68 protein-coding genes (1 of these 68 only partly in view) are annotated in these 54,117 nt (G+C 61.4%); 32 read left to right on the top strand and 36 right to left on the bottom strand.

What is annotated here, in order from left to right; genetic code table 11:
• Positions 1-185, top strand: the 3' portion of a protein-coding gene (locus tag SZ63_RS02175; RefSeq protein WP_048180820.1) for a protease inhibitor I42 family protein. It extends 121 nt beyond the left edge of the window; 185 of the gene's 306 nt are visible here — the last part of the coding sequence; its start codon lies off the left edge, out of view; the stop codon is at positions 183-185.
• A gap of 74 nt (positions 186-259) precedes the next feature.
• On the opposite strand, the gene fhcD is transcribed toward SZ63_RS02175, so the two are convergent.
• Positions 260-1,177, bottom strand: coding sequence for a formylmethanofuran--tetrahydromethanopterin N-formyltransferase (fhcD, locus tag SZ63_RS02170; protein WP_048180346.1), 918 nt, complete (start codon positions 1,175-1,177; stop codon positions 260-262).
• 615 nt (positions 1,178-1,792) lie between these two features.
• Here fhcD and SZ63_RS02165 point away from each other — a divergent pair.
• From SZ63_RS02165 to mtrH, 23 genes are all read left to right on the top strand, one after another.
• Entirely contained in the window at positions 1,793-2,065 is a 273-nt protein-coding gene (locus SZ63_RS02165) for an indolepyruvate ferredoxin oxidoreductase subunit alpha (protein ID WP_048114244.1), read from the top strand.
• Between the two features lie 15 nt (positions 2,066-2,080).
• Positions 2,081-3,250, top strand: coding sequence for a 4Fe-4S binding protein (locus SZ63_RS02160; protein ID WP_048180343.1), 1,170 nt, complete (start codon positions 2,081-2,083; stop codon positions 3,248-3,250).
• A 10-nt stretch (positions 3,251-3,260) separates the two neighbouring features.
• On the top strand, positions 3,261-3,842 hold the full coding sequence (gene hdrC / locus SZ63_RS02155) for a CoB--CoM heterodisulfide reductase subunit C (protein ID WP_048180340.1): 582 nt from the start codon (positions 3,261-3,263) through the stop codon (positions 3,840-3,842).
• Positions 3,843-3,846: 4 nt separating this feature from the next.
• Positions 3,847-4,749 carry a CoB--CoM heterodisulfide reductase subunit B gene (hdrB, locus tag SZ63_RS02150; protein ID WP_048180337.1) on the top strand — a complete coding sequence of 301 codons (903 nt, stop codon included), beginning with the start codon at positions 3,847-3,849 and terminating at the stop codon, positions 4,747-4,749.
• 11 nt (positions 4,750-4,760) lie between these two features.
• Positions 4,761-6,779: a CoB--CoM heterodisulfide reductase iron-sulfur subunit A family protein gene (locus tag SZ63_RS02145; RefSeq protein WP_048180331.1), complete on the top strand. Its 2,019-nt coding sequence runs from the start codon at positions 4,761-4,763 to the stop codon at positions 6,777-6,779.
• Positions 6,780-7,205 (top strand): hydrogenase iron-sulfur subunit, encoded by a 426-nt coding sequence (locus SZ63_RS02140; protein WP_048180329.1) that lies wholly within the window; start codon positions 6,780-6,782, stop codon positions 7,203-7,205.
• A gap of 27 nt (positions 7,206-7,232) precedes the next feature.
• Positions 7,233-7,634 carry a molybdopterin dinucleotide binding domain-containing protein gene (locus tag SZ63_RS02135; RefSeq protein WP_048180327.1) on the top strand — a complete coding sequence of 134 codons (402 nt, stop codon included), beginning with the start codon at positions 7,233-7,235 and terminating at the stop codon, positions 7,632-7,634.
• Complete coding sequence (locus SZ63_RS02130; protein ID WP_048180324.1) at positions 7,631-8,944, top strand: formylmethanofuran dehydrogenase subunit B; 1,314 nt, start codon at positions 7,631-7,633, stop codon at positions 8,942-8,944. Before SZ63_RS02135 ends, SZ63_RS02130 begins: the two co-directional genes overlap by 4 nt.
• A 3-nt stretch (positions 8,945-8,947) precedes the next feature.
• On the top strand, positions 8,948-10,654 hold the full coding sequence (locus SZ63_RS02125; protein WP_048180319.1) for a formylmethanofuran dehydrogenase subunit A: 1,707 nt from the start codon (positions 8,948-8,950) through the stop codon (positions 10,652-10,654).
• A 12-nt stretch (positions 10,655-10,666) separates the two neighbouring features.
• Positions 10,667-11,473 carry a formylmethanofuran dehydrogenase subunit C gene (locus SZ63_RS02120; protein WP_048180316.1) on the top strand — a complete coding sequence of 269 codons (807 nt, stop codon included), beginning with the start codon at positions 10,667-10,669 and terminating at the stop codon, positions 11,471-11,473.
• Between the two features lie 363 nt (positions 11,474-11,836).
• Positions 11,837-13,141: a coenzyme-B sulfoethylthiotransferase subunit beta gene (mcrB, locus tag SZ63_RS02115; protein WP_048180315.1), complete on the top strand. Its 1,305-nt coding sequence runs from the start codon at positions 11,837-11,839 to the stop codon at positions 13,139-13,141.
• Positions 13,142-13,157: 16 nt separating this feature from the next.
• Entirely contained in the window at positions 13,158-13,634 is a 477-nt protein-coding gene (mcrD, locus tag SZ63_RS02110; RefSeq protein WP_048180313.1) for a methyl-coenzyme M reductase operon protein D, read from the top strand.
• A gap of 1 nt (position 13,635) precedes the next feature.
• Positions 13,636-14,259 (top strand): methyl-coenzyme M reductase I operon protein C, encoded by a 624-nt coding sequence (gene mcrC, locus SZ63_RS02105; RefSeq protein ID WP_048180312.1) that lies wholly within the window; start codon positions 13,636-13,638, stop codon positions 14,257-14,259.
• A 17-nt stretch (positions 14,260-14,276) separates the two neighbouring features.
• Complete coding sequence (mcrG, locus tag SZ63_RS02100) at positions 14,277-15,041, top strand: coenzyme-B sulfoethylthiotransferase subunit gamma (RefSeq protein ID WP_048180817.1); 765 nt, start codon at positions 14,277-14,279, stop codon at positions 15,039-15,041.
• A 5-nt stretch (positions 15,042-15,046) separates the two neighbouring features.
• Positions 15,047-16,753 (top strand): coenzyme-B sulfoethylthiotransferase subunit alpha, encoded by a 1,707-nt coding sequence (gene mcrA / locus SZ63_RS02095; protein WP_048180309.1) that lies wholly within the window; start codon positions 15,047-15,049, stop codon positions 16,751-16,753.
• A gap of 194 nt (positions 16,754-16,947) precedes the next feature.
• Positions 16,948-17,844, top strand: a complete 897-nt coding sequence (gene mtrE, locus SZ63_RS02090; RefSeq protein WP_048180306.1) for a tetrahydromethanopterin S-methyltransferase subunit E — start codon at positions 16,948-16,950, stop codon at positions 17,842-17,844.
• Positions 17,841-18,692: a tetrahydromethanopterin S-methyltransferase subunit D gene (gene mtrD, locus SZ63_RS02085; protein WP_048180303.1), complete on the top strand. Its 852-nt coding sequence runs from the start codon at positions 17,841-17,843 to the stop codon at positions 18,690-18,692. The genes mtrE and mtrD overlap by 4 nt, the downstream gene beginning before the upstream one ends.
• Positions 18,693-19,544, top strand: a complete 852-nt coding sequence (mtrC, locus tag SZ63_RS02080) for a tetrahydromethanopterin S-methyltransferase subunit MtrC (RefSeq protein ID WP_048180300.1) — start codon at positions 18,693-18,695, stop codon at positions 19,542-19,544.
• Positions 19,545-19,829: a tetrahydromethanopterin S-methyltransferase subunit MtrB gene (gene mtrB, locus SZ63_RS02075; protein ID WP_048180297.1), complete on the top strand. Its 285-nt coding sequence runs from the start codon at positions 19,545-19,547 to the stop codon at positions 19,827-19,829.
• A 13-nt stretch (positions 19,830-19,842) separates the two neighbouring features.
• A complete protein-coding gene (gene mtrA, locus SZ63_RS02070; protein WP_048180814.1) occupies positions 19,843-20,568 on the top strand; it encodes a tetrahydromethanopterin S-methyltransferase subunit A in 726 nt (241 codons plus the stop codon).
• 5 nt (positions 20,569-20,573) lie between these two features.
• Positions 20,574-20,783: a tetrahydromethanopterin S-methyltransferase subunit F gene (locus SZ63_RS02065; protein ID WP_048180294.1), complete on the top strand. Its 210-nt coding sequence runs from the start codon at positions 20,574-20,576 to the stop codon at positions 20,781-20,783.
• A 1-nt stretch (position 20,784) separates the two neighbouring features.
• The gene (mtrA, locus tag SZ63_RS02060) at positions 20,785-21,525 is read left to right on the top strand and encodes a tetrahydromethanopterin S-methyltransferase subunit A (protein WP_048180290.1); all 741 of its coding nucleotides are present in this window, start codon (positions 20,785-20,787) and stop codon (positions 21,523-21,525) included.
• Positions 21,526-21,540: 15 nt separating this feature from the next.
• The gene (gene mtrH / locus SZ63_RS02055) at positions 21,541-22,578 is read left to right on the top strand and encodes a tetrahydromethanopterin S-methyltransferase subunit H (protein ID WP_048180287.1); all 1,038 of its coding nucleotides are present in this window, start codon (positions 21,541-21,543) and stop codon (positions 22,576-22,578) included.
• Positions 22,579-22,801: 223 nt separating this feature from the next.
• Here mtrH and SZ63_RS02050 read toward each other — a convergent pair whose 3' ends face one another.
• A complete protein-coding gene (locus SZ63_RS02050) occupies positions 22,802-23,767 on the bottom strand; it encodes an EF-Tu/IF-2/RF-3 family GTPase (RefSeq protein ID WP_048180284.1) in 966 nt (321 codons plus the stop codon).
• Positions 23,768-24,244: 477 nt separating this feature from the next.
• Here SZ63_RS02050 and SZ63_RS02045 point away from each other — a divergent pair, with 477 nt between their 5' ends.
• From SZ63_RS02045 to SZ63_RS02030, 4 genes are all read left to right on the top strand, one after another.
• On the top strand, positions 24,245-25,195 hold the full coding sequence (locus SZ63_RS02045) for a FecCD family ABC transporter permease (protein ID WP_048180282.1): 951 nt from the start codon (positions 24,245-24,247) through the stop codon (positions 25,193-25,195).
• Positions 25,192-26,448, top strand: coding sequence for an ABC transporter ATP-binding protein (locus tag SZ63_RS02040; protein ID WP_048180279.1), 1,257 nt, complete (start codon positions 25,192-25,194; stop codon positions 26,446-26,448). Before SZ63_RS02045 ends, SZ63_RS02040 begins: the two co-directional genes overlap by 4 nt.
• 136 nt (positions 26,449-26,584) lie before the next feature.
• Positions 26,585-27,649 carry an ABC transporter substrate-binding protein gene (locus tag SZ63_RS02035; RefSeq protein WP_048180277.1) on the top strand — a complete coding sequence of 355 codons (1,065 nt, stop codon included), beginning with the start codon at positions 26,585-26,587 and terminating at the stop codon, positions 27,647-27,649.
• An 8-nt stretch (positions 27,650-27,657) separates the two neighbouring features.
• Positions 27,658-28,392: a sugar phosphate isomerase/epimerase family protein gene (locus SZ63_RS02030; RefSeq protein ID WP_052959030.1), complete on the top strand. Its 735-nt coding sequence runs from the start codon at positions 27,658-27,660 to the stop codon at positions 28,390-28,392.
• 4 nt (positions 28,393-28,396) lie between these two features.
• Here SZ63_RS02030 and SZ63_RS02025 read toward each other — a convergent pair whose 3' ends face one another.
• The 6 genes from SZ63_RS02025 to SZ63_RS02000 all read right to left on the bottom strand — a co-directional run bounded on the left by SZ63_RS02025 (position 28,397) and on the right by SZ63_RS02000 (position 33,590).
• Positions 28,397-28,795, bottom strand: a complete 399-nt coding sequence (locus SZ63_RS02025; protein WP_048180274.1) for a hypothetical protein — start codon at positions 28,793-28,795, stop codon at positions 28,397-28,399.
• Positions 28,796-29,004: 209 nt separating this feature from the next.
• On the bottom strand, positions 29,005-29,790 hold the full coding sequence (locus SZ63_RS02020) for an energy-coupling factor transporter transmembrane component T family protein (RefSeq protein ID WP_048180271.1): 786 nt from the start codon (positions 29,788-29,790) through the stop codon (positions 29,005-29,007).
• Positions 29,721-31,244, bottom strand: a complete 1,524-nt coding sequence (locus tag SZ63_RS02015; RefSeq protein ID WP_048180268.1) for an ABC transporter ATP-binding protein — start codon at positions 31,242-31,244, stop codon at positions 29,721-29,723. Before SZ63_RS02015 ends, SZ63_RS02020 begins: the two co-directional genes overlap by 70 nt.
• The gene (locus tag SZ63_RS02010; protein ID WP_048180266.1) at positions 31,234-31,800 is read right to left on the bottom strand and encodes a hypothetical protein; all 567 of its coding nucleotides are present in this window, start codon (positions 31,798-31,800) and stop codon (positions 31,234-31,236) included. Before SZ63_RS02010 ends, SZ63_RS02015 begins: the two co-directional genes overlap by 11 nt.
• A gap of 165 nt (positions 31,801-31,965) precedes the next feature.
• A complete protein-coding gene (locus SZ63_RS02005) occupies positions 31,966-32,544 on the bottom strand; it encodes a hypothetical protein (protein WP_048180263.1) in 579 nt (192 codons plus the stop codon).
• 53 nt (positions 32,545-32,597) lie between these two features.
• Positions 32,598-33,590, bottom strand: coding sequence for a histone deacetylase family protein (locus tag SZ63_RS02000; protein WP_048180260.1), 993 nt, complete (start codon positions 33,588-33,590; stop codon positions 32,598-32,600).
• Between SZ63_RS02000 and SZ63_RS01995 the strand changes: the two genes are divergently transcribed.
• From SZ63_RS01995 to SZ63_RS01985, 3 genes are all read left to right on the top strand, one after another.
• The gene (locus tag SZ63_RS01995) at positions 33,589-34,242 is read left to right on the top strand and encodes a GyrI-like domain-containing protein (protein WP_241481220.1); all 654 of its coding nucleotides are present in this window, start codon (positions 33,589-33,591) and stop codon (positions 34,240-34,242) included. The two genes, SZ63_RS02000 and SZ63_RS01995, sit on opposite strands and share 2 nt — an antisense overlap.
• Positions 34,243-34,430: 188 nt before the next feature.
• Positions 34,431-35,558 (top strand): V-type ATP synthase subunit C, encoded by a 1,128-nt coding sequence (locus SZ63_RS01990; RefSeq protein ID WP_048180258.1) that lies wholly within the window; start codon positions 34,431-34,433, stop codon positions 35,556-35,558.
• 9 nt (positions 35,559-35,567) lie between these two features.
• Complete coding sequence (locus SZ63_RS01985) at positions 35,568-36,212, top strand: V-type ATP synthase subunit D (RefSeq protein ID WP_048180256.1); 645 nt, start codon at positions 35,568-35,570, stop codon at positions 36,210-36,212.
• Here the strand turns inward: SZ63_RS01985 and cmk are convergent.
• The 28 genes from cmk to SZ63_RS01840 all read right to left on the bottom strand — a co-directional run bounded on the left by cmk (position 36,209) and on the right by SZ63_RS01840 (position 52,124).
• Positions 36,209-36,754, bottom strand: coding sequence for a (d)CMP kinase (gene cmk / locus SZ63_RS01980; protein WP_048180254.1), 546 nt, complete (start codon positions 36,752-36,754; stop codon positions 36,209-36,211). The genes SZ63_RS01985 and cmk overlap by 4 nt on opposite strands.
• A complete protein-coding gene (locus SZ63_RS01975) occupies positions 36,754-37,374 on the bottom strand; it encodes a DUF106 domain-containing protein (protein ID WP_048180250.1) in 621 nt (206 codons plus the stop codon). Before SZ63_RS01975 ends, cmk begins: the two co-directional genes overlap by 1 nt.
• A gap of 6 nt (positions 37,375-37,380) precedes the next feature.
• Positions 37,381-37,956, bottom strand: a complete 576-nt coding sequence (locus tag SZ63_RS01970) for an adenylate kinase (protein ID WP_048180806.1) — start codon at positions 37,954-37,956, stop codon at positions 37,381-37,383.
• A gap of 292 nt (positions 37,957-38,248) precedes the next feature.
• Positions 38,249-39,682: a preprotein translocase subunit SecY gene (gene secY, locus SZ63_RS01965; RefSeq protein WP_048180247.1), complete on the bottom strand. Its 1,434-nt coding sequence runs from the start codon at positions 39,680-39,682 to the stop codon at positions 38,249-38,251.
• Between the two features lie 21 nt (positions 39,683-39,703).
• Entirely contained in the window at positions 39,704-40,129 is a 426-nt protein-coding gene (locus tag SZ63_RS01960; protein ID WP_048180244.1) for an uL15m family ribosomal protein, read from the bottom strand.
• Between the two features lie 5 nt (positions 40,130-40,134).
• The gene (locus tag SZ63_RS01955) at positions 40,135-40,596 is read right to left on the bottom strand and encodes a 50S ribosomal protein L30 (protein ID WP_048180241.1); all 462 of its coding nucleotides are present in this window, start codon (positions 40,594-40,596) and stop codon (positions 40,135-40,137) included.
• Complete coding sequence (locus tag SZ63_RS01950) at positions 40,596-41,213, bottom strand: 30S ribosomal protein S5 (RefSeq protein WP_048180239.1); 618 nt, start codon at positions 41,211-41,213, stop codon at positions 40,596-40,598. Before SZ63_RS01950 ends, SZ63_RS01955 begins: the two co-directional genes overlap by 1 nt.
• A gap of 1 nt (position 41,214) precedes the next feature.
• Positions 41,215-41,742 carry a 50S ribosomal protein L18 gene (locus tag SZ63_RS01945; protein WP_048180237.1) on the bottom strand — a complete coding sequence of 176 codons (528 nt, stop codon included), beginning with the start codon at positions 41,740-41,742 and terminating at the stop codon, positions 41,215-41,217.
• A complete protein-coding gene (locus SZ63_RS01940; RefSeq protein WP_048180234.1) occupies positions 41,742-42,194 on the bottom strand; it encodes a 50S ribosomal protein L19e in 453 nt (150 codons plus the stop codon). The genes SZ63_RS01945 and SZ63_RS01940 overlap by 1 nt, the downstream gene beginning before the upstream one ends.
• Positions 42,187-42,621, bottom strand: coding sequence for a 50S ribosomal protein L32e (locus tag SZ63_RS01935; RefSeq protein WP_048180232.1), 435 nt, complete (start codon positions 42,619-42,621; stop codon positions 42,187-42,189). The genes SZ63_RS01940 and SZ63_RS01935 overlap by 8 nt, the downstream gene beginning before the upstream one ends.
• 5 nt (positions 42,622-42,626) lie before the next feature.
• Positions 42,627-43,151 (bottom strand): 50S ribosomal protein L6, encoded by a 525-nt coding sequence (locus SZ63_RS01930; protein ID WP_082122607.1) that lies wholly within the window; start codon positions 43,149-43,151, stop codon positions 42,627-42,629.
• Between the two features lie 15 nt (positions 43,152-43,166).
• Positions 43,167-43,559, bottom strand: coding sequence for a 30S ribosomal protein S8 (locus SZ63_RS01925; protein ID WP_048180225.1), 393 nt, complete (start codon positions 43,557-43,559; stop codon positions 43,167-43,169).
• A 12-nt stretch (positions 43,560-43,571) separates the two neighbouring features.
• Positions 43,572-43,751 carry a 30S ribosomal protein S14 gene (locus tag SZ63_RS01920; protein ID WP_048180222.1) on the bottom strand — a complete coding sequence of 60 codons (180 nt, stop codon included), beginning with the start codon at positions 43,749-43,751 and terminating at the stop codon, positions 43,572-43,574.
• 3 nt (positions 43,752-43,754) lie between these two features.
• Positions 43,755-44,258 carry a 50S ribosomal protein L5 gene (locus SZ63_RS01915; protein ID WP_048180220.1) on the bottom strand — a complete coding sequence of 168 codons (504 nt, stop codon included), beginning with the start codon at positions 44,256-44,258 and terminating at the stop codon, positions 43,755-43,757.
• A complete protein-coding gene (locus SZ63_RS01910; protein ID WP_048180218.1) occupies positions 44,255-44,983 on the bottom strand; it encodes a 30S ribosomal protein S4e in 729 nt (242 codons plus the stop codon). The genes SZ63_RS01915 and SZ63_RS01910 overlap by 4 nt, the downstream gene beginning before the upstream one ends.
• Positions 44,983-45,348: a 50S ribosomal protein L24 gene (rplX, locus tag SZ63_RS01905; protein ID WP_048180216.1), complete on the bottom strand. Its 366-nt coding sequence runs from the start codon at positions 45,346-45,348 to the stop codon at positions 44,983-44,985. The genes SZ63_RS01910 and rplX overlap by 1 nt, the downstream gene beginning before the upstream one ends.
• A gap of 12 nt (positions 45,349-45,360) precedes the next feature.
• Positions 45,361-45,759, bottom strand: a complete 399-nt coding sequence (rpl14p, locus tag SZ63_RS01900; protein ID WP_048180214.1) for a 50S ribosomal protein L14 — start codon at positions 45,757-45,759, stop codon at positions 45,361-45,363.
• Positions 45,756-46,082, bottom strand: coding sequence for a 30S ribosomal protein S17 (locus tag SZ63_RS01895; RefSeq protein WP_048180211.1), 327 nt, complete (start codon positions 46,080-46,082; stop codon positions 45,756-45,758). Before SZ63_RS01895 ends, rpl14p begins: the two co-directional genes overlap by 4 nt.
• A 13-nt stretch (positions 46,083-46,095) precedes the next feature.
• Positions 46,096-46,368, bottom strand: coding sequence for a ribonuclease P protein component 1 (rnp1, locus tag SZ63_RS01890; RefSeq protein ID WP_048180208.1), 273 nt, complete (start codon positions 46,366-46,368; stop codon positions 46,096-46,098).
• Complete coding sequence (gene rpmC, locus SZ63_RS01885; RefSeq protein WP_048180205.1) at positions 46,365-46,568, bottom strand: 50S ribosomal protein L29; 204 nt, start codon at positions 46,566-46,568, stop codon at positions 46,365-46,367. Before rpmC ends, rnp1 begins: the two co-directional genes overlap by 4 nt.
• Positions 46,569-47,273 carry a 30S ribosomal protein S3 gene (locus tag SZ63_RS01880; protein WP_048180203.1) on the bottom strand — a complete coding sequence of 235 codons (705 nt, stop codon included), beginning with the start codon at positions 47,271-47,273 and terminating at the stop codon, positions 46,569-46,571.
• A complete protein-coding gene (locus SZ63_RS01875; protein WP_048180804.1) occupies positions 47,273-47,734 on the bottom strand; it encodes a 50S ribosomal protein L22 in 462 nt (153 codons plus the stop codon). The genes SZ63_RS01880 and SZ63_RS01875 overlap by 1 nt, the downstream gene beginning before the upstream one ends.
• A 5-nt stretch (positions 47,735-47,739) precedes the next feature.
• Positions 47,740-48,153 (bottom strand): 30S ribosomal protein S19, encoded by a 414-nt coding sequence (locus SZ63_RS01870; protein ID WP_011843411.1) that lies wholly within the window; start codon positions 48,151-48,153, stop codon positions 47,740-47,742.
• A gap of 10 nt (positions 48,154-48,163) precedes the next feature.
• Complete coding sequence (locus SZ63_RS01865; RefSeq protein ID WP_048180198.1) at positions 48,164-48,883, bottom strand: 50S ribosomal protein L2; 720 nt, start codon at positions 48,881-48,883, stop codon at positions 48,164-48,166.
• An 11-nt stretch (positions 48,884-48,894) separates the two neighbouring features.
• Positions 48,895-49,143, bottom strand: a complete 249-nt coding sequence (locus tag SZ63_RS01860; protein ID WP_048180194.1) for a 50S ribosomal protein L23 — start codon at positions 49,141-49,143, stop codon at positions 48,895-48,897.
• A complete protein-coding gene (rpl4p, locus tag SZ63_RS01855; protein WP_048180192.1) occupies positions 49,140-49,889 on the bottom strand; it encodes a 50S ribosomal protein L4 in 750 nt (249 codons plus the stop codon). Before rpl4p ends, SZ63_RS01860 begins: the two co-directional genes overlap by 4 nt.
• Before the next feature lie 6 nt (positions 49,890-49,895).
• Positions 49,896-50,909 carry a 50S ribosomal protein L3 gene (locus SZ63_RS01850; protein ID WP_048180189.1) on the bottom strand — a complete coding sequence of 338 codons (1,014 nt, stop codon included), beginning with the start codon at positions 50,907-50,909 and terminating at the stop codon, positions 49,896-49,898.
• Positions 50,910-51,719: 810 nt separating this feature from the next.
• Positions 51,720-52,124, bottom strand: a complete 405-nt coding sequence (locus SZ63_RS01840; RefSeq protein WP_048180185.1) for a Tfx family DNA-binding protein — start codon at positions 52,122-52,124, stop codon at positions 51,720-51,722.
• Between the two features lie 140 nt (positions 52,125-52,264).
• Here SZ63_RS01840 and SZ63_RS01835 point away from each other — a divergent pair, with 140 nt between their 5' ends.
• The gene (locus SZ63_RS01835; RefSeq protein WP_048180173.1) at positions 52,265-53,107 is read left to right on the top strand and encodes a F420-dependent methylenetetrahydromethanopterin dehydrogenase; all 843 of its coding nucleotides are present in this window, start codon (positions 52,265-52,267) and stop codon (positions 53,105-53,107) included.
• Positions 53,108-54,117 lie beyond the last annotated feature (1,010 nt).

Below are 54,117 nucleotides of genomic sequence, written 5' to 3'. Positions count from 1 at the left end.
ATCTCGAGGTTGTCGGGGATACTTTCGAGCAAACGGGTGACGCAATCGGCGCTGCAGGTGTAAGAACATTTACGTTTCATGCACCACAGCAGGGTCGATCCCGGCTCCGGTTCAAGAATTGGCGAGAGTGGGAAGGCGAGCGGTCGGTCATCCAGCAATTTGAGGTCACTGTTGAGGTGCAGTAACTGCTTCTCTCGATAGGAAACAGTGCCGATCGGTCGATAAGTAAGGGGATCCAAAACCGCAGCAAAAAAGAGATTTAGAGGTAGTCCGCCAGGACGTCCTTCAGCTCGAACTTGAACGGCCCGAGGCTGCCGCCGAAGTTCCCGGCGCTGATGAACTTCACGCCCGGCACCTTGGTCGCCGCACGGATGCCCTCGGCCATCGCGGTCCTGATCGAGTCCTCGTCGACACCGTCGATGACGATCTCGTAGACGGCCTTGACGCCCTCGGGAACCTTGCTGTTCTCGACCTTATCACGGAGGGTCGGGCAGTAGGCCTCGTTCGTGCTTGCACCCATGAACTTGTACTTGTTGCTCCCGACCTTCGAACCGCTCGCGACGATGCCGCCGGGGAAGGGCGTGATGACACCGCAGACGCCGCTGATGGCGTCGACCGCTGCCTGGGCGGCCGTCAGGGCGGCCATCTGGTTCTCGCCCATGATGAAGAAGTTACCGCCTGCAACACCCTTCACGGCGCCGAACTCCTCCTCGCCGATATACTCGCCCTCCATGATCGGGATGGCCCAGACCGTCCTGCCGCCGACCTCGCGCTTCTCCTCGTAGCCGTCGCCGAAGAAGTGCAGCTTGACCGGGAGTTTCTCCGGGACCTCGGCGACGACGTCCGAGAGGCCGTCGAAGACCGCCGTCGTCGGGGCGGTGAGGATGCACTCGGCAAGGCGCTCCACGACCTGCTCTTTCAGTTTCTTCTTGCTCGCGCAGATCATGATCGCGTAGCCGGGGCGGCCGTCGGGGGTCTCGTCGGGGGAGACGAAGCAGTCGATACCCGCCTCCGCCGGGCATCCGATGGTCGAGGTGGCAAACCCTACGGCCTCCACTGCTGCCTTGTACGCCCACTCCTCGGTGACGGCGGTGATAATGGGCCGCGCCACCCAGGTCGGGAACGCCTCTGCATAGGTATCATCTATAGTAACGCCTTTAGCCTCTTTCAGTTCCATGGATAGAATACACCTCGTTTGCTACAATGTTATGATATGGACTGAATAAGGTTTCTTTTTTACCCGGGCGTGCGCACCGGACCGGCGCCGGGCTCCCTGCGAGGAGACGTTGCACGACGCCCGCGGCCCCGCCAGCCCGCCTGCAGGCCAATCCCGGATGCGGTACAGGGACTGCGGGCACAGAACCGGAACCGGTTTTCGGAGGCGACCGCAGGGTTCCGCACGAAGAGTGAAGAGTCGACGGATACAGAAACGGTTGCCGCTCACACCGCGCAACGCGCATCGGGTCATCCCGATCGAGTGGATGAGCGTCCCCTCCGGTCCGGGTGGCGATCCTGCACGCCCTCAACGCTGCCGGGGCGGATAGACCACCGATTTTCATCAAAAACTCTGATTTAAGATTTAAGGTTTTTGTTTTGCACTCTTGCCCGGAAGTCGGTGTAGCAATAAGATTTTGGGCATCGGGTTAACATGGCAACCGTTTTAATTTATAAAATTTGACGGATAATCATAGTTCTGGAATATAAGGCTGCCGGATTTCAGAAAGTTTATGTATATTCTTTGACAATTCTTTTTATATCGATTTTTAATCGATCAGATCTGGTGCGTGATACCATGGCATTTGCATTGCACATCAATATGGAACGATGTACAGGCTGCAACAACTGCGTGGTGGCATGTCCGGTCGACGCTCTCGAGCTCTACACCGAAGATCCAGCAACCAAGGAGAAGATCTACAAGGTCAGAGACGGCAAGGCCGTCATCCTTGATTTCAACTCAGAGCTCTGCGCCGGCTGCGGCGTATGCGTCCAGGCATGCCCCTATGGAGTCATCAAGCTTGTAGGACCGTGGGAAAGCCGGGCGAAGGCCCGAAAAGTGGAAGCCTAGGAGTGATACTAGAATATGGCACTGTTTCCAAAGTATTCCAAAACCCGGGAAGGCCAGAACGTCATCATGGAGCAGAGGCTCCTGAAGGCGGTCAACAACCTGATCCTGAACGCCGAGACCTGCACGGGCTGCGGCATCTGTGTCGACGCCTGCCCGGAAGAGGCAATCGTGCTCGGACCCGTCGGTGCGACCCGCCGCGGGGCCATCGACTACGCAGAACCCGTCGACGTCAACCCTGAGAAGTGTTCGTATTGTGGCGTTTGTGTCGTCATGTGCCCCTTCAATGCGATGACACTCAAGATCGACGGGGAGGAGCGCCTCCCGATTCTTGAGCAGGAGGGATTCCCCACCTACGATATGGTCACGACGATCGACGAGGAGAAGTGCGATCGGTGCACCATCTGCGAGGAAGTCTGCCCGAGGGACGCCATCAATCGCGACGTCCCCGCATTCGAGGGCGGCGACGAAGCCGGCAAACCGCGCCAGGCTGCACTGCAGACCAAGACGACGTTTACCGTCGACACCGAGAAGTGCGACGTCTGCGGCATCTGCGGCGAACTCTGTCCGAGCATCACCGTCGTTCGCAAGCCCGCGAACCCCGAGACCGGCAAGGTCGAAGGGGATGTCCAGTGGGAAGAGAGCACCTGCGACGGGTGCACGATCTGTGTCGAGGCCTGCCCCCAGGATGCAATCACCCTCGAACGCGAGATCATCAGCACCAAGCTGCCCGGCAAGGTCGACATCGAGCAGGACAACTGCTGCACCTGTACATGGTGCGTCCAGTCCTGCCCGCAGGAGGCAATCACCGTCGAGAAGATCTTCGAGGGAGACATCGAGATCAACCCCGAGAAGTGCCCCGGCGGCTGTTCGACCTGTGTGGAGGTCTGCCCCTGCAACGCGCTCTACCTGCCGTCCCCCGTCCCTGCAAAGGATATGAAGGGACAGGTTGAGGCCAACATCGCCATCAACAAGGACTTCTGTATCCTCTGCGGCGCCTGCGTCAACGCCTGCCCGAGCGAGGATGCAATCGTCCTGCGGAGGACCGGCATCCGGATGAAGGATAAGGAGACTGACCTCTTCAAGACGATCAAGGAGAAATTGCTCACCCCGAGGACATCGAAGGTCAAAGAGACCGCCCCCGGAGAGGTCGAGGTCAAAGTTCTGGGAGAAGCAGAAGAGGCATGAGGGATAGCCAATGGCAGTGAAGAAAGACTATAAGGACCAGAAACTCGCCGAGAAACTTCGGGACAGGAAATACTACATTCCTGACAGCAACCCCGAGTTCCTCAAAGAAGTTGAGAAGATCGGGCAGACGGCCGCCCACATGTGCTACCAGTGCGGCACCTGCACCGGTTCGTGCCCCTCGGCACCGCGGAGTTCGTACCGTATCCGGCTGTTCATGAGGAAAGCCGTCCTCGGTCTCGAGGAAGAGGCACTCACCGACCCGGACCTCTGGCTCTGCACGACCTGTTACAGCTGCACCGACAGGTGCCCCCGCGACCTCGCGCCGACCGACGCGATCATGGCGATGAGGAACCTGGCGTTCAAGCGGGACATCGTTCCGCGCAACTTCCTCCAGACCGTCCAGCTGATCTACAAGAGCGGACACGGCGTCCCGAACAACGACGCGAACCGTGCGGCCAGGAAGAAGCTCGGACTCGACGAGGAGCCTGAGACGACGCACAAGTACCCCGAGTACCTGCCCGGCATTCAGAAGATCCTCGATCACTACAGACTGAAAGAGAACGCTGACAGAATCCTCGCGGAGGGAGAGTGAAACCATGAGCGGAAACAACCACCAGTACGCATTCTTCCTCGGGTGCATCGCCCCGAACCGGTACCCCGGCATCGAGGCGGCGGCCATCCGGACCAGCAAGAACGTCGGCATCGACCTCCTCCCCCTGAAGGGCGCAAGCTGCTGCCCGGCACCGGGTGCGTTCGGTTCGATTGACCTGAACGTCTGGTACGCGATGGCGGCCAGAAACGTCGTGCTCGCCGAGCAGATGGGCATGGATATCGCCCTGGTCTGCAACGGGTGCTACAAGTCGATCTGGGAAGTCAACCACAAGCTGAAGCACAACGACGAGCTCCGCGACGGAGTCAACGAGGTGCTCAAAGAGATCGACATGGAGTTCAAGGGAACCGTCGACGTCTGGCACCTTGCCGAGCTCTACTACGACCCCAAGATCGTAGGCGTCAAGAAGATCGCCGACAGCGTCAAGCGCCCCCTGACCGGCGCGAAAGTCGCCGTCCACTACGGGTGCCACCTGATGAAGCCCGGCAAGGAGCGGCACTTCGGCGACACCGAGAACCCGATGTGGATCGAAGAACTCGTCGCCGCTCTCGGAGCCGAGCCCGTCCAGTACCGCAATAAGATGCAGTGCTGCGGTGCCGGCGGCGGTGTCCGCGGATACGACCTGACACACGCGCTCGACATCACGAACGAAAAACTGATCAACCTGCAGGAAGTGGGCGCGGATGCGCTGACCGAGGTCTGTCCGTTCTGCCAGCTCCAGTACGACAGAGGACAGGTCGAGATCCAGGACAAGTTCGGCATCACCTGGGGACTCCCGGTCCTGCACTACAACGAACTCCTGGGACTGGCTCAGGGCATGAACCCGGACGAGCTTGCACTCGACCTTCATGCCATCGATGTTGAGCCGTTCCTGAAGAAGATCCTGTGAGGTGCAAATACATGGCAGAAGTCAAGAACAAAGAGGCAAGAATTGGCGTTTTTGTGTGCCACTGTGGTACCAACATCGCGGGCACCATCAACGTCGAGGCAGTAAAGGAATACGCCAGGACGATCCCGAACGTTGTCGTCGCCGACAACTACGCGTATATGTGCTCGACCCCCGGTCAGAACATGATCGCGGACGCCATCAAGGAGCACAACCTGACCGGAGTCGTCGTCGCGGCCTGTACGCCCCGTCTGCACGAGCCCACGTTCCGTAACGCGACCGCGGCGGGTGGCCTGAACCCCTTCCGGTTCGAGATGGCAAACATCCGCGACCAGAACTCGTGGGTGCACATGCACCAGCCCGAGGAGGCTACCGAGAAGGCGAAGGATGCAATCCGGATCGCCGTAGCGAAAGCCTCTCTCCTTGAAGACCTCATCCCGAAGAGCGTCCCCGTGGAGAAGGCGGCGATGGTCGTCGGCGGTGGTGTCGGCGGCATGCAGGCAGCGCTCGACCTTGCGAACGCAGGCATCAAGACCTACCTCGTGGAGAAGAGCCCCACGATCGGCGGCAGGATGTCCCAGCTCGACAAGACCTTCCCGACGCTGGACTGCTCGCAGTGTATCCTGACCCCGAAGATGGTGGACGTCTACCGGAACGAGAACATCGAACTCCTCACCTACACCGAGGTCGAGTCGGTCGAGGGATACATCGGCAACTTCGACGTAACCCTCCGGAAGAAGGCTCGCGGTGTCCTCACCCCGGCCGAGGCGGAAGCCCGCGGCATCGTCGGCGGCGGCTGTACCGGCTGCGGCGACTGTGCAACGGTCTGCCCGGTCATCAAGCCGAACCCGTTCGAGCTCGGCATGGCCCCGAGGAAGGCGATCTACATCTACCACCCGCAGGTCTCCCCGCTGATCTACACCGTCGACTTCGACGCCTGCGTCAAGTGCGGTCTCTGTGTCGAGGCATGCGGCGAGAAGAAGGCGGTCGACCTCGATGCGCAGGACGAACTCATCACCGTCAAGGTCGGCACCGCCATCCTTGCCACGGGATACGATATCTTCCCCATCGAGAAGAAATTCGAGTGGGGCTACAAGAACTACGACAACGTCATCACGTCGCTCGAGTTCGAGCGGCTGATCTGTGCGTCCGGCCCGACCGGCGGCCACCTCGTCCGCCCGAGCGACGGCGAGACCCCGAAGCGGATCGCGTTCGTGCTCTGTGCAGGCTCCCGTGACAACACCGGCGTCGGCAGACCGTACTGCTCGCGGTTCTGCTGCATGTACTCCTTGAAACACGCCCACCAGATCATCGAGAAGATCCCCGGCGCGGTGCCTTACATCTTCTACATGGACATCCGGTCCTTCGGGAAGATGTACGAGGAGTTCTACTACCGCATCCAGAACGAGGGTGCGAAGTTCATCCGCGGCAGGGTGGCAAACATCACCGAAGACCCGGTGACCAAGAACCTCCACGTCAATGCGGAGGACACGCTCCTCGGCCGGCCGATCGACATGGAAGTCGATATGGTCGTGCTCGCGGCAGCCATCCAGCCCGCCGCCGAGACCGAGAGGACCCGGAGACTCTTCGGCGTCTCCTGCTCGCAGGACGGCTGGCTCCTTGAGGCTCACCCGAAGCTGAACCCGTGCGGCACCACCACTGCCGGCGTCTACCTCGCCGGTGTCTGCCAGGGACCGAAGGATATCCCGGACACGGTCGCCCAGGCAGAGGGTGCGGCATCCGCGGCATCCATCCCGATCCACAGGGGAGAGGTGGAGCTCGAGCCCTACTTCGCCCAGTGTATCGAGGAGAAGTGTGCAGGATGCGGACTGTGCGTCAACCAGTGCCCCTACCAGGCCCTCTCGCTCGTCGAGAAGGACGGCCGCAAGGTCATGCAGGTCACCGAAGCCAAGTGCAAAGGCTGCGGCACCTGCGGCGGTTTCTGTCCCGGCGGTGCAATCTGGATGCAGCACTTCGCAACCCCGCAGATCGTTGCACAGATCGACGCATTCCTCCTCGGAGGTGAACAGTAAATGGCAGACGAGAACTGGAAACCCAAGATCATCGCCATCATCTGCAACTGGTGTTCCTATGCCGGTGCAGACCTTGCCGGCGGCGCCCGCATTCAGTATCCTCCCGACATCCGCGCAGTCCGCGTGATGTGCACGGGCAGGATCGATCCCCTCTTCATCCTGAAGGCATTCCAGGATGGGGCGGACGGCGTGCTCGTCTCCGGCTGTCACTTCGGCGACTGCCACTACCTTGAGGGCAACTACAAGGCAGCCAAGAGGATGTTCCTCTTGAAGAGTGTCCTCAAGAACATCGGCCTTGACGACAAGCGTCTCAGAATGACCTTCGTCTCCGCATCCGAGGGTGCGAAGTGGGGCATGGTCATGAGCGACGTCGTCAAGACCATCAACGAGCTCGGCCCGAGCCCGCTCAAAGAGTTTGCCAGATAATACACAATAGACAGGGGATGAATAGTAATGGCAATCAGAGTGAATTTGATCACGGGTCGTACGATCCAGCAGGGGGTGTCCATGGAGGCGGGGAAAGAAAAACCCGCCTACACCACCGCCTGCGGGATCATCGAACTCGACCCGGCGGACTTTAAGAAGCTGGGAGCTTTCCGCAACACGAACGTACGCGTCACGAGCAAGTACGGCAGTGTCGTCGTCAAGGCGGTCGATGCAACCCAGGGTCCCCATCCAGGTGTGGCATACATACCCATGGGGCCATGGGCAAACATGGTGGTCAACCCGAACACCTACTCTACCGGCATGCCAACGTTTAAGGGCACACCTGTCGAGGTGGAGGTCGCCAAAAACGAACCCGTCCTCGGCTCACTGGAACTGGTGCGCAAGGGATGCAGGGGTGAACTAGCATGACCAAGACTGTAACCGACGTTATCTGCCCGTTCTGCGGGACACTCTGCGACGACCTCGAGGTCGTCGTCAGCGATGACGGAAAAGAACTCCACGAGGTCTACAACGCGTGCGCCATCGGTGCCGAGAAGTTCCTCCACTCCCAGGCAAAGGACCGTATCACCCGCCCCCGTATGCGGCAGGAGGACGGGTCCTGGAAAGAGATCTCCTACGACGAGGCAATCGAGTATACCGCCCGGATGCTCACCGAAGCAAAGAAGCCCCTGATGTACGGCTGGAGCTCCACGAACTGTGAAGCCCAGGCCGTCGGCTCCGAGATCGGTGAGGCCGTCGGAGCGGTCATGGACAACACGGCGACCGTCTGCCACGGAACATCCCTTATTGCGGTTCAGGATATCGGTATCCCGAGCTGCACGCTCGGCGAGGTCAAGAACCGTGCCGACCGGATCCTCTTCTGGGGATGCAACCCGGCACACGCCCACCCGCGGCACATGTCCCGTTACTCGATCTTCCCCCGCGGATTCTTCACCGGCAAGGGCCACACGGGCCGCAAGGTGATCGTCGTCGACCCGCGTCCCACCGACACCGCGAGCGTGGCGGACGTCCACCTGCAGATCGAGCAGGGGCGCGACTACGAGCTCCTTAACGCGCTCCGCGTGGCGTTCAAGGGCGAGCAGCTCCCCGACGTCGTCGCGGGAATCCCGAAGGAGAAGATTTACGAAGTCGCCGAGACGCTCAAGAGCGGCCGTTTCGCGATCATCTTCTTCGGCATGGGCGTGACCCAGTCGCTCGGGAAGAACCACAACATCGACGAGGCCATCGCGGTCACCCGTGACTTAAACGAGTACACGAAAGCAGCCATCATGCCGATGCGCGGGCACTACAACGTCACCGGCTCCGGCCAGGTCTGGGGCTGGCTCTTCGGGTTCCCCTATGCGGTGGACCTCTCCCGCGGATTCGCCCGTTACAACCCCGGCGAGACGACCTCCAACGACCTGCTCCGCAGGGACGAGGTGGACGCCGTCTTCGTCCTCGGCAGCGACCCCGGTGCGCACTTCCCGTTCAGCTCGGTCAAAAAGATCTACGACCGCCCGTCGGTCGCGATCGACCCGCACGAGACCCCGACCACCGAGGTCTGCAAGGTCCACGTCCCGGTCGCCTTCGTCGGCGTCGAGATCGGCGGGTGCGCATACCGGATGGACAACGTGCCGATTGAGACGAGAAAGGTCGTCGAGCCCCCCGAGGGCATGATGACCGACGAAGAGTTCCTGAAACGCGTCCTTGCGCGTGTCAAGGAGATCCAGGGGGTGTAAGCGATGGCAGAGTATCTCATCAAGAACGGTTTCGTCTTCGACCCGGTTCTCGGGATCAAGGGAGACAAAGCCGACGTCGCCATCAAGGACGGCAAGATCGTCGAGACCACTGCGGTCAAGAGTCCGCAGGTCATCGATGCCTCGGGTAAGACCGTCATGGCCGGTGGCGTCGATATCCACGCCCATGTCGCCGGCCCGAAGGTGAACGTAGGCAGGAACTTCCGCCCCGAAGACAAACTCTTCGGCTACAAGCCCAAAAACGGCATCGAGCGGATGCAGGGCGGGTTCTCCGTCCCGACGACGATCCGGACCGGCTACAACTACGCCCGCATGGGCTACACGACCGTGATGGAAGCGGCCATGCCGCCGCTCTACGCCCGGCACACCCATGAGGAGATGCGTGACACGCCGATCCTCGACCAGGGAGCCTACCCGGTCTTCGGGAACAACTGGTTCGTGCTCGAGTACCTCAAGAACCACGAGATCGAGAACACCGCCGCCTACATCGCCTGGCTGCTTCGGGCCACGAAGGGCTACGCGGTCAAGGTCGTCAACCCCGGCGGCACCGAAGCCTGGGCCTGGGGCCTGAACTGCGAGAACGTTCACGACCCGGTCCCCTACTTCGACATCACGCCGGCACAGATCATCAAGGGCCTCATCGAGGCGAACGAGTACCTGGGCCTCCCGCATTCGATGCACATGCACGCGAACAACCTCGGGAACCCCGGCAACTACACGACGACGCTCGACTCGTTCAAGCTCTCGGAGGGCATCAAGCCGAACAGCAAGTTCGGCCGCGACCAGGTGATGCACCACACCCACGTCCAGTTCCACTCCTATGGCGGAGACTCCTGGGCGAACGTGGAGTCGAAGGCGAAGGAGATCATGGACTACGTGAACTCGCACGACAACATCACCATCGACATGGGTCAGGTGACCCTCGACGAGACCACGACCATGACCGCCGACGGGCCGTTCGAGCACCACCTCACGGAGCTGAACCACCTGAAGTGGGCGAACGCCGACGTGGAACTCGAGACCGGATCCGGGGTCGTGCCCTACGTCTACAGCCCGAGCATCAAGGTCTGCGCCATCCAGTGGTGCATCGGCCTCGAACTTGCGCTGCTCGCGAAGGACCCCATGCGGATCTTCATCACCACCGACCACCCGAACGCCGGGCCGTTCATCCGCTACCCCCGGGTCATGAAGTGGCTCATGAGCACCGAAGCCCGTGAGCAGCAGTTCGACGCTTTCAAGCACAAGGACAAGGTCATCGAGGCGACCAACCTTGCCGGCCTCGACCGCGAACTCGACCTCTACGAGATCGCGCAGATGACCCGTGCAGGACCGGCGAAGTCGCTCGGTCTTGCGCACATGTACGGCGGGCTTGCACCCGGCCTCGAAGCGGACGTTGCGGTCTACGACTTCAACCCGAACGAGCCCTACGCACCCGACGACATCGAGAAGGCGTTCCTGAACGCAGAACACCTCTTCAAGACCGGTGTCCAGGTCATCCGCGACCACAACATCGCCAGCAACGGCAACAAGCGGACGCTCTGGGTGAACGCAAAGGTCAACGAGAACCCGCAGGTGATGCGTGACGTCAAGGAGAAGTTCCTCCGCTACTACACCGTCACCTTAAACAACTACGAGGTTACCGGACACTACCTCCCGAACCCGTACGTAATCGAGGTTGATGCCACAGAGTGAGGAGAGAGAAGGATGGATACCGTTAAACTCACCATAAAGAACCAGCCCGATCTCTACCTCGAGGCCGACACCATCTGCCCCGACACGTTCGCCGGGAAGAAGGCTGAAGAGATCGCCGGCCTCCACGTCTACATCGGCCGCGAGCAGCACCGGCTCGGAGACTTCTTCGAGGTCTCCGGCAACGCCGGAGCGACGCCCGAGGAGACGAAGATCGTCGTCAACGGCGACCTTTCCCGGGTCAAGTACATCGGCATGAAGATGACCGGCGGCGAGGTCGTCGTCAACGGCAACGCCGATATGTATGTCGGAGCCTGGATGCAGGGCGGCAAGATCACCGTGAACGGGAACGTCGATGCTTTTGCCGGAACCGGCATGAAGGGCGGCGAGATCGTCATCAACGGCAACGCCGGGAACTACCTCGGCGCCGCATACCGCGGCGACTGGCGCGGCATGCAGGGTGGAAAGATCACCGTCACCGGCAATGCCGGAAGCGATATCGGCACCTTCATGAACGGCGGCGAGATCGTCATCGGCGGCGACGTCGACGTTCATGTCGCCACCCATGCCGAGGGTGGAAAGATCATCATCAAGGGCAATGCAAAGAGCCGTCTCGGCGGCCAGATGGTGGAAGGCGAGATCTACGTCCTCGGCGACATCGACGTCATGATGCCCGGGTTTGCATACCGCGAGGATGTCGACGTCGATATGGACGGCATCAAGGGACGGTTTGCCCTTTACGAGGGCGACCTCGGAGAGCGCCACCGGAAACGAAAGGGCCAGACGATCTACGCTAAACTCTACCAGCGGATCGAAGCCTGAAACTCTCTTTTTTTTGCGAGCACATATACGTCGTATCGATCGTCGGAGAGCGGATGCGATCGGTATGGAAAACGTAGCACGAAATGACAAAACTTTGCCATTTTTATGTTACGGCAGACAGGACAGAATACGTTTCCTATTCGGAGCAATCGAAATATTTCCAGCAGATATTTAATATCGGACTCGCGATATATATTTGATCATAGACATAAATAGCAATGCTTATATCATCAGAGAAGGTTACTATCATTTTGTCCCACGAGGACGTGCAGTAGTCACCATCAGACACAGTCAGCGATGCTTTTAGTGTTCATTTCACATGCCCGGATTGTATGCACTTAAAGAGGGTAATGGAGGAAAATTATGGCAAAATACAAGGAAACTATTGACCTGTACGATGATGCAGGCAAGCAGTTGAAGAGTGGTGTGCCGCTTGAGAAGATCAGCCCGCTGGTCAACCCGGCGACCAGGAAACTCATCGACCTCACCAAGAGGACGATTGCAGTCAACCTGGGCGGGATTCAGGAAGGCCTGAAGACCGGAAAGGTAGCCAAGGGATATGTCCTCGGGCGTGAGATGAACCTCGACATCATCGGCAACAAGGATGCCATCATCGGAAAGATCAAGGAGATGGTCCAGGTCGAGGAGGGTGACGACACCAACATCCGCGAGTTCGGCGGCGGCAAGCTCATCCTCGTCGAGGTCCCGAAGACCCGTCTCGAGGCCGCATCCACCTACGACGCCGCGATCACCGCAGTCGCATCCGCTGCCACCTTCTCGATCGTCGAGCAGTTCGACATCGGAGCGTTCGACGCAGCGATGGTCAAGGCGGCAGTCTGGGGTTCCTACCCGCACACGATGGACCTTACCGGTGCCAACGTCACGTCCATTCTGTCGATCCCCCAGAACAACGAAGGTCTCGGCTACGCGCTCCGGAACATCCCGGTCAACCACGCCGTGATGATCACCGGCAAGAACGCGATGCAGGGCGCCGCACTCTCGTCCACCTTCGAACAGGCAGGAATGTTTGAGATGGGTAACGCCATCGGACCGTTCGAGCGTGCCCAGCTGCTTACTTACGCTTACCAGGGCCTGAACGCGAACAACCTGGTTTATGACCTCGTCAAGAAGAACGGCGCGACAGGGACCATCGGTACCGTCGTCCAGAGCCTGGTCGAGCGCGCCATCGAAGACAAGGTCATCACGCCGGGCAAGAAGGGTGGGTACTTCCAGTTCTACGACACGAAGGACCCGATGCTCTGGAACGCCTACGCCGCTGCGGGAACCATGGCAGCCACCATGGTCAACTGCGGTGCCGGACGGTTCGCCCAGGCAGTCTCCTCGACGCTCCTGTACTTCAACGACCTGCTCGAACACGAGACCGGCCTCCCCGGCTGTGACTACGGCCGTGTCATGGGTACCGCCGTCGGGTTCTCGTTCTTCAGCCACTCGATCTACGGTGGCGGCGGCCCCGGTATCTTCAACGGCAACCACGTCGTGACCAGGCACGCCGCAGGCGTGGCTATCCCGTGTGTGGTCGCCGCAGCGGCACTCGATGCCGGAACACAGATGTTCTCGCCGGAGAGCACCTCCAAGGTCTACGGCGACACCTTCGGCCAGGTTGACGTCTTCAACAAGCCGATACAGCAGATCGCAAAGGGTGTGTAATAACACAAGGATACCAATGACCGAAGCCATATACCCTCAGGTTCGAATCGTTTCTGCGCGATTCCTCAGACCCGATACGGTGGAACAACTTCTGAACAGGCTTGTTCGGATCGGCGGGATTCTCCGGATGTCTCTTACCGGACAGAATCTTCCCGCCACCGTTCCCTACGGCCCGGCACGGGGGAAACCCAACCCCCACCCGGACCGCAAGGTCATCCGTGTCGGAGACCAGGACGTCCAGCTCCAGGTACAGGTCGGAACCGTAATCCTGGAACTCGAGGACGAGTCGTACATCCCGGCCATCGAGGAAGCGGTCGACGAAGTCTTTGCCGATAAGGACTTCTCCTGCACCGTCCAGAAGGGGCGGTTCATGAAGACCACCCCGACGGTGTCCGACTACGCGAAATACGGACCTGACGCCGACAGAGAAATTCTCGGGCTCGTCGATCCCAGGAAGAAAGGCGGTCCCGTTATCATTCAGGGAAACAAGTGAGATGCCAATCGGAAGAGTAACCCAGGTTGTCGATTGCCGCGAGAGCATGGGGATGGGAAAAGGAGGCGGTCTCGCCCAGCGGGGCACCATCTCCGAGACCAGGTCCCCGGATGTGATCGTGATTGGAATGTCCCCCGGCCGCAGGCACGTGACGAAACCGGTCTGCGACATCACCTCCGGTCTCCGGAGGGAGGGGGCGGAGTTCTCCGTGACCACGCTCGTCCTCAACGCAGGAAGCGGGGTTCCGGCGGATTCGCCCGTCGCGGGTCACGTTCTCGGAGCCTATTTCGGACTGACGGAGAAAGAGATCGCCCAGATCGAGCAGCACAAGGTAGCCATCCTGCATCACGGGAACGTCCGCTCCCATGTGGTGCAGAAAGTCCGGTTCATCCTTGAGCATGCGAACATCAAGGCCATCGTCGTATCCCAGGTCCCGATCGACTTCGAGGATCTCGCAAAAGAGGGAATCAGGACCGCGGCGGTTATGCCGCCGCCCGACCGGACGAAGACGAAAGGCATCGTGATGGATATCGTCAGCGGCGTAACAAGGGGTCAGACACCGGGCAGGGAAAAATTGGCAGAGGTCATTCGTGCCGTTATGAAAGTGCTAAAAAGCCCAACATGAATGAGGTGAAAGAAAACATGGCATACAAGCCCCAATACGGACCGGGTACATCCAACGTCGCCGCAAACCGGCGCAAGCAGATGGACCCCAACCAGAAGCTTGAGAAAATGCGTGACGTAACCGATGAGGACATCGTGCTTATCCTCGGCCACAGGGCGCCGGGAGCCGCCTATCCGACGGCCCACCCGCCGCTCGCCGAGCAGCAGGAGCCCGACTGCCCCATCAGGAAGATCGTAACCCCGACGGAGGGTGCCAAGGCCGGCGACCGTGTCCGCTACATCCAGTTTGCGGACTCGATGTTCTTCGCCCCCTGCCAGCCCTACCAGAGGACCTACACCGAGTGCTACCGCTTCCGCGGTATCGACCCCGGTACGCTCTCCGGCCGTCAGATCGTCGAGTGCCGCGAGCGTGACCTGGAGAAGTACTCCAAGGAACTCATCGAGACCGAACTCCTCGACCCGGCCCGCACCGGCATCCGCGGCGCGACCGTGCACGGCCACTCGCTCCGTCTTGCCGAGAACGGCATGATGTTCGACATGCTCCAGAGGAGCGTCCTTGGCGAGGACGGCATCGTCCGCTACGTCAAGAACCAGATCGGCGAGCCCCTCGACCGTGCGGTTGCCGTCGGCAAGCCGCTCGACGAGAAGTGGCTCAAGGCGCACACGACGATCTTCCACTCGCTCGGCGGCACTGCATACCGTGACGACAAGGAATATGTCGAGTACGTCCAGCGCATCCACACGCTGCGAACAAAATACGGGTTCCTACCGAAGGAGGCCTGATTCCAATGGCAAAGATTGAGAGAACCCAGAAGCTCTTCCTGAAATCCCTCAAGGAGAAGTTCCAGGGCCAGGACGTCCAGTCCGAGACGACCGAGTTCTACAAGTTCAACGGCTACCACCAGTCTCCCCGCAAGGAGGAGTTCGTGAAGGCCAGCCGTGCCGTCGAGATGGACCGCGGCATCTCCATGTACGACCCCGTACGCTGCCACCTGGGCGGTATCCCGCTCGGCCAGCGCCAGCTGATGACCTACGAGGTCTCCGGCACCGGCGTCTTCGTGGAGGGTGACGACCTGCACTTCGTCAACAACGCTGCGATGCAGCAGATGTGGGACGATATCAGGAGGACCGTCATCGTCAACATGGACCTCGCCCACCAGACGCTGCAGAAGCGTCTCGGCAAGGAAGTCACCCCCGAGACGATCAACGAGTACCTCCACGTGCTGAACCACGCGATGCCCGGTGCGGCCGTCGTTCAGGAGCACATGGTCGAGACTCACCCCGGCCTCGTCGACGACTGTTACGTCAAGGTCTTCACCGGCGACCAGGAACTCGCCGACGACCTCGAGCCGCAGTTCGTCCTCGATGTCGAGAAGCTCTTCCCCGGAAAGCAGGCCGAAGCGCTCTCCGCAGCCGTAGGGAAGTCCCTCTGGCAGGCGATCCACATCCCGACCACGGTCTCCCGGACCTGCGACGGTGGAACGACCTCCCGGTGGTCTGCGATGCAGATCGGTATGTCCTTCATCGGTGCCTACCGTATGTGCGCCGGTGAAGCGGCCGTCGCCGACCTCTCCTACGCCGCGAAGCACGCAGGCGTCATCCAGATGGCGTCCCACCTGCCCGCCCGGCGTGCCCGTGGCCCGAACGAGCCCGGCGGTATCGGATTCGGTCTCTTCAGCGACATCATCCAGGCGAACCGGAAGTACCCGAACGACCCCGCAAAGGCCTCCCTTGAGGTCGTCGGTGCCGGAACCATGCTGTTCGACCAGATCTGGCTCGGCTCCTACATGTCCGGCGGTGTCGGATTCACGCAGTACGCAACCGCGGCCTACACCGACAACATCCTCGATGAGTTCACCTACTACGGTATGGACTACATCAAGGACAAGTACAAGGTCGACTGGAAGAACCCGAGCGCAGACGACAAGGTCAAGCCGACCTACGACATCGTCAACGACATCTCGACCGAGGTCGCCCTGAACGGCATGGAGCAGTACGAGCAGTACCCGACCATGATGGAGGACCACTTCGGCGGTTCCCAGCGTGCCGGTGTCCTTGCCGCTGCGTCCGGTCTCTCCGCCTCGATCGCAACCGGAAACTCCAACGCCGGCCTGAACGCCTGGTACCTCTGCATGCTCCTGCACAAGGACGGATGGTCGCGTCTCGGCTTCTTCGGCTACGACCTCCAGGACCAGTGCGGTTCCGCGAACTCCCTCTCCATCCGTGGAGACGAGGGCGCGATCGGCGAGGTCCGTGGCCCGAACTACCCGAACTACGCGATGAACGTCGGCCACCAGGGCGAGTACGCCGCGATCACCGGCGGTGCCCACTACGGCCGCGGCGACGCGTGGTGCTTCGACCCGCGGGTGAAGATCTGCTTCGCCGACCCCGCGCTGAAGTTCGACTTCGCCGAGCCCCGTCGCGAGTTCGCGAAGGGTGCCATCCGCGAATTCATGCCCGCCGGCGAGCGTTCGCTCATCATTCCGGCCCGGTAAACCCAGATCAACTTTTTTTTCCCTAGCGTAACCCAACATGCCTAAAAAAGACATTCCGGCCTATTTTTTACGTTTCGTTGCGATATCGGCGCAACTTTTCGAAACCTTTAATTAAGTCATAAACAACTGTTAAATGAACCAAAAAGGTTTTGAACTCATACTCCGGTGCCATGAGCACCGGAGGAGGATGCTGAATGGAAGAGATCGTATTTGGCATCGGCATTACCGCATTGGCAGGTGCTCTTGCAACCGTCGCCGGCGCTGCGGAAGACACTGAATCTGATATCGGATCACAGGGTGACCCGAACTCGCAGGTTCAGCTGGCTCCGCAGATGGGATATATTCACCGCATCTTCAACAAGGCAGTTGCCGGTGAACCTCCCGCGTACGGCCTATGGGTTGCTCTGGGTGCAGGCCTTGCTTGGGCATTCATGGCGATGCAGATAAACCCGATACTTGCAATCGTGCTCGGGAGCGCTCTCGCGGTCTTCGTGCAGGGCGTGTATGCGACTACCGCATACCTCGGCCGTACTGCAAGTCTCGCCAAGTTCGGACAGCCGGTCTATATCGATATCCTGAAATCGATGACGACCGTGACCATGGCACACGCGTTCGTAGCAATCTTCACCACCGTCGCGATGTGTCACCTGATGATCAGCGCGCTCGGCCACCCCTTCCCGCTCCCGCTTCTCGGGCTCGTCTGGGGTATCGCACTCGGTGCGGCCGGGTCTGCAACCGGTAACCCGTTCTACGGAAAGGAGCGGCAGTACCAGGAGCAGAAATTCGGAGCAGGCGTTCCGATCTCTGCGTCCGGAAACATCGTCCGCTACGCCGAGGCCGGCCAGCGGAACTCGCTCGACAACGGTTTCTTCAGCGCCAAACTCGGCGGCCCCGCGTCGGGTATCTGTTTTGGCCTGATCGTCTTCTTCGAACTCTGGCGTACCGTGGTCTTCGAAGAACTCAACATCTGGGGACCGATCATCGTCGGTGTCGTCGTTATCCTGATCTTTGCCATCATCGACCGCTACATCGAGGTCTGGGCAAGGAAGAACTTCGGCCCGTACACGACCCCTGAGGAGGCATCGTCATGAGCGCACTCGGTGGGCCTAAACAGACGGGAGGCGTCCAGTCCCCGACGGCAATAGGTATCGTCATCAGCATCGTTCTTATCATCGTTGCGCTCGGACTCGCCTACTACCTCGTACAGATGGCCGGAGTGATTGCCCTCGTCGGCATCATCATCGGCGGTGTCCTGGTCGCATTCGGCGTCCACTTCGTCCCGGTCGGCGGTGCTCCCGCTGCAATGGGGCAGTCGCCCGGTATCGCGACCGGTGTCGCGATGCTCGCGGCCGGTGCCGGCCTTGCCGGACTCTTCGGCGGCGCATGGGCCGCTCCGTTCGGACTCGCTGTCGCCCTCGCGGGCGGTGCGGTCGGCGGCGGTCTCCTGATGGCGATCACCTGTACGATGGTCAACGTCATCTACATCTTCGGCATGGGTATCCCGGCAGCATCCGGTAAGGTCGACAAGGACCCGATCACGGGCGACACCTTCCCCGAGTACAAGAGCCAGGGTACCGAGGGGCACGGCCTCCCGTTCATCTCCTGGATCGGCGGCGTCGTCGGCGGCGCACTCGGAGGTCTTGGGGGCACGCTCATCTACCTCGAGCTCCTCGACATCTACCAGGCACAGCTTCCCGTACTGCTGAACGCCACGGTCGAGCAGATCGCGCCCGTCGCAATCTCGCTTGCCGGCATCTTCGCGGTCGCCATGTTCCTGATCAACGCCGTGCTTGCGGCATACAACATCACCGGTACCATCGAAGGGCCGCACGACCCCAAGTTCAAGCGGTTCCCGAGAGCGATCATCGCAGCCGCCGTGGCATCCGCCGTTGCAGGCATCTTTGCGATCGCGCTCCTCGAACTGGTGGGGGTATTCTAAATGTCAGTGAAAGTTGAAGTCGGCGCAGGCGGCATCCCGCACAACCAGGTCCTGATCTACGGTCTTGTCGGATCGCTCGTCCTGATTTACCTGACATACCTGAACACGTACTTCCAGACCCAGTACTTCGCGTTCTTCGGCGGGCTTGCCGCCGTCGCCGCGCTCATCTGGGGTACCGACACGATCAAGCATCTCTGCAGTTACGGTCTCGGTACCGGTGTCCCGTCTGCGGGTATGATCGCCCTCGGGTCCGGCGTCATCGCCGCGCTCTTCGGAGCCACGACCGGTGTGCTCGCACCCATCGTGACGGTCATCATCGCAGCAATCATCGGCGCGGTCGCCGGACTGATGGCAAACGCCGTGGTCAGGATGGACATCCCGGTCATGGTCATCTCGCTGATCGAGCTTGCCATCGTCGGTGCAATGACGGTGCTCGGCCTCGCGGCCATGGCCTGCGGAACGTTCGAGTTCCTCGGCATGATCACCGGCACGGTATCCATCCTCGGGTTCACCATACAGACCTACGAGACATCGGTCATCGGCGGCAGCATCATCGCCGTGATCTTCATGCTCGGCGCTATCGCCATCCAGCACTCCTTCAACGCCTGTCTCGGGCCGGGAGAGCAGCAGGACCGGACACTCACGCTCGCCGCGGAGTGCGGATTCCTGAGCATGATCACCGTCGCGATCATCTCGTTCGCGTTCATCGGCATGTATGCCGCTCTCGTCGCACTGGTGGTCTCCATCATCGGGTGGTTCTACACCTACAGGAAGTACATCGCGCTCTCGAAGCGTGACGCCTACGCATGGCTCGACGCTCAGCCCATTATGGAGCCCAAAGGAGGTGCCTAAATGGCGTACGTTCAGGTACTGCCCGAGTTCGGTCTGGTCGTCGACCCGATGGTCGGCGTTGTCACCACCGCCGGTGTCTCGTACACCCCCGTGCTCGAGCAGGTGACGGAACTTGAGAAGATTACCGACGACCTGGTCGGCATGCTCTCCGGAGAGGGCAACTTCCTGGCATCGTTCCCGAACAGGGAAGGTGTTCTCAACGTCGCCGGAGGCGTGACCGCATTCTGGTACGGCATGGCAATCGGCCTTCTGGTTGCCGGTGTCGTCGTATTAGGACTGCTGTGAGGTGAAGAAGAACATGGTTGAAAAGAAATCACCGGCCAGCGGATGGCCGATCGTTCAGGGCGACTTCCATACAGGAGATGCACAGAGCTGCGTCGGCGTCGTCACCATGGGATCCCACCTCGACGAGCAGGGCATCTGCGATGCCGGAGCGGCAATCGCCGGGTCCTGCAAGACCGAGAACCTCGGCCTTGAGAAGATCATCGCGAACGTCATCTCCAACCCCAACATCAGGTTCATCCTCTGCTGCGGTACGGAGGTCAAGGGACACCTGTCCGGGCAGAGCTTCATAGCCCTGCATGAAGGCGGAGTCTCCGGCGGAAAGATTGTCGGCGCCCAGGGAGCCATCCCGTTCATCGAGAACCTCTCCGACGAAGCGATCAAGCGCTTCCAGGAACAGGTCGAGATGGTCAACATCATGGAAAGCGAAGACATGGGCGCCATCAAGGCCAAGATCGACGAGCTCAAGGCCAGAGACCCCGGTGCCTTCGGCGCGGAACCCATGATTGTCGAGGTCAAGGAAGCAGGCGGTGCCGGCGCGGAGGAAGCGACCGGCGAGGTACAGCCGCTCTCCGGCGAACTGGCACTGGTACACGCACGGATGAAAGTCATCGAGCGGATGGTCACCGACATAGGCTATCGCAACAAATTTGCCGCCGGCGTCTACGCGGGCAAGATCGAGGGCCTCATGATCGGCCTGATCGTCTCGTTCGTGATTCTGGGGTTCATCTTGCTGGGGTGAGATAAATGGCAGAAGAAGTTACACAGGCAGGCCCCATCCGGATGACGGCAATCAACAACATGATGGACTCCATCCGGTACAAGGCGCAGATCCTTGCCCGCACGACCAAACTCGAGTCGGGCATCATGGGCATGGGGATCCTCGGATTCGCGATCGGGCTCATCGTAGCCGTGCTTCTGATTGTGATTCCGGCACTGATGCTGGGGGCGATCTAACATGGTTGAGAAGAAATCACCGGCCAGCGGATGGCCGATCGTCCAGGGCGACTTCCATACAGGAGATGCACAGAGCTGCGTCGGCGTCGTCACCATGGGATCCCACCTCGACGAGCAGGGCATCTGCGATGCCGGAGCGGCAATCGCCGGGTCCTGCAAGACCGAGAACCTCGGCCTTGAGAAGATCATCGCGAACGTCATCTCCAACCCCAACATCAGGTTCATCCTCTGCTGCGGTACGGAGGTCAAGGGACACCTGTCCGGGCAGAGCTTCATTGCCCTGCACGAAGGCGGAGTCTCCGGCGGAAAGATTGTCGGCGCCCAGGGAGCCATCCCGTTCATCGAGAACCTCTCCGACGAAGCGATCAAGCGCTTCCAGGAACAGGTCGAGATGGTCAACATCATGGAAAGCGAGGACATGGGTGCCATCAAGGCCAAGATCGACGAGCTCAAGGCCAGAGACCCCGGCGCCTTCGGCGCGGAACCCATGGTCGTCGAGGTCAAGGAAGCAGGAGGCGGTGCGGCGGAAGTTGCCGTTGCAGGCGCAAACCCGCAGTTCCTTGAGATCGAGGAGAGGCTCAACGCCATCGAGGAGAGGATCGAGTTCGTCGATGCCGAGATCGCCCAGCGCGTCGGAAGAAAGATCGGGCGCGATATCGGCATCCTGTACGGACTGGTCGCAGGTTTGATTGTATTCATGATGTTGTTGGTATTACTGCCCAAATTGATTGGGTATCTGTAAGGAGGATTGACGAATATGTTCAAATTCGAAAAAGAGCAGACGGTACACGACTTCAACGGTACCAAGATCGGCGGGCAGCCTGGAGAATACCCGACCGTGCTCGGTGCATCCATCTTCTACAACAAGCACGAAGTTGTACTGGATGACCACACCGGAAAGATTGACAAGGCAAAGGCAGAGGCGCTCTGGAACCGCTGCCAGGAACTCTCGGATATTACGGGCATCCCGCACTTCATCCAGATGATCGCGGAATACGGCGAGGCCTTCGACAGTTACATCGACTGGTTCTGCAGCATCGATGACAAGACCGCGTTCCTGATGGACTCATCGGCACCCACGGCGCTCGCCCACGCGTGCGAGTACGTCACCCAGGCAGGCGTCGCCGACCGTGCGATCTACAACTCGATCAACGGTTCGATCCTGCCCGAGAACATCGAGGCGCTCGCAAAGAGCGACGTGAACGCAGCCATCGTCCTCGCCTTCAACCCCGGCGACCCGTCGGTCTCCGGCCGTGAGAAGGTTCTGGTCGAGGGCGGCGTCGCCGGACAGGAGATGGGTATGCTTGAGATCGCGGAGAAGTGCGGAATCACCCGCCCGATCCTCGACACCGCGGCAACCCCACTCGGTCTCGGCTCCGGCGGCTCCTACCGTGAGATCCTCGCCTGCAAGGCGATCCACGGTCTGCCCACCGGCGGTGCCTACCACAACATGACCGTCTCCTGGACCTGGCTGAAGCGCTGGAAGGGATCGAAGAAGGTTCCCTCGCAGCAGCTTGCCGGTCTCGAGGGCAAGGAAGGGCTCGTCGAGCAGCTCACCCACCACTACCTCGGCGGCACGGACGGTATGCGCCAGGCGGCCTGGTCTGCACCCGATATCGGCTGCAACATGATTGCAAGCACCCTCGGTGCCGACCTTATCATGTACGGCCCGATCGAGAACGTGGAAGCGATGATCACCGCGCAGGCTTACACCGACATCGTCGTGCTGGAAGCAGTGCGCGACCTCGGCATCGAGCCCCAGGTGGACACCCACCCGTTCTTCAGGCTCATCTAAACCCTACTTTTTTGCTACCCGGTTATTTTCGCCCCGATCTTCCGGAGCGAAGCATCCTTCCGGCGTGAATCTTCAGGTCTCCTGACCGATGAGCGCGTAAAGGCATCGGAAATCAGGTAAGTTCCGTTTTTCGAGGCCGCAGGCCACGAACGCCGTCAGCCGAAACGCCTGAAAAAAGAAGAGTATGCTATCCGCAAGGTGGGGAACTACCCGTCCTGACCACTCACACCAGCTCGATATGTCCGGCGATCCGGAGTTTCCCGCCCTCGAGATAGTGGAGAACCGCCGCATCCCCCGGGAGGTAGACGAGATCCCGCTCAAGCGCAAGCGTGAGCGTCGGCTGTCGCCAGTCCCCGTCGTCCCGCACCGCCTCCACCCGCGCCGGGATGAACTGCATCCAGTGGCCGAGGTGGAGCACCGTTCCCGCCGTGAGCGGCGCCGGCCAGTATTTGACCAGGGTCGCCCGTGCCTCGATCGTCATCCCGGTCCGGATCGCGGGGTCGTCGGAGAGGACGAAGCCGCGGTCGAGATCGTCGGACTCGATGTTCTTGAGCGCGAGCCCCACGCGGTCGCCTTCCGCTGCCCAATCGAAGTCGTCGTCGTGCTTCTGGATCGACCGCACCGTGATTGCCTGCTCCCCCGGATAGACCTTCAGGGTATCGTGTTTCCTGATACCGCCCCGCACCACGCCGCCGAGGATGACCGTCCCGATGCCGCGGACGTTGAAATGGTGATCGATGGGGATGGTCCCCACGGCACCGGCGGCGGGCGCGATGGAGGAGCGGGCATGCGCCGCGCCGAGCAGGAGATCGCGCAGGGCGATCGGATCTTCGTCCACGAACTCGTAGTGTTCGAGCACCGTCCCGCGCAGGAGCGGCGCGACGTCTTCCGGGGTCAGGTAGTTCTGGAGGACGACGTAGCCCCGCTCCACCACCGCCTCATTGAGCATCAGCACCCACTCCCCGAGCATCGGCGTGATCTCGCTCACCACGACGAGAGCCGCATCCGCCATCGATGCGGCGTAGAAGAGCGGTGCCAGCCGTTCGGGATACCGGGTGGGCTCGACGATAGTGACGGTGTCCTCGCCTTTCTTCAGGTTATAGAAGGTTATATCGGATTCCGTGCCCTTCTTCCCGAGGTCTTTTGCGTAACCGGCGGGTCCCAGCACGGCAACATTCAGATTGCCCATATGCCTGATCTCTTGGTTATGCAGGGGTATGAGGTTTGCTCCATGCTCAGTACTCCACTCTTTTTGACATCCGAGATCGAGCAATGTCCGCACCTCCGGTGCTCAAACTCCGGGTATCATCCATCGCCCTTCGCGCCCTTTGCGCCTTCGCGTGAGGTGACGGTAGGCGTAGTGCCGAGATTTCACGCGAAGAACGCGAAGCCGCGAAGCGCACCGGGTCGGAGCATGAGAAGAACTGAAGGGTGCGATGGGCTGAACACCCGGAGTTTGAGCAACCGTCAGGTTGCGACGGGAGTCAATGTTTTGAACACCTGGAGGGCTGTCTAAAACATTTTAGCGAAACACTGGTGCTGCCTGGGGGAGACTATATCCGCGCATCACCGCAATCCTGCACGCAAACACCCGGTCAGGGGGCGGGAACCGGCGCAATAAATCCAAATGAATTTTAATAAATGTAACTTAATTTTATGAGCACATATGCGGAGAACAGCACCGATCATCATCCTGACGCTCATTTGCGCGCTTCTCGTCAGCATGGCCGCTGCGGTCGCTCTCGGACCGAGCGTGATCTCCTTTGGATCGCTCTTCACCTCGGATAACGCGTGGATGATCCTCTGGGAGATCCGGCTGCCGAGGGTGATCACCGCGGCGCTGGTCGGGTGCGGGCTTGCCGTGGCAGGCACGGCCATGCAGGCGCTGTTCCGAAACCCCATGGCCGACCCCTACATCATCGGCACGTCGTCGGGCGGAGCGCTCGGGGCTACGCTCGCAATCGTCCTCTTTGCCGGTACCGGACGCACCGTGCTTGCATTCGCCGGGGCGATGATCGCAACGTTTACCGTCTACTTCATCGCCCGCAGAGGGGGCAAGATCCCGGTCGAGACGCTCCTGCTCTCCGGTGTCGCCCTCGCGACGCTTCTGTCGGCACTCCTCTCCTTCCTCATGTACACCGCAGGGCGGAGCCTGCACCAGATCATGTTCTGGCTGATGGGCGGATTCTGGAACATATCATGGAACGACGTCATCGTCGCTCTTCTCATCCTGATCGGGGGCGCAGGAATCTACCTCTTCGCACGCGACCTCAATATCCTCGCCCTGAACGAAGAGGACGCAACCCACCTCGGGGTGAACGTCGAGCGGGCGAAACAGATCCTCCTCGCACTGAGCGCGTTCGTGACGGGAATAGCCGTTGCAGTGGCCGGGTCAATCGGGTTCATCGGCCTGATCACCCCGCACGTGATGCGGCTGATCGTCGGCCCCGACCACCGTTTCCTCTTTCCCGCGGCCGCGCTTGCAGGTGCCATCCTCCTCGTATGGGCGGACGCGCTCACGCGAACTTTCACGAGCGACATGCCGGTCGGCATCCTGACCGCCTGCTTCGGCGCACCGTTCTTCATATACCTCCTCCGGAGCCGGATGAAAGCATGAAACCGATTGAAATCATCGATATCGACGTCTCCTACGGCGCAAAGAAGATCCTCGAAGCAATCACGTTCCACGCGGACGCAGGCGAGATCCTCGGTATCGTCGGGCCGAACGGATCGGGAAAGACGACGCTCCTGAGAGCGATGAGCAGGGTCGTCGCCCGGGATAACGGAGAGATCCGGCTTGACGACCGGGATCTGGACTCGCTCGGGCACCGCGAACTCGCGCGCCGGGTCGCGGTCGTTCCGCAGGATATCTCGATCGGCTTCGACTATACGGTGCGCGACGTCGTCATGATGGGAAGGCACCCCTACATCGGACGGTTCGCCTCCGAGACGGCCCGGGACGTGGAGATCTGCGACCATGCCATGCTTCTAGCAAACGTCGCACACCTCGCCGGGGCGTCGGTGCACGAGATCAGCGGCGGGGAACGCCAGCGCGTGCTCATAGCACGGGCGCTCGCGCAGGAACCGAAGATCCTGCTGCTCGATGAAGCAACCTCGAACCTCGACGTCAGCCACCAGGTCGAGATCCTCAACATCATCAGGGATCTCGCGGGCGAGATCACGGTCGTAAGCGTCTTTCACGACCTGAACCTGGCCGCATACTACTGCGACCGGCTCCTGCTCCTCAAAGACCGGAAGGTCTACGCCGCAGGAACGCCCGCGGCGGTCCTGACCCGTGAGAACATCCGCGAGATCTTCGGGATGGAAATGCTCGTCAAACCGCACCCGCTTACGGGAAAACCGTACGTCCTGCCGGTATACATGCACCAGTCGAGTGCGGGGGAGAACCGGCGGGTGCACGTCGTCTGCGGCGGGGGAACGGGCTCCGATATCCTCCACCTTCTCCATGCTGCCGGTTTCACGGTCACCTGCGGCGTCTTGAACGTCCTCGACACGGACTACGGGACGGCCATGCACCTCGGCCTTCCCTGTGTCGTAGAGCCCCCGTTTCACGGCATCACCCCGGAATCGCTCTCGGGCCTCAGGAAGTGCCTGGACAGCGCAGACGCCGTCATCGTTACGGCAATGCCGATAGGCAGGGGGAACCTCGACAATCTCCGGGTGCTGCTCGAGTATCCGGCAACGCCCGTACTCTTCTACGCAAGAGACCGGAGCACCCGTATGGAAGACTACACCGGGGGCGAAGCAGGTACGGTGCTCGCGAACCTGGAGGCGCGCGGGGCGCTCCGGGTCGAGGGGGCGGAGGAACTTCTTGCCCGCCTCTCGCGAGACGGCTCCGAACGCGATTGAACCCCGGGCATCGAACCCGCCGGTATGCGCCGAATCGTTCCGGGAAGAGGAAACCTGCGGGCGGCAAACACTTCAACGCCATAGCGGGATTCCGGTTTGTAAATTATTATTACCCCAACGCAAGTGTACTATAGTAATGCAAACCACGCGCCTGATACTCTCTGTTGCATCGCTCGTCGTTCTGCTCCTGCTCGCCGGAACGGCCGGTGCGTCACCCGTGCCTCCCGAAGAACCGCTCGCAACGGCGGACGGCGGTGAACGATCCGTGGCGGTGGCCGACGACTCCGGAAAGACCGTCGTCATACAGGGAATACCGCAGAAAATCGTCTCGCTCGCGCCTTCCAATACCGAGATCCTGTATGCCCTCGGGCTCGAGGACCGCATCGTCGCCGTCACCGAACGCTGCGACTACCCGCCGGCAACAGCCGACAAGCCCAGGGTAGGCGGTTTCAGCACCGTCAACATCGAGAAGGTGATCGCTGCAGAACCCGATCTGATCTTCGCCGCGCCCGCCAACACCGAAGAAGTCATCGACCGCCTGCGATCGCTCGGGATGACCGTGGTCATCCTCGACCCGCAGACGATCGACGGTGTCCTGCACGACATCGAACTCGCCGGAAGGGCGACCGGGCAGGAAGAACAGGCTTCGGCGCTCATCGAAGAACTCCAGGCGCGCATAGAAGTTGTTGCCGAAAAGGCGGCCGAGAGCCGGGTCGAACAGCCGTCCGTTGCCCACGTCATCTGGCACGACCCGCTCTGGGTCAGCGGCCGGGGAACGTTCCAGAACGAGGTGATCACGCTGGCCGGCGGGACCAACGCGTTCGGCTCGGTCGACGGCTGGAGCATCATCAGCCTCGAGGAGTTCATCACCACGAATCCCGACTACATCCTGGTCAGTTCGGGCAGCGGCATGGACCGGGACGGATACGATGCCATCTACAACTACATCATAAACGAGTCCCGCCTGCAGAGGCTCGACGCGGTCAGGAACGACCGCGTTTACGTCATCGACGCTGACGTCGTCAGCCGCGGAAGCCCGCGGATCGTGGATGCGCTGGAAGAAGTGGCGGGCTACCTCCATCCGGACACCGCCGGGCCGGGCACGCCGAAGGCAACCGGGACGGTTCAATCACCGGGATTCGGCGCGATCCCGCTCATCTGCGCATTATCCGCAGCCGTTCTGCTTCTGCGGAAGAGGTAGGCCGGAACGTGAACGATATCGGCTGCTCCACCTGCTGCCTGATGGACCGGACGCATTGGGAGGCGCTCGGCCTCATCTCCGGCCGTATGGGCCGTGCGGAGATCCTCTCCGACGGCCCCCACAATCTCTTCCGGTTCGAAGAGGTCTGCCACTCGTTCGATCTCCGCTACACCGTCCACGCACCGGTCGCCGATATCAACATCGCGTCCGAGAACGAGCGCCTCCGGAGAGCGGCCTTCGGGGTTATCGAGGACCTTGCCGAAGTCTGCGACCGGATCGGCGCCGAACGGCTGGTCGTCCACCCGGGGCACGTCTGGGGAGCAGAGATGCGGAGCGCCGCGCAGGCGGCTCTCGACCGGTCGCTCGACGACCTTGCCGCCGTTCAGCAGGAGGTGAACGTCCGGTTCGCCGTCGAGAATATGGGGGCGTGGGAGATCTGCTTCTTCAGGTCGCCGGAGTTCCTCGACCGCCTTGCCGCCCGGGACCTCGGCTTCGCCCTCGACGTGGGGCATGCCCACGCAAACGGCAACCTGGAGGCGTTCCTGGAGCGGGAAGGAGCAATCCACGTCCACCTGCACGACAACCACGGCAGCCGGGACGATCACCTGCCCTGCGGCAACGGGAGTATTGATTTTCGCCGCGTGATGGCGCATCTTCCACCGGACGCCACGATGGTCGTCGAGCCGAACTCGTTTCAGGACTACGAACGAAGCCTCGAACACCTGAGAGGGGTCTCTCTCTGAACGATCACGGCTCGCGCCCGATCAGGCGCTTCACCGCCGCGAGAAACTCCCGGAACTGCTTCGAGACCTCCGGGCCGGGTGAGCCCGGGTAGGCGTTTGCACCCCGGACGACGATCTTCCGTCCGTCCATATCCATCCGCAGGTGCCAGTAAGTGACGTCGCAGCAGGAGTGGGCGGAGACGTACTCCGGCTCCCACTCCCGGACACCGAGCCGATCGGCGATCTCCCGGAACCGTGCCCATTCCTCCGGTGTCGGCGACGCCTCCGTCACCACCCCGGAGTAGCCGCCGGCACTCGCCCACTCGTAGAGGAGCCGGCCGTCCGCGAGCCTGACGTAGAGGGACGGCCCGGCGCTCCCGCCGATGTAGAACTCGAACGCCGTCGGAGGTGCACCGTCGCGCATAGCAGTACTTCGTTCATTCCGGCGCCTATAACCTTTGCCAAATCCGGGTTATGCTGCACCGGGATACACGGGAGATTCAAAAGTAAACGCGGGTTTGTGCAAAAAAGAGGCGCTACAGTTCCGTTAAATTCGTCCACTCCGCGTTTTCGGGGCTCAAGCTTCGGCCCTAAAGAACCGCCGCAAAGGAAGGGAAAAGGATTGATGGCGGATTATACAACCAGCACGGCCAAATACCCGGCGACCAGAAGACCCATGCAGCAGATCCCGGCGACATCGGCCCGGCCCGGAGAGAGGTCGCGCATCGGCGTCCGCCTGCCGGAACGGTATCCACGCAGATCGATGGTCAGCCCGAGGATCGTGGCTTTCCCGAGCGAGTTCGAGACCAGGGGGATGATGATGGGGAAGAGCCCTCGTATCTTTCCGGCAAGGCCGTTCCCCGGGTTATAGGCGCGGGCAAGCTGCGCCTCGTGAATCCGCTTCCCCTCGAGCTGCAGGCTCGGGATGAACCGGAGCGCGATCAGGAACATGAGGGTGTAGTCGACCGGCATCCTGAGGCGGTCCATGACGTGGACGAGGTCGCGCGGCTGGGTCGATATGACCAGGAGCTGGAACGCAAAGAGCATCGCAGCGAACCGAAGCGACATCGCGAGCGCAAGGTCGATCGCCCCCGCCGTGACAGGAAGCGCCCCGCCGATGACCGGGACCGACTGCGGCACCAGGTAACAGACGATCTCCCCGCTCCTGATGGTGAGAACGGTAAGGGCAAGCAGGCTCGCCGCGAGCGAGAGCAGCAGCGGAACCTGGCGGAGGAGATCGCGGGCGAGCCCGCTCACGATCGCTATGGCCACGACCACCCCGGCAAGAACCGTGAGCATCACGGTATCGCTCGTCAGCACCGCAAGGGCCACGACGACGGCCGCAAAGATCAGTTTGGTGAGCGGGTGGAGGCGGTGAAAGGCGCTCTCCCGGGTGACGTACTGCATAATTTCGGACATGGTTCCTCCTCGTGAATTCCGCTGTCGTGGATGATTCTTCCCAGCTCCATCCTGACGATACGATCCGCATACTCCTCTCCAAGACGCATATCGTGCGTCACCATGACGATCGTGTGGCCGTCCTGCCGCAGGCGGCCGAGGATCTCCATGACCCTCCCCGACTCGCGGGCATCAAGCCCGGTCGTGGGCTCGTCGAGCACGATGACCTTCGGTTTCATGGCGATGACGCAGGCGATGGCCAGACGCTGCCGCTCGCCCCGCGAGAGCGAACGCGGGTAGGCCGTCTTCCGGTGGAGGAGGCCTACCTCGCGAAGAGCCGCGTCGACCGGCTCTTCCGAAGCGCCGGGGTCGATGTTCTTGAGACCGAACGCCACCTCATCCGCCACGGTCTCTGCAAAGAGCATGGTATCCGGGTTCTGGAAGACGAGGCCCACATGGCGCGCGAGTTCCGCTATCGGAACGGTCGCGGCGTCGAGCCCATCGACGGTGACGCTGCCTTCGGTCGGGCGGAGCAGCCCGTTGAAGTGCTTGACGAGCGTCGTCTTCCCGGACCCGTTTTCCCCGGCCACGGCCACGATCTCTCCGGAAGCGACCTCGAGGTCGAGGCCCCGTATGGCCGTGACACCGTCGTAGCGGTGGACGAGCCCCCGGACGGATATGACGGGGACTCCAGGGGAGGCCGCCGGTGCGGGGAGGCGTGCTTCTCCGCCTGCAGGCTGCTCCTGGACGGACTCCTGCATCATCTCCGCGGGAGACCCGACCTTTGCGATCGCTCCGTCCTCGACGACGACCATTCTGTCCGCGATGGCGGCGAGGTCGCCGATCTTCTGCTCGACGATGAGCACGGCGGTGCCCTCGCCGGAGAGCCTCCGGAGGAGAGCGGATACCGCGGCGGTCGCCTCCGTGTCCAGTTCGGCGGTGGGTTCGTCGAGGATCAGGATCTTCGTGCCGAGAGCGATGGTGGCGGCGATGGCGACCCGCTGCTTCTGCCCCCCGGAGAGGGTATGCGGGGCACGGTCCGCGAGATCGGCGATCCCGGTCGCCTCCATCACCTCGCGGAGCCTCCGGTACATCTCCTCCCGGGAGATGCCGAGATTCTCGAGGCCGGACGCAACCTCCTCCTCGACGGTCGTGAAGATGAGCTGGGCATCGGCGTCGTCGAAGACCACCCCGACGTGCCGCCCGATCTCGCCCATGTTCCGGTAGTCCCGGACGTTTCTGCCGAGGATGGTGATCGCGCCATCGAGCGTGCCGCCGTACTCGTGGTGGAGGATACCGGACGCCGCAAGGCAGAGCGTCGTCTTGCCCGCCCCGGTAGGACCGGTGACGAAGACAATCTCTCCTCTCGCTATTTCGAGGCTGATCTTGTCAAGCGCCGGCGTTTCCGAACCGGGGTAGGTGTAGGAGACACCCCGAAGGGAAAGGGCGATCTCCCCCCCGGTCTCAGGACTCATCGACCGGCCTCGGATCCCGTCCCGGAGCCTTCTCTCGGGCTCCCCGCATCAGTGCCCGCGATGCCGGAATCTCGAGCGCCTGCGCGACGGCGGCGTTGACCCCCGCCGTGATCAGGACGATCGGTACGGTGACCGCGAGGAACGCCTCGAGGGTTCCGAACTTGTCAAGAACCGTCGGAGCCACGGCAAGGATGGAGATGAGGATGAACGAGAACCCGCTCGCGAACGTGGCGAGAAGCGTCGTCACCGCCGGGGCGAGGACGAACCGGTCTCTCAGCACCAGGTAGACCCCGAGACAGACGACCGCACCGATGGGTTCGCTGACGAGGTTTGCGGGCGGGAAGATCGAATGGCTGAGAAGTGCACAGACGACGCCCGCAACGACGCCGATCCCGAGCGCCTCACGGAACGTGGGCACGATGAGGATGATGGCGAGGCTGTAGAAGGCGATCACGAGGTTCGATACGATGGGGCCGGGGATCAGGAGGGACATGTACCTGATGATGGCCCCTATGGCAAGGAGTATGCCGACAATTGCAATATCTCTTGATTTCATGGTATCGGTTTCTTACAGGTTCGACGGGCGATCTGACCGGGTGCATGCAGCGGCACGGGCATCGGCGCGGCCGGGAACCCCTTGGCTGCATTACACATCATTGTACAAAATAGTACATTCGTGAATATATATTTTCCGGGAGCGGGAACTCCCGGCGCGGTACGGTCACCGCTGCAAGAGCAGGATCGCCGCAGCAACCACCGCACCGGCCGCCATGAGGGCGGCGAGGGGCGACGATGCTGTCGTCGGCGTTGGGGTGGGCGCGGCCGTCGGCATCGTAGCCGTCGGCGTCGCAGTCTCTACGGGCGATAAGGCAGGCACGGTGGTTCCCGTAGCCGCGGTTCCCGGCGGGGACCCGAGGGTGACGGGGATGGTCGTGTATCCGTGACCGGAGAGATTCCGGCGATCGACGGGCGCTTCCACGGCGTAGACGGTGTATGTTCCGGGATCGAGCCCGGCCTCGCCCGTCCTCCACCGGTAGGTCCAGCGGCCGCCGGCATCGACCGTCACAGCCGTGAAACTCCCCCCGTCCCCCGAACGGACGGGCGTATGCGGATCGTCAAGCCGTCCGCCGTTCACAGGAAGGTTCGGGCCGGTCACGAAGAGGTAGACGGTATCGCTCCCCGTGCTCGTACCCGTGAGCGTCACCTCGCTGCCCGGGTATACGGCGACGGCGGAGGCCGCCGGGGCAGCGGCAAGGGCGAGGAGGAGGGCACCCGCGAGTATCAGGGTTCGGTCAGGCATGCAGTCAGTTCACCGCCATCCGGTCGACCCGGGAGAAGATGAATCTGATCCCGTCAGGGAGGGACGGCGTGCCGGGAGCCGGCATACGCCTCCACGAGGTGCCGGGTGCTCGCCTTCGCCCCGCCGCCTGCGGGGTTGAAACGGGCCCCGTCGAGGGCGGCAACGATCGCCCCGATCGCCCCTGCATGCGACCGGCCGTAACCTCCTTCGAGCACGAGGGCAAGTGGCGCAGGGGTCGCGTCCACGAGCATCCCGGCCAGTGCTCCGAAATCTTCGGGCAAAAGACGGATCGAGCCGAGCGGGTCATCGAAGAGCGCGTCCTGACCTGCCGAGACCACCACGACGTCCGGTTCGAACCACCGGAGCATCGGGACGAATACCTCGCCAAAGACGAGCGCGTAGTCGACGCCGGTCGAACCCGATACGAGAGGCACGTTGACGGTATGCCCCGCACCCGGACCGGCTCCCCGCTCTTCCGGCCACCCGGTTCCGGGGAAGATCCCCGCCTGGTGAACCGAACAATAGAGCACCCGGTCCGAGGTGTAGAACGCCTTCTCTGTGCCGTTCCCGTGGTGCAGGTCCCAGTCCACGATCGCCACCCGGTCGACTTTGCGGAGCGCCTTCGCCGTTGCCACGGCGACGTTGTTGAAGAGGCAGAACCCCATCGCGCAATCGGGTTCGGCATGGTGCCCCGGCGGGCGGACGAGAGCGAAACAGTGCTCGCCGTCGAGAGCCCGCTCCACCGCCTGCCATGCGGCCCCCGCGGCGTACAGGGCGGCGTCGAACGAACCGGCCGTGACGTAGGTGTCAGGATCGAGGTAGCGGGCGCGGCCGGGCGGACACTCACGGCAGAACGAACGGATTCGATCAATATGCCGCTCTGTGTGCACCAGCGCCAGGTCGTCGACCGTCGCCTGCTCCGGGCCGATGTAGCGGGCATCGGCCGGCACCCCCGCGAGGGCGGCATCCAGGCGTGCCTGCGACTCGGGGTGGCCGGGCGCGTCGTGGGCCGAGAAGAGATCCCCCGTCACGACCGAGTAAGGCATGGTGATCGATGGTGGGTTGGCGGTGCATGATATGAATCTTATCTGCGGGGGGGGCGGGAAGCGGCCCGCCGGCAGAAAGTATTTGAAGAGCGGGATGGAATCATCGACTGATAAGACAGAGCCCGGACCGCCTATAGGGAACGAAAGGCGCTGTCGCGAACGCTATCACATACCGAACAGGAGGAACAGGATGCCGAGAGTATCGAACATCGAGATGTTACGGAGAAGAGAGCAGCCCACCTTATCGATCCGAACCAGAGCAAAGGTCGAAGATCTACCCATGCTGATTGGTGAAAGTTACTGCAGAATGGCTGACTATCTGAAGGAACTCGGAGAGCTCCTCTCGGACGTCCCGTATGTGGCATATCACAACATGGACATGCAGGATCTCGATGTAGAGATAGGCTTTCCCGTATCGAAGGTCCTGCCGGAGAGGGGAGACATTCGATCGGGCTCTATCCCGGGAGGTAACGTCGTCTTCTGCATATATCGCGGCGCATATCGGGATATGGCACCGACATACGACGAAATGGCAAACTGGATAGAGAAGAACGGGCTTAAACCTGCCGGCACCGTCTACGAATACTATTACAACGGGCCCGAGTTCCCGGAGAGCGAACTGTTGACGATGATCGTCATGCCGCTGCTGTAAGCCCCAAACACGCCTCCCATCCGGTTCTCCGGGGGAAACACCTCATCCTGTCGCCCCGGGCTGTTGCCGGTACTCTTCAAGGCCCCCCGCACCGGCGCCGGGCCTGCCTGCGCCATCCTCCCGGCCGCCTCCCCACCCCTGATCTCAACCGGGTGCGCATTTATAGAAGGGAACGATAATAGGGACGTATGCCCCCGCTGGGCGTGACCTCCCCCTCGTGCATCTACGCCTGCACCCGGTTCCGGGTAAGGAGGACGACGCTCCTTCCTCGTGAAGAATACCTGCGGATCATGCGGATGAGCATACCGGGGGTGATCGGATATCTCAGCCGACAGGAAGAGTACAGAGAGGACATCCTGGATCTCGCGCACGACTTTTCCGGTGCCCAGCTCATCGAAGAGGCGGTAAACCGCAACCTGGCGCAGTCGTTCCGGCACGCCATGGCGACCGCTCCCGGCGACCTGCACACCCTGACCGGGGAATACCTCAACCGGTGGGACATCGCAAACGTCATGGCGATCCTGCGGGGCACGGTTCACGACATACCCCGGCGCCAGATCCGCGATCTTCTCGTCCCGGCGGGGGAACTCGACGGCACGCTCCTCGACCGCCTTCTTAACTTCACGAACTGCGGCGAGGCTATCGAGGCGCTCCAGGGCTGGCGGCTCTACCCGGTTCTCGCGGAGTACTACCGGATCTGCGGTGAGACGGGCGTCTTTGCCCGGATCGAGAACGAGCTTTACCGGCAATACTACACCGACCTTCTCGGTCTTGCCGCAACCGGGTGCAGCGGATGCCAGGAGCTGATCGGCTACCTCCGGTTCGAGATCGACATCACCAACATGAGAAACCTCCTCCGGCTCCACTGCGCAGAAGAGGCGTGCGATATCGCGACCATCGACCGGACGATGATCCCCGGCGGCCGTATCCCCGTCGACCTCTTCCGAAGGCTCTACGGCATCGAGACGGAAGGAGAGTTCGTCAGCGCCTTTCTTTCGACCGACATCGTCCCGGTTCTCGCCCAGGCGGTGCGCGAACTCCGGCAGGATCCGGATTTCTCAAGCACAGATGCCGCAGAACTGGTCTGGCAGCGATGGCACCGGCGCAGGCGGCCCGTCCACGAGGTCGAAATGGCGGTCACCCGCGTCAGGCTCCACCAGCTGGAAGCCCTCTCCCGGCGGCACCCGTTCTCGGTTCTGCCGGTGCTTGCATACCTCGAGCGGAAGAAGTACGAGGTCGCGAACCTGCGGGCAATCGCACGGGGGAAAGCATTCGGCCTCTTGCCCGAACGGATATGGCAGTATATCGTCCTGTAGGAGAGCACCATGCCGGTCGACGACATCAAACCCACCAGGGCCGGCCTCCTGATCGTCAGGCGGAGGCAGGCGCTCGCAGAGCGGGTACACCGGCTTTTGTCGATGAAACTCGACGGCATGATGCTGGAACTGGTCAAACTCACCGAGCAGGCAGCCCTGAACCGCAGGGAACTCGAAGAGAAGTTCGCCGGCGCACGGGAGATGGTAGCGGTCGCCGCCATGATGGAGGGGGCGACGGGAGTGCTCCTCGCGGCGCTCTCGGTAGAGGCCTATCCTTCCTATGCAACCGGAAACAGGAACACATTCGGGGTGCGGCTCCCGGACCTCGAACCGGTGATGGTGAGAAAGACACTCGACCAGAGGGGTTACGGTATCCTCGGAACATCGTCGGTCATCGACGACGCGGCCGACGCCTACGAGGAACTTCTCGAAGCGATCATCGCAACCGCCGAACTCGAAGGAGGGGTCAAGCACCTGCTCGACGACATCGAGAAGACGCGGCGACGGGTGAACGCACTGGAACTCAAGATCATCCCGGAACTCACGGAGATCCGCCGGTTCATCGAAGACCAGCGCGACGAGATGGAGCGGCAGGAATGGACCCGGCTCCGGCGCATCAAAAAGATAAAAGCAAAGAGGGTAGGGGACCGCTAGAGGTCGCCGGCCTGCTGCCGTGCAAGGCACGCGATCGCGGCGTCCACGATGGTGCCGAGGGCGTCCACGCCGAAGGTCTCGGACGAGAGGACGATGTCGTACGGCGAGAGGTCGTCGATCTCGATACCGTAGTAGTTCCGGTAGCGGGTCGATTCCGAACGCTGCCGGTTCTCGGTATAGACCCGGGCTCCCTCTTCGTCCATCCCGTCACGTCCCGCAATGCGTCTTGCCCGGCAGGAAAGCGACGCCGAAAGCCAGATACGGAGATCGGCGTTCTCGACCATCCTGCCCGAGAGCCTGCCCTCGATGATGATGTTTTCGGCGGCTTCACCGATCTCTTTCTGCCGGGCGTCGATCATCCGGTCGACCGAGGGATCGCTCTCCGCGAACTTCCCGAACCCGGCGAGATCCATGCCGTGCTCCTTCGCGAGCTGACGGAAGACCTCTCCCGCGGAGATGAGGTCGAGCCCGTGCTTCCCCGCGAGGTAGCGGGCGAGCGACGTGGTGCCGCTCCCCGGCGGACCGCTGATGGTGATCCGCATCAGAGCCCTCCGATGTTGAGGGCCTTCCTTATCACCTGGCTGATCGTCAGCGAGCAGATCATATACCACAGGATCCAGGCCGGGACGATCCAGAACGCAAAGCCCGAGAGGCTGACCGCTCCGAGGAACGGCAGCACGATGCCGGTCCCAATGGCAGCCGGTGTGCCGACTTCGGGAAGCCGCAGGAGAAGCCAGAAGAAGATCGGCACGGAGAGCACGAGGATGATCGCCATCGGCGTAAACTGCTGCCGGGAGAACTCGAGCTGGTCCTGCATCATCCGCTCCTGTCTTCCCTGAAGCTTCTTGATCCTCTTTTCGTCCCCGGAGAGCTGGGCCTCCCGGAATTCCTTCTGGAAGACCTTCATCTTCGCCTGCGTCTCCTGCATCTTCTCGTAGTCGATGGTGTACTTCTGGACGAGCGAGGAGTAGAGGCCCGTGATGCTTGAGAGGATCAGGATCATGACGAAGAACGGCACCCCGAGGGTGTCGATGAAGGGGCCCAGCACTACATCCATCGCGTGACCGACCGTCACCCGTATCCACTCGATGCTGTACGAGATGAAGACCAGCATGGTAAAGAGGAGGGCGATCGTCGGGCCGTGCTTCTTCAGGTCCACCATATCAGGTTACCTCAGCACACTCACCAGGTCGTCGATGCCCTGTTCGAGCAGGAAGTTCTCGTTCCGGACGATCTTGATGGTGCAGCCGGTATACATCGCATATGCCGCGCTGACTGCGCGGTTGAACTCCTGGTGTTCGGCGATCGCGCGGTATCCTTCCATGTCGCGGGCCCTTGAGGCGTCGCCGAGCCGGCGCATCAGGATCTGGTCGGGGTCGGTCTCCACCAGCACGACGATGTCGGGCATCAACTCGCGGAGCACCCATTCGGGCAGCCCCGCAAGGAACCCCGTCGGGGTCTTGACGCTGCTGTGGGTGTCGATGATGATGTTTGCATCTCCGCTCATGGCGGCGATTCCCGAGGCGGCCGCCTGCTGAAGGCGTTTCTGGACGTCTTTCTCGAGCTTGCGCATCTCATCGCGATCCGAGACCAGGTTCTCCTTTTTAGCCACCTCAAACATGAACGTGCCGAAGTTGACGGCCTTATACGCAACGCCTTCGGCCGCCAGCCTCTCCATCGCGCCATTGATGACGGTGGTCTTTCCAACACCGGGAACCCCCGTCACGACAACTTTCTTTCCCAACTTTATCACTCCCGTTAGGGTATCATTCGCTGTTAAGATAAATCCGTGCCTGAAAGAGTAATGCCTTTCGGAATTGCTCCATGCCCGGGTGATCCCGGGTAGAAAATGGGTTCTGTGCGGTTTTGGGGGAGAGTGAGAATCAGAAGAGGTCATTCTCAGTCGAAGCGAGCGCTTCGCGCCGCTTCTTCAAGAATGACTCCTCCGGGCTCACTCCCGGTCGAAAAAGGTGCTGAGGCACCTTTTTCTCCAGGAGTAACTCCTTCGGCCCGACCTGCGGGTCGGGCCTACGGACTTACTCTTTCCCAAAGAACCCGCGCATGAACGGGTACATCTCCATGATCTGCTGGCTTGCGACCTCCTCGTAGAGGCGGTAGGTGATACTCACCGCAAGCAGCAGACCCGTTCCCCCGACCGCGCCGATGACACCGAAGAGGTTCGCGACGACCGAGAGAAGGCCGATGAACACACCGCCGATGACGGTGATCCGCGGGATGTATCGGTCGAGGTACTTCACGAGCACCTGCTCACTCCGCCGGTAGCCGGGGATCTGCATCCCGCTTCTCTGGATCTGCCGGGCCACGTCCTTCGAGTCGAGGCCGGCGGTCTTGACCCAGAAAAGCGCGAAGATCGCGCCCCCGACCACCATGACGGTGATATCGATGCCCATACGCAGCATGATCTCCCAGGGAGCGTGCCCGAGATCGGAGAGCCACCACATCCAGTCCTGGGGCTGGTTGATGGGGGCGATATACCACATCAGGCCGTTTACCGGTGTCTGTCCCTGGAACTCGCCGAAGATCGTTATCCCGGCGTTCGAGAGGAACATCCCGATCATCTGGATGTTCGCCTGCAGCACCCGGACGAGAATCATCGGCAGAACGCTCGCGTAGATGAGCTTCACCGGGAACCGCGCACGGGCGCCGCGGACGGCCGTGTGCGCAAGCGGTATCTCGATACGGGTCGACTCCACGTAGACGATGATCATGAAGATGACTATCGTCGTGACGAGGGCGAGCAGATCCGTTCCGAAGTACTCGAGGAAGTTCGCTCCCGAGGTACCTATGGCGAACAGCCTCGGGAAGAACCCGATCGGGAAGGGATCGGTGCCCGTCTGCCAGTTCAGGAACCCGTTCACGAGACCCTGCGAGACTCCCGCAACGATGAAGAGTCCCACGCCCGAACCGACGCCCCACTTCGTGACGACCTCGTCCATCAGCACCACCAGAAGCCCGCCGAGGCAGACCTGGAGGAAGATCAGGAGCGAGACCGTGAGCATATTTCCGCCGAAGAACTGCGCAGCCACCGTCGGGTCGGGCATCATCATCCCGCTCGCAACCATGGGGAACGCTTCGACGATGATCATCACGAAGATGAGCATCTTCTGCAGGCCCATGTACATGACCTGCCCACGTGCTTCGCTGGTATCGATCTGCAGGAGTCCGGCACCCTTGAGCAGCTGCAGCACGATCGACGCGGTGACGATCGGCCCGATACCGAGATGCAGGAGCGAACCGCTCGCACCGGCAAGCAGGGCACGGTACATTCCGAAAATATCCTGTGACTGCGCAGAGAGTCCAAAGATATCGATGTTGGTCAATGAGAAGTAGAGAAGCAGGATAGCAAGCGTCCACATAAGTTTATTCTTGAAGTGGACGTGCCCTTCCGGCCCCCTGACTGCAGGCATCGCTGCAAGGATGGGTTCAAATCTATCCAGCAGATCTCCCATGGTTTCACCTGAAAAAGAAGATCAGACGGTCGTTGCCTGACCGCCCATCTCCTCGATTTTCGTCCGGGCACGTTCGGAGAACTCCCGGGCGGAGATACTCATTTTGTGGGTGACTCTTCCACCGCCGAGCACCTTCTCGATGCCGAGTTCGGCGGCGTCGAGGGCGATGAGATCGCCCTCCCGGGTGGCAAGCCCTTCACGAAGCAGCGCTTCGGCCATCTGGTCGATCTCACCGACATCGAGAGCAGATACCGGCACGGAAGTCTTGCTGATAAAACCGTGCTTACCGTTGGATATCTCGCCCTTCAGGTAGAAGTGAGAGAAGCGGTGATCGCGCTGCCCGGCTCTACCCCGTCCACCCCTGTTGCCGGCGCCACGCCGGTTCTTGTGCGTACCGCCGCCGCAGGTTCGTGAACCCCTGTATTTGGATCTCTTGTTTACGGGCATCTGTCTCACCTCATCTTGTAGAGGAGATCGTTGATCTGTGGGCCATAGTAGCCGAGAGCTCCACCCTGCTGAAAGGTTCGCTTGATGGTTTTATAGCCCTTTCGAGGTGGATGCAGTCTCAGCACCGGTTTGATCTCCACCAGGTCACGGAAACTCGTCTCGCCGTTGCAGAGTGCTGCCGCGAACTCATCGATATCGGCATACGGGGTATGCGCGCGGACGTATTCGTCGGTCAGCTTCTCGTCCCCGGTCAGTCTGCCCCGGGTGCGCAGGAGGGTGGCCAGAGTCCCGGCGTCAACCTCACCGTACGCCACGAAGTCCTTCACCTTGCGGATCATGCCCAGATACGCGGGCGTATCGGGCACGAGGACGCAGTGGTTCACGTGGTGCAGGCGGAGCATCTTCAAGGTGTCCTTGATCTCGTGGTTGGTCTTGACCACGCCGCGCACCTGTACTACCGCGTACATCACTCCGTCCCTCCGATCCGAACCATGTTCGTCTGCTTCAGCGCCTCAAACGTCGCCTTTGCATAGTTGATGGTCGTCCGGGTCTGTCCCCGGTTGAACGCCCAGACATCCTTGATGCCTGCAAGCGTCAGGACCTTCTTCGGGATATCCCCGGTCACGAGACCGATACCCTGCGGGGCGGGCTTCAGCGTCACCTTGACACTGCCTGCCTTGCCGGTCACCTCGATCGGGATCGAGTGAGCGGTCTCGCAACCGCACTCCCAGCTCCCGCAGCCGCGGGAAACCTTGATCAGATTCAGTTTTGCGTTTACGATTGCCTTCTGGATCGCGTTACCGACCTGGACGTCCTTCCCCTGGCCGAACCCGACGTAGCCGTTCCGGTTGCCGACCACCACGACGGTGCGGAACTTCACACGGCGACCCGAGTCCGTCATCCGCTGGACCATGTTGATGTCCAGCACCTCGTCCTCCAGGTCGGGCAGGAGGAGATCGACGATCTGCGGCTCCTTGATCGGCCTGCCGCTCGCGAGCACCTCATCGATACTGGTGATCTCGCCTGCGGCGACCATGCGCCCGAGACCGGTGAGCGGAATCCATTCTTCCTGTACGTATGCCATGTCACACCAGCTCCTTCTTGATGGCCAGAGCCACAGCCTCTACATTCGTTACCAGGTTGCCCGCCCGCTCGGGAGCATACTCCGCGATGTGGGCACCTTTGAGCCGCTCTTCATCGGGGAGGATCGATTCGCCGTAGGGGACGTCGAGACCCGCATCCACCGCTCCCTTGAGAGCGGCAAAGACACGTGCTCCGGGTTTTGCCCGGGCAAGCCCGATGTCGAGGATTCCCTCGTCATACCCCGCGTTCAGCGCCTTGACCGCGAAGAGCATCCCGGTCAGGTAGGCGGCCGGGGTGCTCGCAGTCGATCCCTCGTAGCCGTAGTCGGCGAGTTCGGCCGAGTACGCAGCCACCAGGGTGCGATCCCCTTCGACCTCGGGAACGACCAGCTGTACGATGATCTGCCGGTTCGTCTTCCGGACGACCATTCTCGGTGTTCCCGACGACAGGAGCGACATCCGCTTGTAGTAGTCGGTCTTGCCCTCGTGCCTTCTCCGGAAGGGCACGAAGTATCTTGGGCCGGTTGCCATTATTTCATCCTCCCTGCCGTTATCTCAATCTGAGCCTCAAGATGCGACACACTCCGGAACTGACCTCCGGAAGCCCGCCGGTACATCAGGCGGTAGAGACTCCGGTCGATCGTACCATCTTCGCGCATCTCGCGCAGAGTGCGGCGCTGCGCCCGGATCTTGCGGATCCACGTCCGCTTGCTGGCGTTCCGGGCTCCTGCAGCACCCTTCCTCCGCCCCGGACCTTTCCGGTGGCCGTAGGAACGCTTTGCCATCCGCACGCGGGCCCGGCCGCGGCTGTTCCCTTTTACGGGGTGCGCCCTGATCGCGCCTTCCCCGATGAGCTCGCGCAGGTCGTTTCTGGAGATCGCTGCCTCGATATCGGCCTGACGCTCGGGATCGAACCAGACACGGTTGACCCCGCACTTGAGAATGGCGGCCGCCATTCGCTTCTGGCTGGCGAGATCACTCATCCTCGTTCACCTCTTCTTCTTCGGCTGCGGCCGGGATGCCTGCCGCAGGGGTGAGGTCCTTTGCGTTCAGGACCTTGAGCCCGAGTTCCAGAGCCCGCTCCTGAATCGCTCCACGCTTCCTGTTGCCGACGGATCCGGCGATCCGGACGGCCTGGGTCTCCGGGTTCAGATCCATAAGATCCGCCGGTGTAAAGACCCGTACCTCCGTATAGCCGCTCGGGTGCATGCCGCGAACTGCGGCGGGGCTCCCGTATCCCGGTCGGGGGAGGGCACCCTTCGCCCTGAACTGCCGCCTCTGCTTGTTGTGCAGACCACGCGGACGCCGCCAGACATCTGCCAGTTTCGCTTTGCGGTGAAGGCCCCGCCTCTTGAAGGCAGGCTTGTTGTGCCGGGTGCGGACGCGGATCAGTCTTCTTGTATCGTCCATTGTTTTCACGCCCTCTCGGTGATGTAGATGCCGTCCTGGAACACCCGGGGATCGCGCTTCGTGATCCTGGTCGCGTGCTCGATGTTTGCGGCCGTGTTGCCCACCTTCTCCTTGTCGATACCGGTGAGAGTAACCTCGTCGTTTCCGATCTTGACGGCGACGCCCTCGAGGATCTTTGCGACCCGGGGCTGCTTCTCGCCGAGGAAGTTGGTGATCTCGAGGCGGTTGCCCTGCTGCTTGATCTGGATCGGGAAGTGGCTGTAGACCACCTTCATCCGGTACTCGTAGCCGTCGACGACGCCCCGGATCATGTTCTTCGCATGGGCCTCGAGCGTGCCGGTCATGGCGAGGATCCGCTTCTTGTCGGATGCCGTGGAGACGACGACTTCGCCGCCGTCGACCTTGAGATCGATCTGCGGGAAGCGCATGTCGCGGGCCAGCGTGCCCTTCGGCCCGGAGACCGTGAGCATGCCGCCGTCGAGCGTGACGTCAACGCCGGGAGGGATCTCGACCTGTCGTGTTATTGCCATACTCATTCCCTCCTTTTAGTAGACGTATCCCAGCAGCTGCCCGCCGATCCCTTCGTTTCGTGCCTCTGCATGGGAGATGACTCCCTTCGAGGTGGAGACGATCAGGATGCCGAAGTTCTTCGCGGGAAGATACTGCGACTCCCAGTATTCCATATCAGCCATCGCCACCGGGAACCGGGGGCTGATGGCGCCACACTTATTGATCGTTCCGGAGAGCTGGACCCGGAACTGGCCGCCGCGGCCGTCGTCGATGAACTCGAAGCCGCTGATAAAGCCGTTTTCCTGCATGACGCGGAGCATTGCGCCGAGAAGCTTGCTGGCGGGTTCTACAATAACCTCGCTCTTTCCAGCATCTCCGGCATTCTTGATCGTGCTCATCGCGTCAGCGATTGGATTCAGTCGTGCCATTGTTCTCTACCCCTAGTTCATCTTCTTGAAGCCCATTTTGCTCGCCCACTCGCGGAAGCACTGGCGGCAGAAGTAAATGCCGTACTTCCGTACAAGGCCCTGCTTCCGGCCGCAGATGCGGCACTCGTTCGCGCCGCGGCCGAACTTCCGTACGTTCTCACCCGTTGCAGGCGCTCCTGACTCTTCCGCCATTCCTTACACCTCCACCTGGTAGTGCTCGCGCATGAACGCGATAGCGTCCTCTTTGTTCACCTTCTGGTCGGCCGGCAGTTTCCTGCGCTCGACACTTCTCCGTGCGATCCGTGCGCCCTTGTACTCGAGCACCACGTTGACGTCCATGCCGTAGATACCGATTGTCGGATCGTAGGACATGCCCGGGAAGTCGGTGTGCTCTTCGATACCGAAGGAGACGTTCCCGGTCCGGTCGAACTGCGTGGGTGCGAGCCGCCGCTCGATGATGTTGAGAGCGGTCGTGATGAACTTCTCGGCGTTCTCCCGGCGCAGGGTGACCTTGCACCCGATGGGTGCGCCCTTCCGGATACCGAACGCCGGCTGGGTCCGCTTCGCCATGGTGCGGACGGGCTTCTGGCCGGTGATCTGTTTTACGAGATCCTCCGCCTTGACCAGCCGCTCGCCGCTCTCTCCGACGCCCATGTGCACGACGACCTTATCGATGTAGATATCCTTCATCGCGGTCATGCCGAGGCCTCCAGTTCGGGTGCTATCGCGGACCGGCCGACCATGAAGACGTAATCCTCGATGGTCTCGAACCGCTCGCCGGCCGAGTCGTCCGCAAGGATGACGCGGTTCGGGACGGAACTTGCCGTCCTGATGATCTCGACGATCCTCGCGACCTTGCCGGAGTGTTTACCACCGACGACCATGGCCACGTTGCCTTCCGCGAAGGGGAAGTGGTCGACGATCCTGAACCGGTCTTCGCCGTCCGTCCCGAGGGTCACGACGACGGAGTCCTTTGCCCTGTAGGTGTTGTCGGCGAGGATGTTTGCACCGAACGCGAGGTTCAGCTGCACCTTGCCGCCCTTGATGGTGGTCTTGTTCCGGATCTTGCAGAGCCGGGTCTTTGCAGACTCCGCCGGAATCTCGACGGCGACCAGATTGCCCTTCACGTCGAGCTGGATGCGGTAGTGCTTCCCGATCTTCGGGATCGAGACGATATCGAAGACTCCAAGACCCATCCGCGGGTCTTTGCAGGCCCGTCCGTTGATGAGTATGTCCCGCTGGTGCAGGATCTTTTTGACCTCGCTCGCGTTCTGTGCAAGACCGATGTGCTCGCGGAGCCAGACCCCGACCGGCAGAGCGCCGGCGTTGTGGGGCCCGGGGGCGGTCTTCATGACGAATTTCTGTACTTTCTTCGGGATGTGCCAGGAGCCAGGGGCTACCAGCCGCTTGAGATATTTGGACATTATGCTCCGCCTCCGAGCCTCTCCTCACGTAGTTTGTCTTTCAAATTCAGTTTCGTGATCTGCACGTTCGAGGGATCGACCGGCCGGGGAACCTCGGTCCCGTCCGCCTTCGTCACCATCACGCCGTGCACGACCAGCCGGCACGCCTTCATGTCCACCGCATCGACGACGCCTTCGTCGCCGGCAAAGTCTCCACGGAGCACTTTCACGGTGTCACCCTTGACCACACGGGTTCTCCGGGTGCTGTATTTCCCGCGGAGTTCGGGGGAGAGCGATGCGGAGAGGAACCGGCCCCGGGTGTGGTTCGGTGCGTTGTAACGCGCCTTGCGCTGTTTTCTCGGCTGTTTGCTAACTATGCGTACCATTCTTACCACACCTTACACGATTGTCGTCGCCATTGAGGCGATCTTCGGGAAACGCTCCGCGATCTCGCGGGGGACAGCCCCCTTGATCTCGGTTCCCTTCGGCTCGCCGCGCTCGTTGATGAGCACCATTGCGTTGTCCTCGAACGAGAGACGGATGCCGTTCGGGCGGCGGATCTCCTTCTTCTGCCGGATGACCACTGCCTTCTCGAGTTTCCGCCGCATGTCGGGGGTGCCTTTCTTGACGCTCACGGTCGCGATGTCGCCGATGCCCAGGCAGGGCTGCCGCCGCCGGACGCCGTGGTAGCCGTCGACCGAGACGACCTCCACAAGCCGTGCGCCCGTGTTGTCGGAGCAGACCATCCTGGAGCCGGTGGCGAGGGCGCGCGGAATCTTTGCCTGCATGGCCTTCATTCCTTCATCACCTCGACCACAACGAAGTTCGTTGTCTTTGAAAGCGGACGACACTCCGCGATCCTGACCACGTCGCCCACGCCGGCGTTGATGCAGGGCGTGCTGTGGGCATGGTATCGGGATCTGCGTTTCTCGTACCGCTTGTATTTCTTGACGTAGTGGAGGAACTCACGCTCCACCACGACGGTACCGTTCATACGGTCGCTCACGACTTTGCCGGTAATCACCTGGCCGCGTACCGGCAAAGTGCCGTGAAACGGACAATTTGCGTCCTCACATTCCGCTTCAGGAATGGGGACGTCCAACCCAATGTTTCGTGCCATTATTCATCCTCGTTTATCTGATGCGCATGCCGATCCGCCGTTCCGGCTGCGTCTCCAGGCTCGAACCGTCGACGTCGACGGCCGTGCCGTCGGGGAGCCGGAAGCGGAACACGCTGAACCGTTTCGGTATCTGCTTTTCTCCCCGCCCGGTCAGGATAACCAGGGTATTTCTGGTCTCGTCGGTGACGCGACCGGATACCCCGGCATGATCCGGGTTGCTCGCACGAACGACCAGAACGTCCAGCCCGATCAACTCGTGCCGAAGGACGTTCTGGGGAGAGATCATGCGTTCCTCCGTGCGTTCTGCTCGGTGCGGATGCGCGCAATCGTTCTCCTTACCTCGCGGATCCTTCCGGGGTTCTCGGTGGCACCGCCGGCGCTGACCTTGCCGCGCTCCTGGATCAGTTCGAGGGAGAGTTTCTGCTCCTGCTCGAGGAGTTCGGTGTCGGAGAGCTGTTTCACTTCACGCGCCCGAAAGATTGCCATCTATACTTCCTCCTCGAACTCCTCTCCGGAGGTCTCCTCGAACTCTTCCTCGAAGACCTCCTCACCGACCTCTTCGGGCTCGATGGGTTCGGCCGGAGCCTGCTTCGGCTCGGGCTCGAGGACGTCGAAGGTGTCGGGCAGCCGTGCATCCGGCGGGACGATCTTGACCTGAACCCCGATGGTTCCGAGTTTCTTGATCGCAATCGCGTAGCCCTTCTCGACGATCGTCTCGCTCGGTTCGCCGCAGTGCTTGATGTAGCCCTCGGTGAACTTCTGCGTCCGCGACCGTGCGCCGGTCAGTTTCCCGGCGACGATGACCTCGCAGCCGAGCGCACCGGACTCCATGATCCGGCGGATCGTGCTCTGTCCGGCCTTTCTGAAGTACCAGCCGCGCTCGAGAGCGTTTGCCAGCCTCTCCGCCATGATCTGGGCGTTGAAGTTGGGGTTCTGGACCTGCTGGACCTCCACCTGGGGAGACTCGATCTCGTAGACGGTAGCAAGGTCCTGCGTCAGCTGGCGAACCTGCTTGCCGCCTTTCCCGATCACGATACCGGGCTTCTCCGCAAAGATCGTCACCTGGGTGCCGAGCGGCGTCCGGGTGATATCCATGCCGCCGTATCCTGCGCGCTTGAGTTCCGTCGTGAGGAACTTCTCGACGCGGACGTTGCGCACGCCGTCAGTGATAAATTTCTTCTCGATTGCCATTACGCCACCTCGGTCACGACGATCTCGATGTTCACGGTCTCCCTGCGCTTCGGAGTAGCGCGACCCATCGCACGCGGGAAGAATGCCCGGAGGCCACGGCCGGTGTTGGCGGCGGCGTGGTCGATCCGGAGGTTTTCGACATCAAGGCCGATGTACTCGGCATTCTTCTCGACGGATTCGAGCAGTTTGATGTAGGCCTCTGCCGCCTTGACCGGATACCGGCCGGCGGGCCACTTCGAGAGACCCCGCTTGTGCGCGACGTTCCGGTTGAACCGCTTGAAGGGGATGGCCTTCTTCAGCGCCACCACATCGGCGAGGTATGCCTTTGCTTCGGTGGTGCTCATGTTCTTGATGAACCTGGCAATCTCGATCGAGTGCTTGGGAGAGACGGGAAGTTCGTTCGCTTTTGCGCGAGCGACGTTCTCGCCCTCAATTTTTGCTGAATAACCTGTTCTTGCCATATCCATCACTTCAGCGGTACGTATTTACTCGACCGGGTCGCACCGATACCGGCGCTGCCGTGAGCGACCCTCCTGCGGGTCAGTGCAAACTCTCCAAGGTAGTGGAAGACCGCCTCGGGCTGAATCTCCACCTTCTGGAACTCCTTGCCGTTGTGGATCTCGATGGATCTCCCCACCATCTCGGGCATGATGATCATGTCGCGCAGGTGGGTGCGGATGTTCTCATCCCCGGACCGGAGATCGGCGAGGAGTTTCTCGTGCTCCCTGGAGAGGCCCCGGTCGAACTTCCTGCGTGCCCTGGCCGGCATAAGCGGCAGCAGCTCGGAGAGAGCCATCTGCTGCAGGTCCGCAACGGAGTAACCGCGATAGGTGAACTCCTCGCGGCGCCGCGGCATCCTCTTCTGTGTCTTCTTTGCCATGCTTCACCCCTCACTTCTTCCACTTGCCGGTTCTCCGGGCGGCAACATGCCCTACCTTTCTCCCCGGGGACGTGCCGCGGGCGACGGTCTTCGGCCGTCCGCAGTGCTGGTGCCCACCGCCACCGAACGGGTGGTCGATGACGTTCATGCAGACACCCTTGACGCGGGGCCATCTCTCGGAAGAGGACCTGACGTGGAAATGCTTCTTTCCTGCCTTGACGAACGGTTTTTCGCCCCGTCCGCCGCCGGCAACGATACCGACGGTTGCCATGCAGGCACCGTTGAACCACTTGTTCTTGCCGCTCGGCATCCTGACACCGACCCTGCCGTCGTCGGCCTTGCCGATGACGAGAGCCTGGACACCGCTCGAACGGACGAACTTGCCGCCGTCGTTGGGCCTGGCCTCGATGTTGCAGACGTATGCGCCGACCGGGATCTCCCGGAGCGGCAGGGTGTTGCCGTTCTTCACCGCGCCGCCCGTGCCCCAGGAGACCGCATCCCCGACACCGAGTCCTTCGGTGGCGAGGACGTAGATCTTCTCGCCGCTCTCAAGTCTGGCGAGAGCGATCGGTGCGTGGCGGGCCGGATCGTGCTCGATGTCGATGACGCTCCCGGAGACCAGGACGTCGTTCTTTCCTGCGTGCCGCAGTGCCGCCTTATACCGGTGCGACGGTGCACGGTAGGAGGGGCCGCCTTTTCCGCGGCTCTGTGCTATGATTCTGTGTGCCATCGTCACTCACCTTACATGATTCCCAGCCGGCTGAGAATCTCTTCAGCCGCCTTCGCGTCCGTAAACGTTACAATGGCCTTCTTTTCGCCTTTCATGGTCATCATCGTGCGGACGTTGGCCACTTCCTGCTCGAAGGCCGATTCCAGCTCGCGCTTGATGTCCTGTTTGGTGGCATCCCTCGTCACGATAAACTGGAGTTTGCTCTCGCCTTCGAGCATCATCGTTGCTTTTTCAGTAACGAACGGGTGTTTCAGTATCATGAGAACTCCTCCAGTCTCCGGACTGCAGATTCCGTCCAGACCGTCAGCCGTCCTGCCTGCGTGCCGGGGGCCAGCAGTTCGGCGTTGAGCTGGTCGACCGCCACGGCATCGACGCCCGCAAGGTTCCGGGCCGCCCGGAGCGGTTCGCCGCCGGTGACGATGAGAACGCTCTTGCGCTGCTTGTAGCGGCGGCCACGCATGGTGCCCCGCCCTGCACGGACCTTCCGGCTGCCTTTCGCCCGCTCGACATCAACGTAGACACCGAGTGCGGTGAGCGCCGCGATGACGTCGCCCGTGCGGGTGATCTCCTCGAACCGGTCCTCGAAGACCAGCGGGAGGTCGCCCTCGAAGAGGTGCCCGCGTTCCCTGACAAGGTCGGGGTAGGTGCTGGCGGCGACGGCGGACCTGAAAGCTTTGCGCTTCTCTTTCCGGTTGATCTCTTTGACGAGGATCTTCTCGACCTTCGGCGGATGCGCTGCACGTCCGCCGGTTGCCTGCGGAACCCTGGCTACCCTGCTGCCGTTCTTCAGGCGGGGGACCTGGGCGGCTCCACGGCCGCTGCCCCAGGACTCTGCGGAGGTCCGCATGCCTGCATAGGGGTTCGTTCCGTGCGGCTGGAACCGGGTGCTCTGGAGCGCGAGGACAGCCCGCTTAATCAGGTCGGGCCTGTATTCTTCTGTAAAGATCTCCGGGAGATCGATCTCGTGGGCGATCTCGCCCGTCAGTGTTCGAACCTGTGCCTTCATCGCTGCTCACCCCTGCTGGCTCTGCACGCTGACGAAATTGATCGTCGGCGTGCGGACCGTGTGTTCACCCTGCCGTATCGCGGACCGTATCCGGACCAGCCGCTTGTTCGGCCCCGGGACGGAACCCTTGATCAGCACGTAGGGGCCGCGCACGAGACCGTAGTGCAGGAACCCGCCTGCCGGCGTTATGTCGTCGCCGTCGGTGCCGATCTTCAAGATCCGCTTGTTGAACTCGGTACGCTGCTGGTAACCCATCTGACCCATCTGGGGCACCTGCCACCTGACGTGGTGCGGGTTCCAGGGACCGAGGTTGCCGATGTGGCGCTTCTTGCCGCCGCGGGAGTGTTTCCGCTTCCGGACCTGGACGCCCCACCGCTTGACGGGGCCTTCCGTACCCTTACCGGTGGTGACGGCGGTGACGTCGACGTACTCGCCGACCTCAAGGTTCCCGGAGATCGTGATCTCCTTTCCGAGGATCTCGGCGGCGTAGGCGATCTGGTCTTCGAGGCTTCCGCCGGCGATCCGCATCTCCATCAGGTCGGGGACCTTCTTCGGGACGCCGGTGAGTTCCGTCGGGCGGGTGTAGGCCAGAGCGTAGAGTTCCACGACCTTGCCTTCGCCGACGGCGGCCTTGACGGCTTCGAGGGCGGCGGCGGTGTCATGGTTCTTCGGGACGTTGATCCGGCGGGACAGTTCCTCGTCGAGATCGGTTGTCCATGCTTCGGTCAGCGCGTGCTTACCGTAGGTGTCTTCACCGTATGCGCGCACGCCGGCCACCCGCATGGGCGGAACCTCAACCACGGTCACCGGCACCATCACGTCCTTGCCTTCGGTGGGACTGCTCTTGTGGTCATCGACCATGATGACGTGGGTCATTCCCACTTTGTAGCCTGCAAATCCCTGCACGGCCGGGGCTCCCGTATACTCCGGCCATGAGCCGTAGCGCGGAACCGGGCTTTTTGCCCGCTTTCTCGGGCTGTACGCGAGGGATCCTCTGCGTGGTCTGTTTATCTTCGGCATTTTTCAATCAACCCTTCGTGCGTTATAGCGTGAGGCATCGACTGCAGGCTCGCTGCAGTGCGATGCGTGCGCCGGGCCCCGTGCCGGACGCACCGGCATGGTAAGCCCTCTGGCGAACCCGGATGGGGCGGGATATCGAACGCCACGCCGTTTTGCCGTAGCGTAAGGGAAACAGTTGATGGAGGCAGCGGAACGTGAAGTCACAAAGACATTCGTCTCCGTGCGCCTCGACCGCTCTCTCTGCTGCCGTCCCGGTGTGCACCGGGTGCATTCCAGTCGTCGCCAATAGATCCTGACTCTTCGACGCTCCCGGGAACACTCTTCCCGGAACCGGGCGCGCTGCACTGGCGTTGGCCCAGCGTCTCGATCAGATCCAGCTCCTGTCATCCCGTTGTGACGAGCACAACTCCATATCGACATCGGCCCTCCGTGAGGAGGGTTCGACCTTGTGTCTCTGTACCTCCTGCACGCCCCGCCGCGAGTCCTCAATCCGCACATATGCGATATGAGAACCCATGTCGGGAATCAGAGGCACATACGGTGCCGGCTGCTCCCCGGATCCGGGCGGAATCATGCAGAGCGGTTTCTTAAACATTACTTAAAATGAGATATAAACCTTGTTATCGGATCTTTTGGGATTTTGCGCAAACCGCCTCGTTGCTGCATGCGCGGCACCGGTTCGCCTGGCGAGCGGTCCGGCGGATGAACGAAGGGCTGCAACGGTTGTGTTCATGCTGCGTGACCGCGAGGCATGCTCCTGCAGGGCTCCCGCTCCCGCACGGAGCCCGTGTGCGCGCCCGATGAACCGCATCACCCGAAGTAGAGATCGCCGTCTTTGTTGATATAAATCTCAACGTCCTCGCGAACCTGCCTCCCCCTGAACCGCTCGGGGTTTGCGTCCCGAAGCCTGTTTATGAGCGAGATCGTGTCGTATTTGACCTTCAACCCCTGCTTCTCGGCTTCGGCATAGATGAACTCCGGTGCCTTGAGCAGGTCGAGGCCGCTTTCAAGCGTACAGAGATGCACGGCGTCGAGGGTGTAGAGGAATTCGAGCGTCTCGCGTGCACGCGCTATATTCTCAAGTGCAGCTTTCTCGATGGTGCAGACGTTGGCTTTTGAGGTGTGGATGATCTCCGCAATCTGCTGTTGCGTCAGCCCTTTCTTCCGGTAGCGCAACACTTCCTTCTGGCGATCGGTGAGCAGACCTTGTTTCATCAGATATATATGGACGGTGCAAATTTAAACACTTTTCCTTAACCCCTCCCGTTATTGGACGGAATTTTCGTGGCATTTCAAAACGTTTATATGAGAACTTGGTGATACTATCGTGTTCTCAAATTTTGAGAGGTGTTAAAGTGGTTGTAAAAGTTGGAATTGCAAAACTGGGAAATATCGCCAGTGGTGTAATGGGTGAACTTCTTCTCGATGAGCGCGCTGACCGTGAGGACATGATCACCTTCATGGCGACCTCCGGCACGAAGCTGCAGCCCGAGGATATCGACCGTGTGGTCAGCAATATGAAGGCATGGGGCCCGGACTTCTGTATCGTCGTTTCCCCGAACGGCGTCCTCCCCGGACCCACCCAGGCCCGTGAAGACCTTGCAGCGGCCGGAATCCCCTGCATCGTCATCACCGACGATGTCACCACCAAGAAGGAGCAGTTCGAAGCGCTCAAGGCGAGCAACTTCGGCTACATCATCATGAAGGCCGACGCCATGATCGGCGCCCGCCGTGAGTTCCTCGACCCCATCGAGATGGCGGACTACAACGGAAACCTCGTGAAGGTGCTCGCCATCACCGGTGCGTTCCGCAAGATGCAGATGGAGCTCGACAAGGTCATCGACCAGGTGAAGGCAGGCAAGAAGGGCGCGGACCTCGCGCTCCCGAAGGTCGTCATGACCTCCGACAAGGCGGTCGACGGCGAGTTCAGCAACCCCTACGCGCTCGCGAAGGCCCGTGCGGCCTACGAGATCGCACAGTCGGTTGCAGGCGTCAACGTCAAGGGCTGCTTCATGACGAAGGAGTGGGAGAAATACATCCCGATCGTCTCGAGCGCCCACGAGATGATGCGCCAGGCCATGATCCTCTGCGAGGAAGCACGCGACCTCGAGAAGGGTATGGACGCGGTCATCCGCAAGCCCCACAAGAAGACCGGCGAGATCGTCTCGAAGACCGCCCTCATCAGCAAGCCCGAGTAACCTCGGCACCACTTTTTTTTCGAGTTTGTAGAGTGCGTTACCCGGTAGAGGGTGCGTCGTTTGTCTTCGCCGGGAAGCGGGGCGAGATCGTGGTCTTCAGGGATTATCTCGATATAGGTGCCTCACATAAAGTGCGACGGGTCAAAAGGCTGGAGCATGAGCACCGCTATGTGCGAGTCACGACGGTTCGGAGCGCGATGGTTCGTAACGCGATGGTTCGTAACGCGATGGTTCGTAACGCGATGGTTCGTAAGAACCGGAGCGTGAGCACCTTCAGGTGCGAAGAACCGGAGCGTGAGCGCCGTCAGGTGCGAAGACCCGGGGCGTGAGAAAACCGAAGGATTTCGAGTGCTGGCAACAACGCAGTTAAAATAAAGGCCCTGTTGAGATGCTTTCCACAACCCCTGGATAACACCCGGTTGCCGATAGAGGCGGGTGATGTGGGTCTCACGCGAAGTGCGAGCGCAGCGAGCTTGAGCACCGTAGGTGCGAGCCGCGACCGTCTACAGGACGGGAGCGTGAGAAGCCGTAGGCTTCGAGCCGCGAAGTCGCGAAGGGAGACAGTCAATACCCATCCAGACTTCGCGTTCTTCGCGCCTTCGCGTGCGTCGGTGAGACGTGGATTATCCGGAGATAATTCATCCTCCGGGAGAGGGGTTCAACAAAGCCAAAATAAAGAAAGAACCCCGTGCAGTGGGCCGTGGGACTATCGCCCCTGGGGGGGGGAGGGGCTGACGGGGAGTGCGACGTTCCGATAGGAACGGAGCTCGACCACCGTCAGGTGGGGAGGGGGGCACGCCCCCCCGTCTCCTCACACCGAATGGCTCTCCTCAAAAGCCCCCCACCGCCCGCGCTTCGCGCTCCTCAATCGCACCTGCGGTGCTCAAACTCCTGCTGTTCCAGCAGTCGTTCCCCTCCCCAGGGGGCGGGCGGTGCGTGGCGATATCACCTCGAAAACCGTGTCAGTGTGGTCGCAGAAAAGTGGCAGATGCGGAAAACGAGAGGCGATT

The sequence above is a fragment of the Methanoculleus sediminis genome, from assembly GCF_001017125.1.
GTDB lineage: Archaea > Halobacteriota > Methanomicrobia > Methanomicrobiales > Methanoculleaceae > Methanoculleus > Methanoculleus sediminis.
Note: the sequence above shows the minus strand (reverse complement) of the source record. Positions and strands in the feature narration are given on the sequence as shown.

Coding starts and splice junctions, on each gene's coding strand:
- SZ63_RS02015 (WP_048180268.1), bottom strand. CDS start 31,244: ATGAGTCCTGAGACCGGGGGGGAGATCGCCCTTTCCCTTCGGGGTGTC.
- SZ63_RS01995 (WP_241481220.1), top strand. CDS start 33,589: ATGGTGATCGATGGTGGGTTGGCGGTGCATGATATGAATCTTATCTGC.
- SZ63_RS02065 (WP_048180294.1), top strand. CDS start 20,574: ATGGCAGAAGAAGTTACACAGGCAGGCCCCATCCGGATGACGGCAATC.
- rpl4p (WP_048180192.1), bottom strand. CDS start 49,889: ATGAAGGCACAGGTTCGAACACTGACGGGCGAGATCGCCCACGAGATC.
- rpmC (WP_048180205.1), bottom strand. CDS start 46,568: ATGGCAATCTTTCGGGCGCGTGAAGTGAAACAGCTCTCCGACACCGAA.
- SZ63_RS01985 (WP_048180256.1), top strand. CDS start 35,568: ATGCCGGTCGACGACATCAAACCCACCAGGGCCGGCCTCCTGATCGTC.
- SZ63_RS02135 (WP_048180327.1), top strand. CDS start 7,233: ATGGCAATCAGAGTGAATTTGATCACGGGTCGTACGATCCAGCAGGGG.
- SZ63_RS02120 (WP_048180316.1), top strand. CDS start 10,667: ATGGATACCGTTAAACTCACCATAAAGAACCAGCCCGATCTCTACCTC.
- SZ63_RS01865 (WP_048180198.1), bottom strand. CDS start 48,883: ATGGCACACAGAATCATAGCACAGAGCCGCGGAAAAGGCGGCCCCTCC.
- SZ63_RS01920 (WP_048180222.1), bottom strand. CDS start 43,751: ATGGCGGAAGAGTCAGGAGCGCCTGCAACGGGTGAGAACGTACGGAAG.
- SZ63_RS02005 (WP_048180263.1), bottom strand. CDS start 32,544: ATGCCTGACCGAACCCTGATACTCGCGGGTGCCCTCCTCCTCGCCCTT.
- mtrB (WP_048180297.1), top strand. CDS start 19,545: ATGGCGTACGTTCAGGTACTGCCCGAGTTCGGTCTGGTCGTCGACCCG.
- hdrB (WP_048180337.1), top strand. CDS start 3,847: ATGAGCGGAAACAACCACCAGTACGCATTCTTCCTCGGGTGCATCGCC.
- SZ63_RS02165 (WP_048114244.1), top strand. CDS start 1,793: ATGGCATTTGCATTGCACATCAATATGGAACGATGTACAGGCTGCAAC.
- SZ63_RS02145 (WP_048180331.1), top strand. CDS start 4,761: ATGGCAGAAGTCAAGAACAAAGAGGCAAGAATTGGCGTTTTTGTGTGC.
- SZ63_RS01955 (WP_048180241.1), bottom strand. CDS start 40,596: ATGTACGCGGTAGTACAGGTGCGCGGCGTGGTCAAGACCAACCACGAG.
- SZ63_RS02140 (WP_048180329.1), top strand. CDS start 6,780: ATGGCAGACGAGAACTGGAAACCCAAGATCATCGCCATCATCTGCAAC.
- mcrA (WP_048180309.1), top strand. CDS start 15,047: ATGGCAAAGATTGAGAGAACCCAGAAGCTCTTCCTGAAATCCCTCAAG.
- SZ63_RS02160 (WP_048180343.1), top strand. CDS start 2,081: ATGGCACTGTTTCCAAAGTATTCCAAAACCCGGGAAGGCCAGAACGTC.
- SZ63_RS01895 (WP_048180211.1), bottom strand. CDS start 46,082: ATGGCACGAAACATTGGGTTGGACGTCCCCATTCCTGAAGCGGAATGT.
- mtrH (WP_048180287.1), top strand. CDS start 21,541: ATGTTCAAATTCGAAAAAGAGCAGACGGTACACGACTTCAACGGTACC.
- SZ63_RS01940 (WP_048180234.1), bottom strand. CDS start 42,194: ATGAGTGATCTCGCCAGCCAGAAGCGAATGGCGGCCGCCATTCTCAAG.
- rnp1 (WP_048180208.1), bottom strand. CDS start 46,368: ATGATCTCTCCCCAGAACGTCCTTCGGCACGAGTTGATCGGGCTGGAC.
- SZ63_RS02000 (WP_048180260.1), bottom strand. CDS start 33,590: ATGCCTTACTCGGTCGTGACGGGGGATCTCTTCTCGGCCCACGACGCG.
- rpl14p (WP_048180214.1), bottom strand. CDS start 45,759: ATGAAGGCCATGCAGGCAAAGATTCCGCGCGCCCTCGCCACCGGCTCC.
- SZ63_RS02035 (WP_048180277.1), top strand. CDS start 26,585: ATGCAAACCACGCGCCTGATACTCTCTGTTGCATCGCTCGTCGTTCTG.
- SZ63_RS02020 (WP_048180271.1), bottom strand. CDS start 29,790: ATGTCCGAAATTATGCAGTACGTCACCCGGGAGAGCGCCTTTCACCGC.
- SZ63_RS01880 (WP_048180203.1), bottom strand. CDS start 47,273: ATGGCAATCGAGAAGAAATTTATCACTGACGGCGTGCGCAACGTCCGC.
- rplX (WP_048180216.1), bottom strand. CDS start 45,348: ATGGTACGCATAGTTAGCAAACAGCCGAGAAAACAGCGCAAGGCGCGT.
- fhcD (WP_048180346.1), bottom strand. CDS start 1,177: ATGGAACTGAAAGAGGCTAAAGGCGTTACTATAGATGATACCTATGCA.
- SZ63_RS02010 (WP_048180266.1), bottom strand. CDS start 31,800: ATGAAATCAAGAGATATTGCAATTGTCGGCATACTCCTTGCCATAGGG.
- mtrC (WP_048180300.1), top strand. CDS start 18,693: ATGTCAGTGAAAGTTGAAGTCGGCGCAGGCGGCATCCCGCACAACCAG.
- SZ63_RS02045 (WP_048180282.1), top strand. CDS start 24,245: ATGCGGAGAACAGCACCGATCATCATCCTGACGCTCATTTGCGCGCTT.
- SZ63_RS01915 (WP_048180220.1), bottom strand. CDS start 44,258: ATGACCGCGATGAAGGATATCTACATCGATAAGGTCGTCGTGCACATG.
- mtrE (WP_048180306.1), top strand. CDS start 16,948: ATGGAAGAGATCGTATTTGGCATCGGCATTACCGCATTGGCAGGTGCT.
- SZ63_RS02040 (WP_048180279.1), top strand. CDS start 25,192: ATGAAACCGATTGAAATCATCGATATCGACGTCTCCTACGGCGCAAAG.
- SZ63_RS01840 (WP_048180185.1), bottom strand. CDS start 52,124: ATGAAACAAGGTCTGCTCACCGATCGCCAGAAGGAAGTGTTGCGCTAC.
- SZ63_RS02025 (WP_048180274.1), bottom strand. CDS start 28,795: ATGCGCGACGGTGCACCTCCGACGGCGTTCGAGTTCTACATCGGCGGG.
- hdrC (WP_048180340.1), top strand. CDS start 3,261: ATGGCAGTGAAGAAAGACTATAAGGACCAGAAACTCGCCGAGAAACTT.
- SZ63_RS01910 (WP_048180218.1), bottom strand. CDS start 44,983: ATGTCCAAATATCTCAAGCGGCTGGTAGCCCCTGGCTCCTGGCACATC.
- mcrC (WP_048180312.1), top strand. CDS start 13,636: ATGCCAATCGGAAGAGTAACCCAGGTTGTCGATTGCCGCGAGAGCATG.
- mtrA (WP_048180290.1), top strand. CDS start 20,785: ATGGTTGAGAAGAAATCACCGGCCAGCGGATGGCCGATCGTCCAGGGC.
- SZ63_RS01935 (WP_048180232.1), bottom strand. CDS start 42,621: ATGGACGATACAAGAAGACTGATCCGCGTCCGCACCCGGCACAACAAG.
- SZ63_RS01860 (WP_048180194.1), bottom strand. CDS start 49,143: ATGATACTGAAACACCCGTTCGTTACTGAAAAAGCAACGATGATGCTC.
- mcrG (WP_048180817.1), top strand. CDS start 14,277: ATGGCATACAAGCCCCAATACGGACCGGGTACATCCAACGTCGCCGCA.
- SZ63_RS01870 (WP_011843411.1), bottom strand. CDS start 48,153: ATGGCAAAGAAGACACAGAAGAGGATGCCGCGGCGCCGCGAGGAGTTC.
- SZ63_RS01960 (WP_048180244.1), bottom strand. CDS start 40,129: ATGCCCGTAAACAAGAGATCCAAATACAGGGGTTCACGAACCTGCGGC.
- secY (WP_048180247.1), bottom strand. CDS start 39,682: ATGGGAGATCTGCTGGATAGATTTGAACCCATCCTTGCAGCGATGCCT.
- mcrD (WP_048180313.1), top strand. CDS start 13,158: ATGACCGAAGCCATATACCCTCAGGTTCGAATCGTTTCTGCGCGATTC.
- SZ63_RS01875 (WP_048180804.1), bottom strand. CDS start 47,734: ATGGCAAGAACAGGTTATTCAGCAAAAATTGAGGGCGAGAACGTCGCT.
- mtrD (WP_048180303.1), top strand. CDS start 17,841: ATGAGCGCACTCGGTGGGCCTAAACAGACGGGAGGCGTCCAGTCCCCG.
- SZ63_RS01850 (WP_048180189.1), bottom strand. CDS start 50,909: ATGCCGAAGATAAACAGACCACGCAGAGGATCCCTCGCGTACAGCCCG.
- mtrA (WP_048180814.1), top strand. CDS start 19,843: ATGGTTGAAAAGAAATCACCGGCCAGCGGATGGCCGATCGTTCAGGGC.
- SZ63_RS01990 (WP_048180258.1), top strand. CDS start 34,431: ATGCCCCCGCTGGGCGTGACCTCCCCCTCGTGCATCTACGCCTGCACC.
- SZ63_RS02130 (WP_048180324.1), top strand. CDS start 7,631: ATGACCAAGACTGTAACCGACGTTATCTGCCCGTTCTGCGGGACACTC.
- mcrB (WP_048180315.1), top strand. CDS start 11,837: ATGGCAAAATACAAGGAAACTATTGACCTGTACGATGATGCAGGCAAG.
- SZ63_RS01925 (WP_048180225.1), bottom strand. CDS start 43,559: ATGGCACGACTGAATCCAATCGCTGACGCGATGAGCACGATCAAGAAT.
- SZ63_RS01945 (WP_048180237.1), bottom strand. CDS start 41,742: ATGGCAACCGGCCCAAGATACTTCGTGCCCTTCCGGAGAAGGCACGAG.
- cmk (WP_048180254.1), bottom strand. CDS start 36,754: ATGCGGATCACCATCAGCGGTCCGCCGGGGAGCGGCACCACGTCGCTC.
- SZ63_RS02125 (WP_048180319.1), top strand. CDS start 8,948: ATGGCAGAGTATCTCATCAAGAACGGTTTCGTCTTCGACCCGGTTCTC.
- SZ63_RS02050 (WP_048180284.1), bottom strand. CDS start 23,767: ATGGGCAATCTGAATGTTGCCGTGCTGGGACCCGCCGGTTACGCAAAA.
- SZ63_RS01950 (WP_048180239.1), bottom strand. CDS start 41,213: ATGGCATACGTACAGGAAGAATGGATTCCGCTCACCGGTCTCGGGCGC.
- SZ63_RS01975 (WP_048180250.1), bottom strand. CDS start 37,374: ATGGTGGACCTGAAGAAGCACGGCCCGACGATCGCCCTCCTCTTTACC.
- SZ63_RS01930 (WP_082122607.1), bottom strand. CDS start 43,151: ATGGCAATAACACGACAGGTCGAGATCCCTCCCGGCGTTGACGTCACG.